A 57,671-nucleotide genomic window follows, 5' to 3' on the forward strand; every position below is an offset into this window, starting at 1 on the left:
GTTCTTCAGCGTGATCCTGCCGCTGGCGCGCCCCGGCTTCATCACCGCAGCGATTCTCGGCTTCGCCCACACCGTGGGTGAATTCGGCGTGGTGCTGATGATCGGCGGCAACATTCCCGACAAGACCCGCGTGGTATCGGTGCAGATTTACGACCACGTCGAAGCACTGGAATATGCCCAGGCGCACTGGCTGTCCGCGGCGATGCTGGTGTTCTCGTTTCTGGTGTTGCTGGCGCTGTATTCCAGCCGCAAAACCCGCGCAGGCTGGAGCTGATCGATGATTGATGTACGCCTGAAACGCACTTATCCGGGGTTCGAACTGGATGTTGATCTGCAAGTGCCGGGCCGGGGCGTCACGGCGCTGTTTGGCGATTCCGGCTCCGGCAAAACCACCTGCCTGCGCTGCATCGCCGGGCTGGAACGCGCAGAGCAGGGTTTTGTGCAGATCAACGACGAGGTCTGGCAGGACAGTGCCAATGGCATCTTCGTCCAGCCGCATAAACGTGCGCTCGGCTACGTGTTTCAGGAAGCCAGTCTGTTCCCGCATCTGTCGGTGCTGGCCAATCTGGAGTTTGGTCTCAAACGCATCGCCAGGTCGCAACGCCGGGTCGATATGAGCCAGGCGACAGAACTGCTCGGCATCAGCCATTTGCTCGAGCGCCATCCGCAGCATCTGTCCGGCGGCGAACGACAGCGCGTCGGCATCGCCCGCGCCCTGCTGACCAGCCCGAAACTGCTGCTCATGGACGAACCACTGGCGGCTCTCGACAGCCGGCGCAAAAGCGAAATCTTGCCGTACCTGCAACGCCTGCACGACGAACTGGATATTCCGCTGCTGTACGTCAGCCATGCCCAGGATGAAGTCGCGCGTCTGGCTGATCATCTGGTATTGCTCCGTGACGGCAAAGCCCTCGCCAGCGGCCCGATCGGCGAGACCCTGGCGCGCCTGGATCTGCCTTTGGCGCTGGGCGATGACGCCGGGGTGATCATCGAAGGTCAGGTCAGCGCCTACGACGCCACCTATCAATTGCTCAGCCTGCAACTGCCGGCCACTGAAATGAACATTCGCGTCACCCATGCGCCGATGGCCGTGGGCCAAGCCCTGCGCTGCAAGGTGCACGCCCGTGACATCAGCCTGGCGCTGAACAACGATGCGGCCAGCAGCATTCTCAATCGTCTGCCCGTTACCGTCATCAGCGAACAGGCCGCTGACAACAGTGCCCATGTGCTGATCCGCCTCGATGCCGGCGGCACGCCGCTGCTGGCGCGGATCACCCGCTTCTCGCGTGACCAATTGGGCGTGCATCCGGGCCAGCGGCTGTGGGCGCAGATCAAGGCGGTGGCGGTGCTCGCGTAAATCATTCGGCACGACGGCCAGCGCCTGCGGTCAATCTGTTACAGACTGCCGTATGACCGAAGGAAACCGCCATGCCCGATACCGTGCTGACAGATGCCCTGCCCGCCGATCTGCATTACGTCGATGACACTCAGCCTGGTATCACCCGGAAAAAACTGCGCGGCAAGTTCGTCTATTTCGAACCGTCGGGCCAGCGCATCAGCGACCCGGAGGAAATCAAACGCATCAACGCCCTCGCGGTGCCGCCGGCTTACACCGATGTGTGGATCTGCGCCGACCCGCGCGGTCATCTGCAAGCCACCGGCCGCGATGCGCGCGGGCGCAAGCAGTACCGTTATCACGCGCGCTGGCGCGAAGTGCGCGACGCCGACAAATACTCGCGCCTGCGAGAGTTCGGCCTGGCACTGCCCAAACTGCGGCGCCAGCTTGAGGCGCTGCTCGACGCCCCGGGCTTCAGCCGCGACAAGGTCATGGCCACGGTCATCACCTTGCTCGACGCCACGCTGATCCGCGTCGGCAATACCCAATATGCGCGGGACAATCGCTCTTATGGCCTGACCACGTTGCGCAGCCGACATGTCGAGGTCAATGGCAGCGCGATCCTGTTCCAGTTCCGCGGCAAGAGCGGCATCGAGCACCAGATCACCGTCAAGGATCGGCGTCTGGCGCGAATCATCAAGCGCTGCCTGGAGATTCCCGGGCAAAACCTGTTTCAGTACCTTGATGAACACGGCGAACGGCACACTGTCACCTCCTCCGACGTCAACGCCTATCTGCAAAAGCTCACCGGCGCTGAATTCACCGCCAAGGACTACCGCACCTGGGCGGGCAGCGCATTGGCTTTGGCAGTGCTGCGCGAGTTGCAGCATGAGTCGGAAACCGAAGCCAAGCGCCATGTGGTCGAAGCGGTGAAGAACGTCGCCAAACAGCTGGGCAACACGCCAGCGGTGTGCCGCAAATGCTACATCCACCCTGCGGTGCTCGAACATTTCATGCTCGGCGCGCTCGCCGAACTGCCCCGCCCGAGAGTGCGCATAGGCCTGCGCGCTGAGGAAGTAGCCTTGGCGATGTTTCTCGAGCGGATGTGTGAGGTGAGCGAGGCGTCCTGAGTCGCACAAACCCCCTGTAGGAGTGAGCCTGCTCGCGATAGCGGCCTTTCAGTTGATGAAGATGTCAACTGACCCACCGCTATCGCGAGCAGGCTCACTCCTACAAGATTTGCCGATGAGCTGAGCCGGGTATTTTTTGCACGATCGCGCAGGGCTTCTATAGTTGATCTGAAGGTTCGCGCCATGCGGGCTTTTTGTTGCAACTCAGCCGTTTCAGCGAACGGAGGTGTTTCATGTCCGAGAAAGAGTCCATCACCACCCTCCTCACCCTGCTCGACGCCCGCCAGGCGCGCCTGGCAGCCGCCTGCAAAGAGATCGCCGACTGGGTTGATCATCAAGGCGGGCATCCGACAGCTTTGCGCATTCGCGACCGACTGCATGACATCGAAAAAGATGCGCCGCTTATTCGCGATACGCTTTCGACGCTCAAGCCAATTGATCGGCCGTTGCCACGATTCAGATAGTCGAGGTTCAATTAACTTCAACAACCGGCTCGGCATCGGTGTAAGTGTTTTTCTTTATTATCCAATGCGATTGAGCGTAGCCCTTTTAGTTATATGTGCACTACTGGCCGATACAAGTTGAAAGTGCAGGCACCGCTCATCGGATCAATTAAAAAAAATCAAAACACCGTGAACCGATATGTAATCGAAGTAGGTGTCCATGACGAAAACGGACATCACTAGCGAAACGTTAATAGATATCGGAGAGCTATCATGACCACCGGAAATAAAAATACAGGTAACGCCGGCAACGATCGTGACAAGATGCAAGAGTCCGGGAAAAAAGGCGGACAGTCTGGCGGCAACTTCGCCAACGATCGTGAAAAAGCATCCGAGGCTGGTCGCAAAGGCGGACAATCCAGCCACAGTGGAGGTCGCAAGTCGTAAATGAGCGGTACAAGGGCAGCCTCGCTGCCCTTGTAATATTCGACGGAGCGCATAGATGACCACCTCCATACATACTCCTCCAAGCCAGTTACACCAACACGAAGGCGCTGAAGTTGTTCCAGAAGCGACGCGCAGCTCCCCGGAGAAACTGCCGGACGACGCTGGGTCTTCGTGCATTGAAAGAAAACCTGGCCACCCGCAGCACAGTGATCGTGCCCAACATGAATGTTACGAGCGCAGGCAGTTGAACGTTGACTCTGAAAACTCTCGAGAAACGCAAACGACGCCAACGTACGAACGCTGCTCCTGACTGACGGGCACCAGTCCTTGCGCAAAGAGCCCGTTCGCAGAGCCCCGGCCCGTCGAGGAAATTGCCATGCCTGTTCACGTGATTAACTTTACCGGCCCGATCAATGCTTCAACCTGCGGTCAGCTGATTGATAGAGCCTCGCGTGCGGTAAAGGAAGATGCCCCCAGGTTGATTCTGAACATCGCTACCATGGGTGGCGAATGCAGTTACGGTTTCACGATGTACAACTTTCTGATGGCGCTGCCCGTGCCGGTACACACGCATAACCTGGGAACGGTCGAGTCGATGGGCAATATCGTTTTCCTCGCCGGCCAGCGCCGCACTGCGTGCACTCATAGCAAGTTTCTGTTTCACCCTTTTCATTGGCACTTGCAGGGAGCGGTTGATCATTCGCGCATGTCGGAATATGCCATGAGCCTGGATTACGACTTGCATCTGTACGCGCAGATTGTCGCCGAGCGTACCAGTAACGGGAAAAATGCATTGGAGACAGAGAAATACCTGACAGCGGCTCCGCGCATTATCAATCCTGAAGAAGCTTTGCATGCAGGGCTGATCACAGCGGTTGAAGACACCGAGATTCACGCAGACTTTGTCTGCTCATGCATTTACTCCTGAAGCCCCTCCTGAATAACGCGTCGTTTTAGATGCGTTTCATTCTATTCAGGTCGCCACTATCAGCAGCGACATTACAAGATCATGTAGTGCATTGGCGCCTCAACTTGTACACGCCCCAACGCGCGGTATAACGCTAAACAAGCGGCGTATGCCGGTCATCCCAGCCAAAAGAATTTTCTCTGAATTATTCATTTCGCCAGACATCCCTCTTTTTAACAGACGGAGGAAATGTATGAGCGCAGTGGACTTGTACGTGATCGAGTACCTGTTACATGGAAAGCCCAGGTCATTCGTCATTCGCACAAAAAACATGAACAACGCCGAAGCGTGGCAGTGGGCAAGTTGCGACGCAGGAATCGCGCCCATCCCGCGCCCCGGTCGGCCTCCGTTGAAACGTTTTTCCAAACCAATGGCGGAACGCTTCGGCGTAACCGAGGTGCAATGGCGCGAGTCGGTGCCTCTGGTGTGGGAGGAGGATCACGCAAAATGAATGAGCGCACGTTGAGATTCGGTTTCGGCCGATCGTGGGATGACGAGATGGCAGAAAACGCCGCGATGTTCCGCGAGGCCGACCTGCTGGAAGAGGCGGCCTACAGAATCATTGAGCATGACGCCGACAGTCCTGAGGCCTGGGCTCGCTTCAGCGAAGCAAAAGCCCTGGCCGACGCCAAACGAACGGCGGCCTATCAGGACTGGATGCGCATCAAGCGCGCGATGAGCAAGCCGCGCTCGAAATAGCAGGCCGACGCATCACGGCTTGAGGATCAGCAGCGGTTCGCCCTTCGGCACGACATAAGTGGCCAATTCCACGGCTTTGTCGTTGCCAACGTTTTTGGCCACATGCGCAACGCCCGCCGGAATGAACAACGAATCGCCGGCCTTAAGTATCACCGGCGCTCGCCCTTCAAGCTGATACTCGAACGTGCCGCTGATGACATAGGCCACTTCCACACCGGGATGAGCATGCCGAGGCGAGGTGACGCCAGCATCAAAGTCGATACGCGCCTGAATCACTTCGCGATTGTCAGCGCCGAGATCCTGGCGAACCAGATCAGTACGGCTCAGACCTTTCTGCCAGCTCGTCGCCGGCGCATCCGCCGCATGGGCGAAACCGGCAAGGGAGGCGAAGACAACGGCAGAAGCCAGAAACAGTGGACGGTACATGGTGGTGCCCTCTTGAACGTAGTGTTGGTGTGAGGGCTACTTTGGGCTTGGCATGTAAGGCGGATGTGTCTCGAAAGCGCAGTTTGGTGTTGCCGTGTGTATCGGCTGAGCGGTGATACACGCTTATACAAACGTGTCGCGGTCCCCGTCCGGGCCATGGTGGGAAAGAATCTGTAAACTGCCGCAATCTTCATTCACTCAAACAAGAGATGCCCATGGCCAATCAAGACATCATCTTCACGCCTGATCCGGACACCGATTCGATTTCTTCCGACGTCGCCACCTTCGGCGGCATCATGGTTTCCACGCAGATTCCAACCCGCGCCGATGGCAGCCTGGAACTCGGCGGCATCACCGAGCAGAGCGAGTGCACGCTGCAAGCGCTTAAAGTCGCTCTGGAACGTGCCGGCAGTTCGATGGACCGGGTGCTGCACCTGACCATTTACCTCACCGACATGGCTGATCGCGCGGCGTTTAATGAAGTCTACAAGCGCTTTTTTGCCAAGCCTTGGCCGGTGCGGGCAGCGGTGGGCGTGGCCTCGCTGGCGGTTGAGGGGATGCGTGTGGAAGTGACGGCGATGGCCGCCAAGGGCTGATCGAATTTGCGGATGTCACTCAATGGTTTTCGGATGACAGACCGCTTTCGCGAGCAGGCTCGCTCCCACAGTGGATGTATTCCGGCCCGGAGCTAACCCTGTGGGAGCGGGCTTGCCCGCGAAGGGGCCGGAACATTCAACACAACCGCCAACCGAACTGACCCGATCGCCAGCCACCATCGGGCAGCGCACACGTGCCCGCCGCGCGTTTCACGGGTAGAATGCGCCCCTTGCCCGTGACCGCCTGACTAAAAAAACTATGTCCTTGCCCAAGCATCACCTGGAATTGCTCAGCCCTGCCCGCGATGTCGCCATTGCCCGCGAGGCCATCCTGCATGGCGCTGACGCCGTGTACATCGGCGGCCCGAGCTTCGGCGCACGCCACAACGCCTGCAACGAAGTCAGCGAAATCGCCGAACTGGTCGAGTTCGCCCGCCGTTACCACGCGCGCATCTTCACCACCATCAACACCATCCTGCACGACAACGAACTGGAGCCGGCGCGCAAGCTGATCCATCAGTTGTACGACGCCGGCGTCGATGCGCTGATCGTTCAGGACCTGGGCGTGATGGAGCTGGACATTCCGCCGATCGAGCTGCACGCCTCGACCCAGACCGATATCCGCACGCTGGAGCGGGCGAAGTTCCTCGATCAGGCCGGTTTCTCGCAGCTGGTATTGGCCCGAGAACTGAACCTGCAAGAAATCCGCGCCATCGCCGATGAAACCGACGCGGCCATCGAATTCTTCATTCACGGCGCGCTGTGCGTGGCCTTCTCCGGCCAGTGCAATATTTCCCACGCGCAAACCGGCCGCAGTGCCAACCGAGGCGACTGCTCCCAGGCTTGCCGCTTGCCGTACACCTTGAAAGACGAAAAGGGTGGCGTGATCGCTTACGAAAAACACCTGCTGTCGATGAAAGACAACAACCAGAGCGCCAACATCCGCGCGCTGGTCGAAGCAGGCGTGCGTTCGTTCAAGATCGAAGGTCGCTACAAGGACATGGGCTATGTGAAGAACATCACTGCCTATTACCGCCAGCGTCTGGACGACGTGCTCGAAGACCGCCCTGACCTGGCCCGCGCCTCCAGCGGCCGGACGGTGCATTTCTTCCTGCCCGACCCGGAAAAGACCTTCCACCGTGGCAGCACCGATTATTTCGTCACCGATCGCAAGATCGACATCGGCGCCTTCGATTCGCCAACCTTCACCGGTCTGCCAGTCGGCACGGTGGAAAAAGTCGGCAAGCGTGACATGCAGGTTGTCACTCACGAGCCGCTGTCCAACGGCGACGGCCTGAACGTGCTGGTCAAGCGCGAAGTGGTCGGTTTCCGCGCCAACATCGCCGAGGCCAAAGGCGAGTTCGAAGAAGACGGCGAGAAGCGCTACCGCTACCGCGTCGAGCCGAACGAAATGCCCGAGGGCCTGTCGAAGCTGCGTCCAAGCCACCCGCTCAATCGCAACCTCGATCACAACTGGCAGCAAGCGCTGCAGAAGACTTCTTCGGAACGTCGTGTGGCCCTGAGCTGGTTCGCCCGTCTGCGCGAAGAACAGCTGGAAGTGACCGCGACCAGCGAAGAAGGCATCAGCGCCAGCGTCACGCTGAACGGGCCGTTCGGCGTTGCCAACAAGCCGGAGCAGGCGCTGGAGCAACTGCGCGACCTGCTTGGTCAGCTCGGCACCACGCAGTACCACGCCACCGACGTCAAACTCGATGCGCCGCAAGCATTCTTCATTCCCAACTCGCAGCTCAAGTCGCTGCGTCGCGAAGTGATCGAAGCGCTGACTGCGGCGCGTGTCGCCGCGCATCCGCGTGGCAGCCGCAAGGCCGAAACCACGCCGCCGCCGGTGTACCCGGATTCGCACCTGACCTTCCTCGCCAACGTCTACAACCAGAAGGCCCGCGACTTCTACCACCGTCACGGCGTCAAGCTGATCGACGCGGCGTACGAAGCTCACGAAGAGCCGGGTGAAGTGCCGGTGATGATCACCAAGCACTGCCTGCGTTTCTCTTTCAACCTGTGCCCGAAACAGGCCAAAGGCGTGACCGGCGTGCGCACCAAGGTTGCGCCGATGCAGTTGATCCACGGCGATGAAGTGCTGACGTTGAAGTTCGATTGCAAGCCGTGCGAGATGCACATCATCGGCAAGATGAAAGGCCACATCCTCAACCTGCCGCAGCCGGGCAGCGTGGTCGGCCACATCAGCCCTGAAGACCTGATGAAAACCATCCCGCGCGCACCGCACTAAGTGGCCGGCGTGCGCGGTGCTTCGGCATCGCGCACGCATGCCTGGCTCAAGCGCGGTAAATCGCAGGCATAAAAAAACGCCAACTTCTTGTGAAGTTGGCGTTTTTTCGTAGATGGCAGGGGCGGCTGGATTCGAACCAACGCATGGCAGGATCAAAACCTGCTGCCTTACCGCTTGGCGACGCCCCTGTAGCTCTGATCAGCGGCTCCGTTAGGATCGCTGTGAGAACGGGGCGCAATTTAACAACATTCATTTCATTTGGGAAGCCCGAAATAAAATTTTTTTTGTTTTAAAACAGCCACTTATTATTTTCGCGCGAAAACTCACCGTTTCATCGCCATGTATCACACTGTGTACGCGCCCCGCTGCTACACAACCCAATGCAAAAACGCTCTCTGGCGACACAGAGCAGATACCTCGCCACGCTTCAATGCACCCAGGGTTTCAAGGGTTCATCCAGCCCCTTGGCCACAGGCTCGCAAAGGAGACGTCAGCATGAAACAGGCTCTGCACACCTCTAAAATCACCGCCGCGCTCGGCTTGTCAGTCCTGGCGCTGTCACTGTTCGGCGCCGTCGGCAGCGCTCAGGCGCAAACCACAGAACCCGCCGCCGTCAGCTATTCCGCGCCCTCGCCCTTCGGCCCGCTGAAGCACATCAAGGCTGGCTTGCTCGACGTAGCCTACGCCGAAACCGGTCCTGCCGATGGCCCGGTGGTGATCCTGCTGCACGGCTGGCCCTACGACATTCACAGCTACGACGAAGTCGCACCACTGCTGGCGGCCAAGGGTTACCGCGTGCTGATGCCGTATGCACGGGGTTATGGCGACACGCAGTTCCTGTCCAAGGACACCCTGCGCAACGGCCAACCGGCAGCGCTGGCCAGCGACGTGATCGACTTCATGGATGCGCTGAAGATCAAGCAAGCAGTGCTGGGCGGCTACGACTGGGGCGCGCGTTCGGCGGACATCGTCGCGGCCTTGTGGCCAGAGCGCGTGAAAGCTCTGGTGGCGGTCAGCGGCTACCTGATCGGCAATCAGGCCGCCGGGCAAAACCCGCTGCCGCCGAAAGCCGAATTGCAGTGGTGGTACCAGTTCTACTTCGCCACCGAACGCGGCCGTGCCGGCTATGAAAAAAACACCCGCGACTTCGCCAAACTGATCTGGCAGCTGGCTTCGCCACAGTGGAAGTTCGACGACGCCACTTTCGACCGCAGCGCCCAAGCGTTGCAGAACCCCGATCACGTCGAGATCACCGTATTCAACTACCGCTGGCGGCTGGGCCTGGTGCAGGGCGAGGCGAAATATGCCGCGCTGGAAGAGAAGCTTGCGACTGCACCGCCGATCAGCGTGCCGACGATTACCCTGGAAGGCGACGCCAATGGTGCGCCACATCCCAAGCCTGAGGACTATGCCAAGCGTTTTACCGGGAAATATCAGTTCCGGTTGATTGAGGGTGGGGTTGGGCACAATTTGCCCCAGGAAAGCCCGGCGGCGTTTGCGCAAGCTGTAATCGATGCTGATCGTCTCTGACAGACCCGCCCTCAATACCCCTCACCCTAGCCCTCTCCCGGAGGGAGAGGGAACTGAGTGGGGGATATTCGAGATTTACGCCGACCTGAAAGCGCTGTATTGAATCCAAAGTCGACGTCCATCTTTCAGGTCGATGTACAGCGCAAGATACCTCGGTAGGCTCCCTCTCCCTCTGGGAGAGGGCTGGGGTGAGGGTTTTTGGAGATTGCACCGGTCGATCTATTTAACCAGCCGTTTTTCCTTCGAAGGCCGATAACCAAAGTACGAGCTATAGCACTTGCTGAAATGGCTCGGTGAAACGAAACCACACGCCACCAGCACTTCCACCTGCGACAGCTCGGTATGTTGCAGCAGGCGCCGTGCTTCGGTGATGCGCAGTTCCAGGTAATAGCGCTGCGGCGTGGTGCCCAGTTGTTCCTTGAACAAGCGCTCGAGCTGGCGCCGTGAGCGGCCGGCGTAGACCGCCAATTGTTCCAGCTCCAACGGTTCTTCGAGGTTGGCGTCCATCAGCTTGATCACTTCCCGCAACGGCGCGCTGACGCAGATGTTTTCATCCGGTTTGATCCGCCGGTAGCGCGATTCCTCAAACGCCAGAATGTCCTCGACACCCTCGACCAGCGCCTTGCCGTGCAGGCTTTTGATCCAGTCCAGCGCCATGTGGAAAGCCCCCGATGGGCTCGAGGCGGTGAGCCGGTCGCGGTCGATCACATAAGGCTCGCTGCTGACGTGCGTAGCCTTGGCAATTTCCGTCAACGCGGGGCGATGTTCCGGGTGGATCGAGCAGCGATAGCCATCGAGCAACCCGGCACGGCCGAGAAACCACGAACCGTTCCACAACCCGGCCAGACTGACGCCCCGCTCCGCCGCGAGTTTGAGCAAGTGCACAAACCCATCGCTCGCTCGCAGTTCAGTGCGATAACCGCCGCAGACCACCAGCAGATCCAATTCCTCGAGCGCTGCTGAGTCCAGACGCGCATCGGGGCGGATCACCAGCCCCAGGTCGCTGATGACCTCGCCCTCACCCAGCCCGAAGGTGCGCGAGGTAAACAGCCCCGGGCGCAACAGATTGGTAGTCACCACGGCGTCCAGCGTCTGCGTAAAGGCCGGTAGCGAAAAGTGTTCGAGCAGCAGAAAACCGGTGCGCGTCAACTGCGCGTTATCGCTTTGCTCATTCAGATAGCGGAGGTTTTTCCCCTTCATGCCTCCGCTGAATTGGCGTCGTTCGGTCAAGTTTCAATCCATCGGTCACATTGTTGTGGGCCGATAGTTGGCCGGAACCGGTAAAGAGTCAATCACGTCATCGGGCCACAACACCAAACAACCCATGGCCGTCGCCCTGGATCTAACAAACGACCGTGTTCAACCCCGCCCCGAGCCGCCCTTCGAGACGCCCAAACAGGACGTAGTGTTGATAGCCGCTGGAGAAGGCGCCTGTGGCGATTGCAGTCTTTACGTCGGCATTGAGGCGCAAATATTGCTCCTCATCGAAGTGCTCGGCGCTGACTTCACCTGTACGGCCCAGACGTTCGCTATCGATCGGCTGTTCGAGAATCGTGCGTCGTTGAAAGTCGATGATGCGATTGACCGCATGACTTTCCAGCGGCCCCTTGTTGGGCGATGCGGAGTAGATGTGCAGACCGTTCTTTGCGCAGCGGTTGCACAAGTCCACGCAGTTCTTTTGCGTGGATTTGCGACTCATCAATTCCTGCACCGGCATGTCCAGATACTTGCCGACGCTGTATTCCGCCTGATTGAAAATCGTGCAGCACAGCACGGTATTGCCATTGCAATCGAGTACCAGCCAATCATCTTTCAGGGTGCACGCCTGTTTGGGGTATTGCTTGACCAGATTGACCAGGTCTGCATACGGTGGCAACGCCAGGCGCTTGAGGGTTTCCCGGTCCGTGTCGGTGACCGAGGCATCGTCTTCGACGATGGCGAAGGTTTTTTCCAGCGGCATCATCACCGAGTAGCCGGTGGAGAAATTGAAACCCAGGCGCTCGCTGAACTCGCGCATCAGCCCCTCTTCTTCGAGGTTATCCAGATAGCGGTGGTAATAGACCTCGATAAGCGTATTCAGGCCGTGACGCTGCTTGAGGTCATGCAGCTTGATCATGTTCTGCTTGACCACTTCGATGTCGCCGCCGACATGCCCTTGGCGGTAGGTATCCTGGTGGAACCCGGACAGGGAGACACGGAAGAACCAGGGATTGGCGAGCATCGCGCTTTCAATGTTCTTGGCCAGGTTCAGGTTGGAGCTGATGCCGCTTTGCAAGCCAGCTGCGTTGATGATTTCGACGAACTCACCGATGCGCGGGTGAATCAACGGCTCGGTCCAGTTGTACAAAAAGATCGCCTTGACCCCTTCACGCCGCGCCTTATCGACAATCTGCGTGAACATATCGAGCTGCATGGCTTTCTTGAAATTGGCATTTTCCGAATTACCCATCGGGCATGACGGGCAGCTCAGATTGCAGGCGCCGACGATATCGATGTACATATTCATTACGCGCATAGCTCCTTGGGTCGAACGTGCGTCTCTCATCACGAGCACGTTCGAGTCGCCGGGTTGGTTGTTTTTCTGACGACCTGCCTTCACGTAAAGCAATAAGCGCACCAGAGCCCTACGCCATTAACGCCACAATCCAGTCGATAAACACCCGCAACTTCACGCTGACATGCCGGTTCGGCGGGTACGCCAGATAAAGCGGCATCGATTCAAGCTGCCAGCCTTCAAACAACTGCACCAACTCGCCCCGCGCCACATGCGCGTCAGACATATACGTCGGCAACCAGAGCACACCCATGCCCGCCAGCCCCGCCGCCAGATAGGCATTGCCGTCATCCACCGCAAGCACATGCCGGCCCTTGATCTGCAGGCGCTCGGTGCCATTGTGCAACGTGTACGGAAGAGGTTTACCAGTGCGAGCCCAGAGGAAAGCGACGACGCGGTGATGAGAGTCTTGCAGTTCCAGCGGGTGCTCAGGCGTCCCTTCTCGGGCCAGATAAGCCGGCGCGGCAAATACCCCCAAGGGCAGATCGGCGAGCTTGCGCGCCATCAGCGATTGATCGAGCAATTCGCCGCCGCGCACCACGCAATCGACGTTCTCATCGATGATGTCGACGATGCGGTCGCTGACGCCCATGTCGATCTGGATGTCCGGGTAGCGCGCGTGAAAATCCGGCAAGGCTGGGACCAGAATATGCCGCGCGAACGGGCTCGGCACGTCGATGCGCAAGCGCCCCCGTGGCCGTGCGGCGGCACCGGGCAGGCTGGTTTCGGCGTCGTCCATGTCGGCCAGCAACTTGATCACCCGCTCGTAATACGCCGCACCATCGGCGGTGACGTTGACCTTGCGCGTGGTGCGATTGAGCAGCTTGACCCGCAACCGCGCCTCCAGTTGCTGCACCAGTTGCGTCACCGTGGTCTTGCTCATGTGCAGGGTATCGGCAGCTTTGGTGAAACTCCCCGCCTCGACCACCCGGGCAAAGGCCTGCATTGCATCGAACCGGTCCATCCACGCCCCTCGATTGTTTGGGATTTGCAAACAGTGAACGCCAAGCTTGCGCGTTTATCCACCAGCTGCAAATACCTAAAGTCACTCCATCAACCACTGATGGAGTCAGCCCCATGTCCAAGCGCGATGTAGTGTTCCCACCCGCCCGCCACGCCCTGTATGAGCGTCACCGTTACTCGCCGGCGATTCGCTCCAACGGGTTTCTGTTTGTCTCCGGACAAGTCGGCAGCCGTGAGGATGGCTCGCCCGAGGCCGATCTGCGCGATCAGGTGCGCACCGCCTTCCACAACCTCAACGCGATTCTCGCTGCGGCCGGTTGCAGCTTCGATGATGCGGTGGATGTCACCGTGTTCATGGTCGATCCGCACTCGACGTTCGAAACGATCTGGACTGTGGTGCCGGAGTTTTGGGGCGAAGCGCCGTTTCCGACCATCACCGCTGTCGGCGTGACCTGGCTGGCGGGTTTCGATTTCGAGATCAAGGTGATTGCCAAACTGCCCGAGGCGGCTTGACCGCAACCGTACACAAACAGACACACCGCGCCGGCACGGAGGCTGGCCAATCTCCTCGCGAATGCGTATAACCTCGCCGTTTCGTCTACCCTGACGTGGCGCGCCGCCCGGTAGCGGCTGCCCTTCGAATATTGACGCTTACGAAACGGAGAATTCTATGTTCAAGCGTACCCTCGCCCTCACCGCCGGTCTGGCCCTGTCCTTTTCTGCCCTGATGACGCAAGCCGCTGATGTCCTGCGCGTCAGCGCGATTCCCGACGAAGCCCCGACCGAGCTGCTGCGCAAGTTCGAACCGCTGGGTGCCTATCTTGAGCAGCAGTTGGGCATGAAGGTGCAGTTTGTGCCTGTCGCCGACTACCCGGCGGTGGTTGAAGCGCTGGCCACCGATCGCCTCGACATGGCCTGGCTCGGCGGTTTCACTTTTGTGCAGGCTCGTTTGAAGACCGACGCCACTACACCAGTGATCCCGCTGGTGCAGCGCGAACAGGATGCGCAGTTCACCAGCAAATTCATTACCGCCGACCCGAACGTGAAAAGCCTCGCCGACCTGAAGGGCAAGACCTTCGCCTTCGGTTCGGTGTCGTCCACCTCGGGCAGTCTGATGCCGCGTTACTTCATGCTGAAGAACGACGGCATCAAGCCTGAAGGCTATTTCAGCCGTGTCGCCTACTCCGGCGCGCATGACGCCACCGTTGCCTGGGTGCAGGCCGGCAAGGTCGACGCTGGTGTGTTGAACGCCAGCGTCTGGCAGAAACTGGTCGACGCCGGCAAGGTCGACACCAACAAGGTCAAAGTCTTCGCCACCACGCCGACCTACTTCGATTACAACTGGACCGTGCGCGGCACCCTTGATCCGAAGCTGGCCGCGAAGATCAAGCAAGCCTTCCTCGACCTCGACCCGGCCAATCCTGAGCAGAAGAAGATCCTTGATCTGCAGGCCGCCAGTCGTTTCATCGAGACCAAGCCCGAGAACTACAAGGGCATCGAGGAAGCCGCCCGCGCTGCCGAATTGCTGAAATGACCCTACGCCTCACCCAGGGCAGCCTGCGCCACGCCAATGGCGTCGATGCCCTTCGTAACATCGACGTGCAGATTGGCGCTGGCGAACAGGTAGCGATCATCGGCCCGTCCGGCGCTGGCAAGTCGAGCCTGCTCAATCTGCTGGCCACCGCGCTCAAGCCCAGCAGTGGCGACATCGAAGTGCTTGGCGAACGCGCCTGGCACTTGTCGGCGCACCAGCGGCAGCGCCTGCGTGCGCGCATCGGCCTGGTGCATCAGGCGCCGCCGATTCCGCCGCGTCAGCGGGTCATTACGGCGGTGCTGGCCGGCAAGCTCGGTCAGTGGAGTCTGGGCAAAAGTCTGCTGAACCTGCTGCATCCACTGGATGTGGCGGGCGCTCGCGCGGCGTTGGCGCGGCTGGATCTGGGCGACAAACTCTTCGCCCATTGCCAGCAGTTGTCCGGCGGGCAATTGCAGCGCGTCGGCATTGCGCGAGTGCTGTATCAGGCGCCGGAAATAATGCTTGCCGACGAACCTGTCTCAGCCATGGACCCGGTGCTTGCCAGCCATACGCTGTCGATCCTTTCGCGCCATGCTCGCGAGCACAACGTCACGCTGGTGGCGAGCCTGCACGCAGTGGATCTGGCGCTGGAACACTTTCCACGGATCATCGGCCTGCGCGACGGGCAGATTCTTTTCGATTGCCCATCCGATCAGGTCAGCCGCGACAAGCTCGATGCGCTGTACGCCAATGAACAACTGCAATCGCCAGCGCCAGCGGTGGCGCCTTTGATTGTGCAGATTCCGCGATGCTGAAAGCTGATTCCCGAGACCCGGCGGCATGGCCGCGATTGTTGCTGACGCTGCTGGCGCTGGCCCTGCTGTGGCCGGGCATTCAGCTCAGCGAGCTGGACCTGGGCGTGCTGTTTCAGGCCGATAGCCAGAACGAAATGGGCCGTTTCGTTTCGGCATTCTGGCCGCCGGCGCACGATCAGGCGTTCCTGCAACTGTTGCTCAAAGCCACCCTGCAAACCCTGGCGATTGCCACGGCGGGCATGGCCCTGGCGTTGCTGCTGGCGGTGCCGGCAAGCCTGATCGCCAGCCGCGCGCTGTCGCTCTCGGCGGCGTCCCGGGGCGGCGTGCCGAGCCTGCCCGGGCGTTTGCTGCGCTGGCCGGTGCGTGGCTTGCTGATCTTTCTGCGTAGCGTGCCGGAGATCGTCTGGGCACTGTTGTTTGTGCGCGCGGTCGGCCTCGGCCCGGCGGCTGGCGTGTTGGCCATCGCCATCACCTACAGCGGCATGCTCGGCAAGGTCTACGCAGAAATTTACGAATCCACCGACCAGCGCCCGGCGCACGCATTGTTGCAGGCCGGCAGCGGTCGACTGGCGGCGTTTGCCTACGGCACGCTGCCGAATGTCGCCGCCGAACTGCTCTCGTACACGGTGTATCGCTGGGAGTGCGCGATCCGTGCCTCAGTGGTGATGGGCTTTGTCGGTGCCGGTGGGCTGGGGCAACAGATCGACCTGTCGATCCGCATGTTTGCCGGCGGTGAAGTCGCCAGCATGTTGCTGACGTTCCTGCTGCTGGTGCTGTGCGCTGATCAACTCAGCCGCTTGCTGCGCTGGAGGCTGACATGAGGCGCCTGATCAACCTGCTGCTGCTCGCCGCCATTGCGGTCGCGGTGGTCGCCTCTTTTGCCTATCTGGAACTGGATCTCGCCGAACTCGGCAGCGCCAACAGCCTCAAGCAGATGGGCAGTTACGTGCAGCGCTTTCTAAGTCCCGACTTGAGCGCCGGTTACCTGAAAGCCATTGCCCACGGTTCGCTGGAAACTCTGGCCATGTCCGCGTTGGGCACCCTGCTTGCGGCGCTGTTCGGCATCGTTCTCGCGCTGCCCGCTGCCGGGCGTTTCGGCTGGCCGCTGCAAAGTGCGGCGCGCCTGCTGCTCAACGGCTTGCGGGCGATTCCGGAGCTGGTTTGGGCGGCGCTGATGGTGCTTGCCGCCGGTCTCGGACCGAACGCCGGCACCCTCGCCCTTGCCCTGCACACCACTGGGGTGCTCGGTCGGCTATTTGCCGAAGCATTGGAAAACACTCCGCCACAACCGGCCGAGGCGATCCGTTTGCAGGGCGGCAATCCGATCCTCGCGTTCTGCTATGGCACCCTGCCTAACCTCGCCCCGCAACTGCTCGCTTACTGCCTGTATCGCTGGGAAAACAACATCCGCATGGCCAGCGTGCTGGGCTTTGTCGGTGCTGGCGGCCTCGGCCAGATGCTGTATGTCAGCTTGAGTCTGTTCCAGGAAGCCCAGGCCAGTACGGTGATTCTGGCGATGCTGTTGCTGGTGTTTCTGGTCGATTGGTTGAGCGCCTGGAGCCGGCAGCGTTGGGTCAAAGCGTAGGCCGAGTGGATATTCGCCAAAAGCTGATTATGCTTCAGGAAACCTTGCAGCCCTGCGAGGCGGTCAGACTGTGCAAGCTTCACGCTAGAGCAACGGCGGCAGATGCCAACGGGCCAGAGTGCGACAGGCAGTAACGGGGGACTCCGGCCTACAACAATAAGCACGACGGAGAACACCCATGGCCACAATCGACACAGCATCCACCGGCACACCGCCCCGCAGCGGCGGTATCACGAAGGAGGAGCGCAAGGTCATCTTCGCTTCCTCGCTGGGCACGGTTTTCGAGTGGTACGACTTTTACCTCTACGGCTCACTGGCGGCGATCATCGCCAAGCACTTCTTCGCCGGCGTCAACGAAACCACCGCATTCATCTTTGCCCTGCTGGCCTTCGCCGCCGGGTTTGCGGTGCGGCCGTTCGGCGCCATCGTCTTCGGGCGCCTGGGTGACATGATCGGGCGCAAACACACGTTTCTGATCACCATCGTGATCATGGGCGTGTCCACCGCAATCGTCGGTTTGCTGCCCGGCTACGCCACCATCGGCGTCGCTGCCCCGGTGATTCTGATCACCCTGCGCTTGCTGCAAGGCCTGGCGCTGGGCGGGGAATACGGCGGCGCGGCGACCTACGTGGCCGAGCACGCGCCACGCAACCGCCGTGGCTTTTTCACTTCGTGGATTCAAACCACCGCCACCCTCGGTCTGTTCATGTCGTTGCTGGTGATTCTCACCTGTCGTACCGCGCTGGGTAACGAGGCGTTCGAGGCGTGGGGCTGGCGGATTCCGTTTCTGCTGTCGATCATTCTGCTGGCCGTGTCGGTGTACATTCGCCTGCAACTGAGCGAGTCGCCGGTGTTCCAGAAAATGAAGGACGAAGGCAAGGCCTCGAAAGCGCCGCTGACCGAATCCTTTGCACGCTGGGACAACCTCAAAGTGGTGATCATGTCGCTGCTGGGCGGCACGGCCGGGCAAGCAGTGGTCTGGTACACCGGGCAGTTCTATGCGCTGTTCTTCCTGTTGCAAACATTGAAGATCGACGCGCAGACCGCCAACCTGCTGATCGCCGGATCGCTACTGATCGGCACACCGTTCTTCGTGATTTTCGGCAGCCTGTCCGATCGCATCGGGCGCAAACCGATCATCATGGCCGGGTGCATTCTGGCTGCTTTGACCTACTTTCCGATCTTTACTGCGCTGACCCAGTACGGCAACCCGGACGTGTTCGTCGCTCAGGAAAAAAATCCGGTCAAAGTGATCGCCAATCCTGATCAGTGTTCGTTCCAGTTCGATCCGGTGGGCAAGGCCAGATTCACCAGCTCCTGTGACCTGGCGAAAACCTTGCTGGCGAAACGCGCGATCCCGTACGAGAACGTCGCCGCCGAACCGAACACCGTCGCGCAGGTGCGCATCGGTGACCGCGTTGTCGAGAGCTTCGAAGGCAGCGCCCTCACCGCCGCCGACTTCAAGGCCCGCAACGACGCCTTCACCGCCAACCTCGGCGCGGCGTTGAAGGAAGCCGGTTACCCGGAAAAAGCCGATCCGGCGAAAATCAACTACCCGATGATGCTGCTCCTGCTGACCGTGCTGGTGATCTACGTGACCATGGTCTACGGCCCGATAGCCGCGTGGCTGGTCGAGCTGTTCCCGACGCGCATCCGCTACACCTCGATGTCGCTGCCCTACCACATCGGCAACGGCTGGTTCGGCGGCTTCCTGCCGACCGTGGCGTTCGCCATGGTCGCCGCCACCGGTGACATCTACTACGGGCTCTGGTACCCGATCGTGATTGCAGTGGCGACGGCAATACTCGGCACGTTCTTCCTGCCGGAAACCAAGGATCGCGACATTCTCAAGGACTGAAAAAAGCCGCAGCGCCCTCTCCTGCGGGAGAGGGCCTCGCAGCTGAAAAATTTCGAACGTCTGCCGCCGCGCTGTCTCCAATGTGTACACCCACAGGAGGCCAGCGCCATGAACCCCAACGACGACAAAACCCCCAATGCCCAACCTACCGATGCCAGCGGTAAACCGGTGAACGTGGTCGAGCGCGATCTGCAGGACCGCGAGGGCAAGACCGAAGGCGTGGACAAGGTCATCACGCCCTCTTCCACTCGGGTCAAAGAGCAGGAAGCTGAAGAGCTACAGCGCAAAGTCGATGAGATCGAGCGTAAGGTTGCAGACGGTAACTGAGTGCAGCGTGGCTGTGGCCGCGGCGTTGAGCGGCGGCTGTCAGCCCGATGACCAAAAGCTGATTTCCTACAGAATTGAACTACACAGCTGATCGACTTCACGTGCATCACAAGCGAAGCGTCTGACAGATTTGCATCGTCTGTTTGCGGATGATGTCTCCCTCGTCCCGCCAGTGACGACGACGAGCCCACATCCCCTTAGACTGCTTCACATTGATCATGGAGGTCATGATGAGCGCTGAACTTTCACTTATCGTTTCAGACTTCGAAACCGAAGAAGAGGCTGCGGAATACGACCTTTGGTTTCGTGCGCAGGTCCAGGAAGCACTTGATGATCCGCACCCTGGCATTCCCCATGCCGAAGCAATGGTGTTGCTCGATCAGATGAATGAAGAAAACCGCAGGAAGCGCCACGCTGCGGGTTAAATGGAGCTACAAGGCTATTCGTCAACTGGCTGACATCATTGATTACATCGATCAGCACAACTCCGTTGCTTCGGTTTCCTTTCAACGTAAAGCCGTGGCCGCAGCGCAGAAACTTTCTTCCATACCCCATGGCTACCGATCCGGTCGGGTGTCTGGCACTCGCGAAATGGTGATTCATCCGAACTATCTGCTGGTTTATCGGGTGAATGGGGAGATCGACATACTCAGGGTGCTTCACGCTCGACAAAAATATCCCCTAACCCCTTCTCTCTAAACAAAGGCGGCCAACCGGCCGCCCAAACGTACTGCACGAGAGTCTTTTACAACGTCAGCTGCCCACGCTCCTCTTCGGTCAGCTGCTGCTTCGCCTGTTCATCCAATGCCCCGGCACCGAGCACCTGCACCGGGCTGTCCGGGTTGTAGCCCGTCGCTGGCGCGCGACTAGCGCCATCACGCGACGGCGCCAGTTGCTCGTTGCCGAAGCTGAGCACCTGCACAGTGAACACCGAGGCTTGGTTCTGCCGCGCCGCTGCCTGTTGCTGCCGCGCGACGTCTTCGGCGGCTTGGGTGGCTGAGGATGCTGCCGAACTGGCCGAGGTGATCGCGCCGGTATTCACCGCCGACACCACCGGCACGCCGGTCGCTTTGCCCTGCACCGAAATGTTCGCGGCGTTGACCACCGTCAGCGCGGCGATGTTGACGTTGCCTGACACGCGAATCCCCGCCTCGCCGGCATCGATGGTGCCCAGTGGCGCAATCAGGTCGATGTTGCCCGGCGCCACTTCGGCGATCGGATTGAGCGTGGCGATACCGGCGCCGGTACTCGGCACCGACGGCGACAGCGTGACGTTGCCCCAGATGTCGTACACACGTTTTGGCGGCGTGTAGACCACGGTGGTTTTCGAGCCGCGACCGGCGTTGATATCGCCCTCGGCGGACCAGCCGAGAATCGAGCCGCCGAAGGTGGTCATGATCCGGCTCTGGCCGAGCAGAATGCTGGCTTGGGAGTACAGCTGAATGTCGCCCGAACCCTGAGTGATGATCCCCGCCGTCGACGGCGGCGCCGCGCCTTCAATACCGAACACCTGACCACCGCCCGGCGTGAGCATCTGGATATCGCCGCCAAACAGCGTCTTGACCCCGGCGCCGCCGTACATCGTGATATCGCCGTCGTAACGGATCGGATTGCCGGCGACATCAGTGGTCGGGAACAGCGCCGCAATGGCGTTGCGACCGCGCAGGTAACTGCCTGTGCGCGGGCCACTGGCATCGGTGTATTCCAGGCCACCGGCACGCAATTCGGCGAAGTACACCTGGCGGGCGAAGATCGCCTGTTCGGTACTCGGCAGTGCGGCGAAGAACGCTTGCGCCTGTTCGTCGCCACCCTTGAAGCCATAACTCAGGCTCAGCCAGCTCTGCAGTTCTTCGACGTAGGTCTTGACCACTTTGCCCGGCTGCGCGCTGAGGGCCACCGCTGAATCCGCGACGTTTTGCGGGTTCAGATAACGCGCAATGAACCGTGAGTAATCCGGCCCCTGCGCGCCCGCACCCGCTTGCATCACGATGCTCGCACCGGGGCGCTGATCACCTGCCACGACAGGGCCGAGGCTGGAGATGCTGGCGCGATCTTCCATCAGGATATTGCGCCCGGCATTGACGTCCAGAACACCCGGGCCGGCAATGTCGAAGCTGCTGTAGAGAATGTCTCGCCCGGCCGAAATCCGCGAAATGTCGCGCGCATCGTTATGCACGAACAGATTGCCGGTAGACGCGATCTGTTCGTTATTGCGACCCATGCCCCCAACGGGCGCAAACGTGGGTTGCCCCAAATTGGTACCGGACGCCACGATGTCACGCCCCGCCACCATCCACACCGGGCCTGCCGATTCATACCAGGTGCGCTTCGTGGTCGCGAACGCCAGCGTTTCGCCCGTGCGAATTCCTACCAGGTCACCGGTCAGTGCATAGAAGCGCGCCGGCCCCTGAACACTGCTCAACCCCGAGTAGCTATCGGGACCAAAGGCAAACAGTGGATAGCGCGAATTGGTTTGCGCCAGCACACCATCGCTGCCGGCGTTGGTCGTGATCGGCCGAGCGGACTGGTTGTTGCCGTAGCCATTGAACGCGGGTGCAAACGGTGTGGCGAGCGCCGCTGGGCTGGCCCCTGACTGGTTGATGGCGTAGCCGCCGGCATAGATCGAATCCCCAGCGATCAGTTCAAGCTGCCCCGCGCTGGAAGGTGCCAACAGCAATGACCAGGCCAGAGCCGGCGCCGGGTTGCCTATGCCGTAGGCCGCTGATGGTCCCGCATAAATCGAGCCCTGACCGGCCACGGCACGCAATATCGAAGGAAAGACGAAGCGGTCATCGGTCGGTGACCCGTTAAGCCCGGCGACGGGGTCCTGCCCGGTGGTTTCCATCAACTGGGTGCTGGGCGTCAGGTTGCCGCCGGCCGAGAACAAATCGATGGCCGTGTGATCGGTCCACAGCGAGAAACCACTCAAACCGCCACCGGCATGGTAAATGCCATCGGCCGTGGTAAACGGTGTGGAGTTCTGCAACCTCACGCGGCCCGGATCGGCGGCGCCACCCAACACCAGATCGCCGCGGGTGTTGAGGCGCATGCCGGAGTCACCGGGAATCAGCACCAGCCCACCACTGGCATTACTGGCCGTCGAGTTGAACGGGTCGAAGGCGCGCGTTTCCCGTGGGTCATGAAACAGCGCCGAGGCGCCGTACTGCAGATTGATACCGCCCAACGCGGCGCCCGTCAGTTGCGCCGCACCGCGCAGGTTGATGAGCGCGCCCTGCAAGTCGTGCGTCGGCGTGCCGGTACCCGCCAGGCCGGCACGTGCCTGCAGAGACGGATTAAGGACACCGCCCAGACGAATATCCAGGTCTCCGCCACCGGTCAGTTGCAGGTTCCCGTCACTGTCCACGCGGCCCGTACTGCCGACAGCCACGATCAACCCCTGACTGCGAGGGTACGACGCATACCTGTCGTCGCCCATGGCCTTGAGCATGCCAGCATCCCCGCCGGCGCTCAGACTGATGTTGCCGCCGCCCAGCGTACCGAACCCGGTAAAGCCCACCAGATAAGGTCTGGTTTCCTCGCCCAGCGCTGGCAATGGCTGCGCAGCGTAGCTGCCGAAGTTGATCCACCAGGCAGTCGGTACATCGTTGTTGCCGGTGCCCTGGCGCCAGAGCCAATTGCCCACCGCCACACTCGGCACCTGCTCCCGCGTACCGTCGCCCGTGGCGACCGAGCGACGGCCAAGCACGTCACCCGACACAGACCCGCCGGCATTGATCGTCAGGTTACCGCCCATCTGCGGATACCAGGCCTGATAGAGGCTGGCACTGCCGCCATCGACCCATTTTTCGTAATCGCTGCCAGCGCTGCCCAATACCGAGCCATCAGCCGACAGCCTTCCGCGGGGCTGGTTATAACGCGCATCGACGTCTGCCGATTGGGTGCCGGCGGTGTAGACGCCGAAAGGTGAGGCCATGCTGAGGTTACCGGCCGCCATCAAATCCAGGTCGCCGGTGCCAGTACGCAAAACGCTGAACATCTGCGTGTGGGCCTGGGCGCTCTTGCTCGGATTGTTTTCAATGCACAGTGCCGGGTCGATGGAGCACCAGAACAATTCGTCATCGTTCATCGGTGTGTAATCCGGCATGCCCATCCAGTTGCCAGGCGCCCACACACTGCGCGCCATGGGCGCGCAAGAACCGGGAGCGATATCACAGAGCACAAGGTATTCCTCGGGAACCGGTTCGTACGGTGTAAAGCCATACTCGTTATCCACCGCCCAGACCAGTTTGCCCGCCACCTCGATCATGCTCACACCATAGTGAGTGTCGGCCATCTGCAAGTTGCCGACGCTGGCCTGAGGTTTCACGCTACGGCTGTCGGCCGCGGTCAGATCGGCCCCTGCCACCATGCGCATCGACCACGACGCACTGCCCGCCGGCAGCATGCTGGCGATCGCCCAGTTTCGACCTTGCTGGTTTCCATTGGCAGGACGCAGGTCGAGGAATACCGTGCCATCGGCGAGCTTCACGTTGGTCATGGAGGGGATCAGCGAACCCCGCAACAGCGCCAACGTTCCGTTCAACACAACACCCACCGTTTTATTGTCGGCATCAACCGCACCCGGCAGCGGCACGCCTTTGGGCCAGAGCAGGGCCTGCAGTGCGGTGGCGTTGTTCAAGCGAATACCTGCACCCAAACGACTGCCGGTCGGCAGGGTCACAGCGTTGTCGAGCAACGTACCGGCGGCATACATCAGGTTACCCGCCGCGTCATGCACATCGCCGGCCAGCACCGTTCCACCCTGTAACACGTAAGGTGCGGCCAAAGTGCTCTGAACCGGCAACACCGTGCCCGCAGCCAGTGTGGCGGCTTGAATCGGCAGGTCGTAATTCAAGGTGGCGCCAACCGGAAAGAGCGTCCCTTCGGCAAGGCTGACACCACTGCCCGGTACGATCAGGTCACCGCCGAAAGGCTGTATCCCCGGCAACAGTTTCCAGCCAGCGTCGTCCACGGTTTCCGGCGGCGGTGCGAAACCGTCGTTGATGCTGCCGTAGATATCGAGGTTGCCACCGGCACGGATCAACAGGCTGCCCGCTTCCCCGCTGCCATACACCGAGGTCCGGCGAGTGTGCGGGTTGAGGCTGGCGTAACGGTAGCCGGACAAGTCGAGATCGCCCTGCACCACCAGATCGCCGTCAGCGGTTTTGCTGACGATTTCCACCCCCGGGCGCAGATGAAACGCATCGGCATAGGTCGCATTGTTGAGGCCGGCCAGTTTGCGTTGTAGCAGATCACTGTTACCCAGCGCCGCATCGATAAAGCCGCTGCTGTCTGAGTGAATGCGATCCAGGTAGGCTTGATCGATCACTTGATACGGGCGACCGCTGGCCGCCGGATCGGTGCCATCGGCAGCATCACTGTAACTTCGCACGGCATTCAGCCCGATGGAGCGCGCACCTTGAATACTCAACGTACCGCTGGCATCCACCGCAATGTCACCGCCGCCCAGGCGCGGTGCATTCAGCTCCAGCGTCCCACGCAACACGTCATCGCGTTGTCCCGCCTGGTTTCCAGGCACTGCATCGGTGCCGTGACGCAGATCAATCCGTGCACCAGCGGCCAGCGTCAGCACGCCGTCACCTGAATTGAGTTCAACCATGGCGCGGTTCGGTGCGTCGATGATTTTGCCGTAGCTGTCGACGCGCAGTACGCGGCCATGGGCATCGAGCAGCGCGTTGCCTGTCAGGTTCAAACCGTTTTTGCCGGCAAGGCGGATGCTGCCGACCCGTTCACCACTGGCATCGATCACCCCGTCCACGGTCAGGTTGCCGTTGTCCACCGAGACATTGACTTGGCCCGCTTTGAGTTCGTTACCGATACGCAGATTACCCTGTTTGAACTGAAAGCTTCGACTGCCCACTACCCCGCCGGCATTCAAGCGCAGGTTAAGGCTGGCAAAGGCCTCGCTCAAATCACCCGCCAGGCGCTGGGCGCGAATGTCCACGCCACCGGCCTTGTACGGCACCCACGTACCGCCCGCGTCGTAATAGCCACTGCTGCTGCCGACAATCTGCCCTTGCAGATCAACCTGTCCAGCGTCAGTGGCCAGGGCCACAACGTTCAATTGCCCGGCCTGATTGTTGACGGCGGACAGATCGATTCGCGAGCCCGCCAACTGACGAATATTGCCGTTGTTGCTCTGCAACGACACGTCGCCGCCCCAGCTGTATTTCTGCACATCATTGAACGGCAGAACCCGGCCCGCCATGTCCACCTGCGCGCCGCTGCCAAGCAGCAGATCATCCTCGGCATTGACCAGCAGCTTGCCGCTGGCGAGGACGATGCGACTGTCGAGCACAACACTGCGTGCCGTCAGGCTCAGTTGCGCACCGAGGGCATCCGCGGCAGCCGTTGTGGCGCTACCACTCAGAGTCAGGTTGTTGCCCGCCTTGAGTTCACTGACCGAGGCGGCCTCGCCGGTCAGCAATGGCGTGCGCAGATTGAGATTGCCGCCGCTGTAGCTGAACCCCTTGACCGCGTCATAAGCTCCTTGGGATTCGTACACCGCCAGACTGCCCTTGTGGTTGGCGGTGATGCGCTCGCTGGCGTTGAAGTTGACGTTGGCAAATCCCAGGGCCAGTCGGTTATTGCGATCCAGGCCATTGGGCTGCGGGTTCGGGCCATAACCCAATTCGATCCGCTGCGCCTGAATATCCAGCGTGCCGTGCCCGTTGCCGGCGCCGTCGTTGACAACCGTACCCGGGGCCTGAGTCGCCCCGTTCCAGATCAGATTGCGGGTGCGGATCGTCGCGACATCGGTGGCAGCGCCCGAGCCGTAGATAGCCGGGCTACCCAACACCAGATTCTGCAAACGGCTCTGGCCGGTCTGCGGATCAATGGTGTCGAGGGTCACGCTGCCGAAAAAGTTGAACGCATCGCGGGCCACCAGACTCAGGGTTTCCAGCGCGGGGGCGCCAGATTGCGTGTCGCCCTGCAACAGGCGATCCAGCACGTTCTGGTTAAGCGTCAGGCCCGCGGGTGTGCGGCCGCTGGCTGCGGCCAGTGCTTGCGGACTGCCGGCATTGACCACACCGACCGAAAGCCCGATTTGGCGAGTGCCAAAGCGCACGCTTTCGCCCAGTTCGAAGTCTTTGTCAGTGGCGGCGATGATGCTGCCGTTGGAGTACAGCAACGCCGCAGCGGTGCAATCGGCCGTCGGACAGTTGCCGATACGAATGCTCCCGCCCCCGCCATCGGTGGGCGCAAGCACCGGCGTCCAGCCGTTGGACACCACCAGCAGGCTGGAGCGCCCCGGTTCGTAGACGAAACCGGCTGCGGCATCATACGGGACGTTACCTCGCCCCAAGGTATTGACGCCCGCTCCCGCATCGATGGTGATGCCGCCATTGGCGCTGTTACTGCTCAACACAACCTCTGGCGCCGAGAGGATCGCGCCTTCGCGCAGACGAATCGCCGAGGTATTGCCGATCACCTTGATCGAGCCGCCCTCCGAACCGTAATACACGGTTGGGGTGCCACCGATGGTCAAACGTCCGGCATTCAAGCGGTTGAGGGTGTCGGCGTACAGCGATACACCGTCGAACCCTGGCGTTCGCGTATGCCCGGCACCGAGAATTTCAAACTCTGCGCCGGTATAACCGCCCTGAACGACCGCCGTACCAATAACCCCGCCGCTGGCAGGTTTGAACAGCACCTGCCCGTTGAAATCCAGGGCTGAGTCGTGCTCGCCGCCACTGACCATGCGCAGGTGCAGCGTGTTGCCGTCCAGCGGTGTGCGGGCGCGCGGCAGACCGCGGCGGGCAGCATCATTGAGCACAAATTGGCTGAACCCGGTTTCGTTGTACTGTGAATAGCGCCGCAGCACATCGGCAGACGTCACGATGACCTGGCTGGGCAAACTGTCGCGAATACCGGTGTTGGCAATCGACAGCTGTCCGGCCGTGGTCCACGAGCCATTGCGCAACTTCAACGCACTGTCCATCGGCCCCGCAATCGCTTGACCATTGATTTCGACCCGCAAGGCGCCCGGTAACAAGGCAAAGGTCGATGGCAACAAGGTGTAGGTGCCGGGTGCCAGTCCGGCAACGCCGGTCCCGAGGGTGATCTGCTGGCCGATACGCGGGTCGACCGCGCCGGCCTCGGCCAGCATCGGCGCATAGCGGCTCTGGTCACCGGCCACGATTGCATACACGGGATTGTTGGCCAGCCCCGGCAAACTGAAGGTGCCATCGGTGGCATTGCGTACCAGCGGATTGAAACGCGCATCGGTGGAGCCACCTCGTCCGGAGACAAAACCGGCACCGCGCAAATCGCCGCCGCCCGAAAGGTCGATCACCGCCCCGGCCTGCACATTGGTGTATTGCGCATCAAGGATGACCCCGGAGGTCGCTCCGGCAATGCCATTCAACATCACCGACTTACCGTTGTACCGATAGTCGATACCGTCGGTGGTTCCTCCATAGGGCATGACCAGTCCGGCGGCGCTGACTGAAGTCACGCTGCCCGGCAGAAGGTGAAGTTCACGGGTTTTGACAATGACGTCATCACCCAGGGATATCAGCCCCAAGGGCGCACGAATGACGCCGCCCTGCTCGATCTGTCCCGCACTGAGTGTCAGGCTGCCGAACACCGAGTAAGGCAAAGCGGTCGGCGCCGCCCCGTGATTGCCGATACGCAACGTATGCTCCGGCACCGATCCGGCCATACTCTGATAGCCCACTCGCACCTCAGCCGAGACGCCACTGGCCGGGTAGATCTGCGCAGCCCGCATGTGCATGTCACCCGCAGTCCACAGACGGCTGCGCTGCTGTTCATCGGTTGGCGCGAGGAAGCGCAAGTCGCCCTGGCTGTCGAGCGTGACCAGACCAAAGCCACGGCGGCTGACCGCCAGCGCCGGTGCGGCCGATTGCACGAGAGTCCCTTCGGTGCCGAATGAAAGCGAGTTGCCCACGTCCAGCAGGTTCGCGCTGGCGGTGAATTGCGCGCCGGACAACTGCGCTGTCGGATTGCTCATCACCCGCGGACGCACTTTGACTTCCGAGCTCAAATAGGTGCCCAGCCCTGACAGGCGCAGGTAAGGTGCGCTGAGGTTGACCCGGGCGCTGTCACTCGCCGACTCGGCCAATGAAAGAGAACCGGCGAACAGGCTCAGGCCCTGCCCCATATGCAGGTCGACATCGCCGTCGAACGTCATCAGACCGTTGCTCAGCAGACTCACGCTGCCGAAGCCACCGCTCATCAGCTGATCGGCACTCAAGCGTGTACGCCCGTAGCGTAAAAGTGGCGAAGCCTCACCGGCTCGCAGCGGCTGCGGCAGTGCCGGCGCTGGCTCTTGGCCAATGATCATTTCACGTGGCACGCGCACCGCATTGCTCAAGTTCGCGGGACCGTACGCCGGTGTATCCAGAGCGATCTCCAGACGCCCGCCCGCCGCACCTGCACCGCCAGCACTGGCCTGCAGACTGCCCTCGATGAACAGACCATTGTAGGAACTCAGGGTGATCCGTCCGCCATCGGTGGCCACACGAGCGGGGCCTTGCCCACCGCTATCGAGCACGGCTTGCGCACCGGACGCTTCCAGTCGCGCACCTTGGCGGATGATGACGTAAGCATCGGCAGCGGTCGCCGTGATTTTCTTCACATCAATCTCGCCACCGACAATGATCGAGCCACCCTTGCCAACCTGGCCGTAGACGCGGCCCAGCGCATCGACAGCGGTCGCTGCCCGACCGGCGACATCGATCAAGGCATGTTCACCGATCCAGATCGAACGGTTGTGCGGGGTCGGATCGGCCTCTTGCAAGGACGTCGCCACATCAATCGCGCCGAACTGCTGTTGACGGATATCGACAATACCGCCCCAGGCGTTGAGTTCACCATCAAGCGTGATCTGGCCTGCCCCGCGCAAACCGATGCGCTGGCCGGGATCGACACTGATCCGTGCGCCTTCGCCAATCGACAACGGACTGCTGGCGGGATCTATCAAGCCAGCAAGCGTCGCGCCGGCCTGCAATGCGACAGAAGCGCCGGCCCTTTGCGTCAAGACGCCCTTGAGCGGGTCTTCCTGAAATAACGCGGGCGTCCATAGCTCCAGCGCAGCGCGCGGCGACATACCGGACACAATGGTCGAGGCGGATTCGCCAAATCGATAGACCGGCATCTGCACATCGATCGCGCTTTGCGCGGCGACCTCCAGCCCCTTCAGACCGATGATGTTGTAGGCGCTGAACCCCGTGCGGAACAGCTCCGGCGTCAGGCGCAGGGTCTGTTCTTCGGACACTTCGCCGGAAGCGCCGATCCGCACCTTGCTGGCCTGCACGGTCAAGGTGCCGCCGCCGTTCACGCCATAGCCCTGCACCTCGCCATCGAGCACCATGCGCGACTGGCCTGGCGCACTGTTGGCGCTGGATTCAAGCGTCACGTCGCCACCCTTGCCGCCACGCGTCTTGCCGTTGGCCAATACCGCACCGCCCGACGAAACATCGACCAGACTGCCACTGGCCAGCAGAATGTCGCCGGTACTGCGGATCGACACCGTCCCGCCATTGAGGTACGCCAGGCCGCCCGCGTCGTCCGGGTTACTCGACAGGTTGCGCCACAGACCGCGTGTCTGCAGCTGCACACCCTGCGCAACCGTCACTCGCGCTTGCTTGCCTGCTGAAACCTGGAGACTGGTGTCATCACGCCGATCGGTGGCGAGCTGGTTCAAAACGTTGCCCAATTGCAGGCTGCCGCCTTGCGCAATCAGATCGGCATTGACCTGCACGTCAGGGCTGAACAGGGTGATGTTGCCACCGTGATCCACGGTCACATCTTCATTGACTTCAATCGTGTTTTTTGCCGAGATCTTCAGCGCGCCCAGCGCGAAACCATTGAGCAGCCCGGCATCGAGGAACAGTTTGCCTGCGCGTTCTGCCGCGACCGCATCGGTCAGCCCTGCGTTGGCTACGCTGGCATGCGCGCCCCCCACTTGCACCTGATCGAGCAACGGGTCGAGTTGATAGAGCAGGCCGGCACTGGCAGCGACATAAGCAGCATCGTAACTGCCAACCACCAACTGCCCTCGCCGCGCCCGGGCGGTCTGGGTCTGGGCATAGCCGTCCAGACCTGCCCGCGGTGCCTGGATTTGCCGTTCGCCCTGAAACACCTCACCCAACAGCTGGCCTTCCAGCACGGCGTTGCCCGTGGCGATCACCAACTGGCCGGCATCCCGGCCAACGGTGTAACCCGCTTCCTGACGACGCGTCGGCGCGATCAGCGGGCTATAAAAATAATCCGTCTGGCCCCAGCGCTCGCTGTGACTTTCGTAACCTTTGTAAAGACCGTTGTAGAGAATATCGCCCGGCGCACGCGACACTTCGTATAACCGCCCGTCCGCACCGCGCAGCCAGCTCTGGCGAATCTCGCCGCCCTGCACATCAAGCGTGCCGCCGGACACATTGATCAGCGAACCTTTTTCGCTGATCACGTCCTTTCCGGAAAACCGCACCTCACCGCCCTGCGCCATCCATTCACCAACGCCATGGCCCTGAGTGCCGAGGTATCCGCCGACCTCCAACAACCCACCGGCGGTGTACCAGCGGTCGGTGGCGTAACCGTTGGTGCCCGCCGGCACGAATACCAGCTCACGGACATCGACCCAGATGTCGTTACTGTTGAGCGCGCCGTTCTCGCGATTGACCGGCGCATCACGCTGCTCGTTGCCCTGGACGTTGATCTTGATGTTGTTGTTTGCCATCGCCACTTTGACGCCGAGGGCGCCGGACACGTCGATCACCGCCCCCTCGCGCAATAGACTGCGCCGTCCCGCGGCAACCGCCACCTGCCCACCGGTGGCAAGGGTGATCGAGCCGCTTTTGAATTCGACGGTGCCGCCGCTGCCGATGTCGATGCGTGACTGATCGCTGCGGATCCGGTTGTTGGCATTGACGCCGGTCAGCGCCGCCTCGCGCTGGCTGTCCAGGGCCGTGAGATCACTGCTGTCGAGCAGAATCGCACTGACGCCATTTTCGCCCAGGGTCACACGGCCTTGGGCATCGCTGGCCGGATTGAGCAGATGCACGGTGCCGCGCGTCGCCACCGAAGTGCTCGCCAGCAGCACACCGTTTTGCACAACATCGCGCCCGGTCAGGGTGATGTCGCCGGTGGATGCCTGGATCAGGCCGGTGTTGCTGACTTTGCCCGAGCTGTCAGCCTTGAAACCGGGAATGACCTCACTGCCGAAGGTGGTTGAATAGCCATTGCCGTCGGTGCCCGAGCCCTTGCGGATATAGAAACGGTCCCCCGCACCCAGCACCGTCTGACCCTTGGCCGTACTGATCGAGCCGTCGTTCTGCACGTCCTGGCCGAGCAGCAAGGTATAGCCGCCGGCGTCGGTGGAGAGCGCAGGTTGATGCGTTTGTATGGCTGCGCCACGCTCCACCAGGACTTTGCCAGCAGCGTCGGTAAAGGTTGGCTGACTGCCGGTGCTGTCGAAATACAGACCCCGATCGCGAAATTGTGCATCGGTCATGTTCGCGGCTGCCGCTACCAGATTTCGTACATTGACCTGGCTGCCACCGCTGAAGACGATGCCGTTGCGGTTGATCAGCATCACCGTGCCGTCCGCTTTGATCTGCCCCTGAATCTGGCTGGCCCGTGCGCTCGGATCGTTGACGCGATTGAGCACCGCCCAGTTGGCCTGCTGGGCAAATTCCACTGTGGTATTGCGGCCGACGTTGAACGTTTCCCAATTGAGAATCGCCTTGTCGGCGGTCTGCTCGATCTTCACCGTGGTCTTGCCGTCGGCCTGGGTTTGTTGCGGGCCTTTGGCGTTCATCCAGCCCTGGCTCAGGCTGTTATCGACCTTCAGGCCGCCCTCGCCCAATCCGTCCGGAACCACTTGCACACTGCCCAATGCGGCGGCACGTCCAGCGGCTTGTGCGGCCTGCTGAGCGGCAATCGCTGCCACGGTGTTATTGAGTGTCTGCAAAGAGCGCTGCAACTGCTGGCTGGCCCGTTGCTGCTGTGCCAGCGGTGGGGTCATCCCCGGCAGACCGCTCCCACCCGGACGCGACGCCGAAGCCTGCTGCGCTGCGCCCTTCGCGGCAAACCAGGTGGAACTGAACGCTGTCGCCGCCTCGGCACTGCCCGCCACCAGACACAAGGCGACGGCTTGCGCCAATGGCTTGAGCAGCCACTGTGCGGGATCGCCCGCGCCACGTTTGATCGGCCGGATACGGTTACTGTGACGGGAGGTGCGAGCAAGCATCACTACAGGTCCTTTTGGGTGGCAGGTCGGATCAGCCCTGCTGTTACGACATAGGCAGTTGGCGAGCCTCACGACCGAACGGATGTCACACAAACTTCATGTTCGAGGTGTAAATCGGCAAAAAAAAACAGCAGCCCGAAGGCTGCTGCCGTTTCATTGCAGTTGAGACAAGGCTTACAAAGGACGACCAATGCCGTTGCAGGCGTTGGCGTTGTTGATGTCCAGGTTATTGCCCGAGGTGTTGGTGATGAAGTTGGCGGTCACAGCGGTTTTCCAGTTGTTGGGAACCGGCGTGAAGCTGTGGGCGACGGTGGCGACGTTGTTGCCCGGGTTGCTGTAGTGGGTGGTCAGGAAGTTGCGCACGGCGGTGGCCACGGCTGCATCTTTGTAGCACTGGCCGAAGATGAAGTTGGTGTAAGCCACAATCGGGTAACCGCTTGCCGGGTTAGGCACGACCGGGGCCCAGCCAGCCGGGTTGGCAGGTGCGCTTGGCACCGGTGCAGTGCTCAGCGCCAGCGTCACGTTAGCGTTGGTTGGCTGGACGCCATTGACGCGGGCAACCACAGCGTTGCTGGTGGCGTTCACGCCGTCCGGACCCACATAGCCGATCGAACCGTCCACGGCGTTCACCGCAGTGGCCACATCAGCGGTGTTGGCTACGCCGACCCAAGTCGATGGCAGCGCGGAACCGGCCGGCAGACGAGCGTTGGTGAAGGTGGAGTTGACGGCGAATTTGCCTGGGCAAACGGCGTTCAGGTGGCGACTGAGGATTTCAGTGGTGCCACTGGACACGCTGCGGTAAACCACACGGATCGGCGTACTGTCGGCGTTACCCAGCAGAGCGCCCCAAGTGGTGGCGGTGCCCGACAGCGCATCGCACAGTTGAGCGCTGGTCAGGTTAAGCGCGGTCTGACCGGATTTTTTGTACGGAATGGCAACCGAAGTGGCCACCGATGGCAGCTGGATCAGCGGGCCGTACGAAGCACCGAAGTTGCTGGTGTAGGTGCTGAGTTCTGAAGCGCTGAGGATCGAGTCGCTAGCGGCGAAGTGCACAGTGCCGGTGGTGCTGAACTGGGCAGCGTTGTTGGTCAGGAAAGCGCTTTTGCCGACGCCGCTACCGGTCACGGCGTAGCTGAAGTTGGCTGGCAGGATGCTGTTGGCAGAACCTTTGTACAGCGCGGCAGGCAGCGAGGCGCCACCACCGGTTACGGCCATGGCCTGGGCGGAAGCCAGAGCGGCGACGGTCAGTGAGGCGGCGATCAGAGTGCGCTTGAACATGAAGAATCTCCTTTTCAACTTGGTTTGGAACACAGGTTTCGGAAGGCTTGCATGACACCGGGAGGGTCCACCGCAGTGGAGCCGCAGGGAGAAATTCGCAGCTTCCGGTGACAGATAAAGGAAAAAACCTCGGGAGCTGCGGGGGGATTTTTGTGGAGATTTCTCGGGTGTTTGCGGTGGGTCGCGGCGCGTCTGGATCGCGGGTTTGGCTGAATCGGGCTGGAGCCGTTGGCGGGTGGTTGCAGATGACAGAATGGAGAACCCGAGGATGATGGGATCAGGACTCGGGTGAGGGTCAGGCCGGTGCAAAATATTTGAGTTTTGTGTTGTCGGGATTGGCGCTTTCGCGAGCAGGCTCGCTCCCACAGTTGAAATGCGTTCCTCTGTGGGAGCGAGCCTGCTCGCGAAGAGGCCAGCCCGGCCAACATCAAAAGCGGCTACTGCACCAACTGGTTGATCTCAATAATCGGCAACAACACCGCCATCACAATCACCAGGACCACCCCGCCCATCACCACAATCATCAGCGGCTCGAGCAACGCGGTCATGCCCATCGCCCGTCGTTCAATGTCCCGGGAAAGCGTCTGCGCCGCGCGCTCGAGCATCGGTGGCAGCGAACCGGTTTTCTCGCCGCTGGCGATCAGGTGAATCAGCACCGGCGGGAACACATTCTCCACGCGCAGCGCGGCGGCGAGGTTGACGCCTTCGCGCACCTTCGCCGTGGCCTCGCTGACGCTCAGGCTCAAGCGGTCGTTGGACAAGGTCTGCCGCGCCGCTTCCAGCGCACGCAACAACGGCACGCCGGCACCGCCGAGAATTGCCAGCGTGGAGGCGAAGCGCGCGGTGTTCAGGCCGAGAATGAAACGCCCGAACAGCGGCAACTTCAGCACCCGGTGATGCCAGCTCAAACGCGCCGCCGGATTGCGCAAATACAAACGCCAACTCCAGAACGCCCCGGCCATCAGCGCCGCACACAACCAACCCCAGGCGCGAATGAAATCACTGGCGGTAAGCATCGCCAGGGTCAGCCCCGGCAAATCCTGCCGCGCTTGAGAGAACGCGCTGACCACCTGCGGTACCACGTAGCTGAGCAGGAAAATCACAATGCCGATCGACACCAGCCCGACCACGCCCGGATAGATGAACGCGGTAAGAATCTTGCCGCGCAAGTTGTTGCGTTCCTCGATGTAATCGGCCAGCCGTTCCATCACCTGCGCCAGATCGCCGGACTCTTCGCCAGCGGCAATCAGCGCGCGGTAAATCTCGGGAAAATCCCGTGGCCGCGACGCCAGCGATTCCGCCAGACGCATGCCGCTGCGCACATCGGCGCGCACGGCGCTGAGGGTCTGGGCGATGTGCTTTTTCTCGGCCTGCTCGACTGTGGCGCTCAGCGCTGCTTCCAATGGCAGGCTGGCACCGAGCAGGCTCGCCAGTTGCCGGGTGGCCCAGGCGAGGTCGTTGTCGGAGAGTCTGGCGCTGAACAAACCGCCGCCGCCGTGTCGGGCGACATTGCTTTCCTCGTGCACCGACAGCGCCGTCAGACCACGTCCGCGCAAGGCACTGAACGCCGCGCTCTGGCTGTCGGCCTCAAGGTGCCCGGACTCGATTTTCCCGGTGGCATCCGCCGCTTCAAAGCGATAGCGATTCATCAGGCGTCCCGTGTCACACGAAGGATTTCTTCCGGCGCGGTGGCACCACTGCGAATCCAGCGCTCACCGTCCTCACGCAGGCTGAACATCCCCGCTTTCGACGCCGCCGCGCGCAGGGCCTGCTCCCCTGCCCCTTGGTGAATCAGCGTGCGGATGTAGTCGTCGATGCAGAACAATTCGTGGATGCCGGTGCGGCCGCTGTAACCGGTGTGATTGCACGCTGCGCAGCCGACCGGCCGCCAGGTGCCGGGCGTGGCCGGGTCTTCCTGTTTGCACTGATTGCACAGGCGTCGCACCAGGCGCTGCGCAAGCACGCCGAGCATGGATGACGCGAGCAAGAACGGCTCTACACCCATATCGATCAGGCGATTGACCGCCGACACCGCGTCGTTGGTGTGCAGCGTGGCCAGCACCAGATGCCCGGTGAGCGAGGCCTGCACGGCGATTTGCGCGGTCTCGAGATCGCGGATCTCGCCGATCATGATGATGTCCGGGTCCTGGCGCAGAATCGCCCGCAGCGCGAGGGCAAAGGTCATGTCGATCTTGGCGTTGACCTGAATCTGGCTGATCCCCGGCAAATCGTATTCCACCGGATCTTCCACGGTGAGGATGTTGCTGGTGCTCGCATCCAGCCGCGCCAGCGCCGCGTAGAGGCTCGTGGTTTTGCCGCTGCCGGTCGGCCCGGTGACCAGGACGATGCCGTGGGGCTGGCGAATCAAATGGTCGAGTTTGGCCAGCACCTGCGCATCCATGCCCAAGGTTTCCAGATGCAAGCGCCCGGCCTGTTTGTCGAGCAGACGCATCACCACCCGTTCGCCGTGGCCAGTGGGCACCGTTGACACACGAATATCGATCGGCCGCCCCGCTACGCGCAAGGCAATGCGACCGTCCTGCGGCAAGCGTTTTTCAGCGATGTCGAGCTGGGCCATGATCTTGATCCGCGACACCAGCGCACCGTGCAACGCCTTGCGCGGCGAGACCACATCGCGCAGGGTGCCGTCGACGCGGTAGCGCACCACCGAATGGGTTTCGAACGGCTCGATGTGAATGTCGCTGGCCTCATCGCGCGCAGCCTGGGTGAGCAAGGCGTTGATCATGCGAATCACCGGCGCGCCGTCCTGGGTGTCGAGCAGGTCGGTGATCTCCGGCATGTCCTGCATCAGCCGATCGAGATCGACCTCGTTTTCCGCAGCCCCGACCACCGCCGCCGCACTGCCGGTATCGGCGTAAGCGCTGGCGAGCAAACCGTCGAGCTCGTCATCACGCACCCGCTCGACCTGCGTCGCACCGAACTGCCGACGCACTTCGCTGATCGACCAGCCGGGCGTCGACGGGCACACCGTCAGCACGCCATCGCGCAAAAGAATCCGCTGCGCCTTGGCCCAGGCGTACGGCAATACACTCATTGCCCATCCTCCCCAAAATCCACCGTGGCAATGCGATCCCCTATGGCAATGAGATCCTCTGTGGCAATGCGATCCCCTGTGGCAATGCGATCCCCTGTGGCAATGCGATCCCCTGTGGCGAGGGGATTTATCCCCGCTGGGCTGCGAAGCAGACCCAAAACTCGAGAACCGGTTTCTCCAGGCAAATCACGTGTACCGGTTTCACGACTGCTGCGCAGCCGAGCGGGGATAAATCCCCTCGCCACAGTCATCATCTCAGTCAAAACCGCGTGCTCCCTTCAATCGAAACCGTGGCAATGAGATCCTCTGGGGCAATGAGATCCTCTGGGGCAATGAGCCCCCCTGTGGCGAGGGGATTTATCCCCGTTGTGCTGCGAAGCAGACCCAAAACTTGAGAACCGGTTTCTACAGACAAATCGCGTGTACCGGTTTTACGACTGCTGCGCAGCCGAGCGGGGATAAATCCCCTCGCCACCGTCATCATCTCAGTCAAAACCGCGTGCTCCCTTCAATCGAGACCGTGGCAATGGGATCCTCTGGGGCAATGCGATCCTCTGAGGCAATGCGATCCTCGGTGGCAATGAGATCCCTTGTGGCGAGGGGATTTATCCCCGTTGGGCTGCGAAGCAGACCCAAACCTTGAGAACCAGTTTCTCCAGGCAAATCGCGTGTACCGGTTTTACGACTGCTGCGCAGCCGAGCGGGGATAAATCCCCTCTCCACAGTCATCATCTGAGTCAAAACCGGGTGCTCCCTTCAATCGGTACCGTGGCAATGGGAGCCTCTGAGGCAATGCGATCCTCAGTGGCAATGAGATCCCCTGTGGCAATGGGGACCTCTGTGGCGAGGGGATTTATCCCCGTTGGGCTGCGAAGCAGACCCAAACCTTGAGAACCAGTTTCTCCAGGCAAATCGCGTGTACCGGTTTTACGACTGCTGCGCAGCCGAGCGGGGATAAATCCCCTCGCCACAGTCATCATCTCAGTCAAAACCGGGTGCTCCCTTCAATCAGTGCCGTGGCAATGAGATCCCCTGTGGCAATGGGGACCTCTGTGGCGAGGGGATTTATCCCCGTTGGGCTGCGCAGCAGACCCAAACCTTGAGAACCGGTTTCTACAGGCAAATCGCGTGTACCGGTTTTACGACTGCTGCGCAGCCGAGCGGGGATAAATCCCCTCACCACAGTCATCATCTCAGTCAAAACCGGGTGCTCCCTTCGATCGGTACGGCTTTGATGGTGGCGCGTGGGCCTGATGTCGGCCCCGGCGCCGGCACGCCTTGCGCAGCGCTCGGCAATTGCGGCGCCTGCATGTCGGGCATCGCCCAGCTGCGTTCCGGTTGCAAGCCGCCCTGGGCGCGGCGCATGAAGTCGTAGCGGTTGACGGTGATGCTGCGCCCCGCTTCGCTGTCGCGGATGATGTACGGGCGCAGGAACACCATCAGGTTGGTCTTGGTGATCGCCCGGCGTTCGTTGCGAAACAGCGCGCCGATGCCCGGCAAGCTGCCCAGCCACGGCACGGCATCATTGCTCTGGCTGTAGCCGTCCTGAAGCAAACCACCGAGGACCATGATCTGCCCATCGTCGAGCAGAATGCTGGTGTCGATCGCCCGTTTGTTGGTGACGATGCCCGCCGCAGTCACGCTGTTGGACGCGCGCTCATCGATGCTGCTGACTTCCTGATAGATATCCAGCTTCACCGTGCCGCCCTCGGAAATCTGCGGGCGCACGTTGAGCTTGAGGCCGACCTCTTCGCGGGTCACGGTCTGGAACGGGTTGTTGCTGGTGCCCCCGCCGCCAGTGACGTAGCTACCACTGACAAACGGGATGGTCTGGCCGACGAAAATGCTCGCCGCTTCGTTGTCCAGCGTCAGCAGGTTCGGTGTCGACAGCACGTTGGTGCCGCCCTTGCTCTTCAGCGCCCGGGCCAGCACTTTCAGGTCGAGAATCTTGCCGATGCCGGGGATGTCGACCGTGCCGTTGACGTAGCCGAGGTTCAAACCCTGCGGCAGAACGTCGATGCTGTTCTTCGCTCCCGTGTTGAGCCCCGCGCCACCAAGGTTCGCGCCGCCGATCACGCCCTTGCCGCCGAGATCACCGGTCTGCCACTGCACACCGAATTCGCTGGCGTCGTCCTCGCCGACCTCTACGATCAGGCTCTCGATCACCACCTGCGCACGGCGCTGGTCGAGCAGATCGATAACCTCACGCAGGTTGCGATACAGCGGTTCCGGCGCAGAAATCAGCAGCGTGTTGGTGGTGGCGTCAGCCTGAATCGTCACGCCACCAGCGCTGAAAGCCACGTTCTGTTCGCTACTCTGCGTACCGCCATTGCTCGCCGCGCCGCCACTGCCCTGGGCATAACTGCCGCCGCTTGCGCCACTGCCAGTCGTCGTTGAAGTGCCAGTGCTCGGCGTGCTGCTCTGGCCGTTCTGCCCGGCATTGCCGCCGGTGCTGCTGCCCATCGCGCTGAGCACCGACCGCGCCGCGTCGCTGCTGCCGCTGTCACTCTCGCCGGTGAGCAAACCGCGCAACGCCTGCGCCAGTTTCGCCGCCTGAGCGTTGCGCAGATAAACCACATGCAGATTGCTCGGATTGCTCTGAGCGTTGTCGAGTTTGTAGATCAGGTTGCGCGCCAGCTCGGTACGCTCGGGGCTGCCGGCGCGGATGATGATGGTGTTCGAGCGCGGGTCGCCGATCACGGCGATTTTCTGCGTCGGATCATTGCCCGGCGCGTCGAGCAAGTCGGCGACCATCGGTGCAATGTCGGCAGCGATGCCGTTCTGGATCTGCACCACATCGGTGTCGATCGCGCTCGGCGTGTCGATGCTCTCGATCAACTGCGCAACGCGGGTAAGGTTCTCGGCGTAATCGGTGATGACCACGGTGTTATTGCCGGGGTAGGCATTGATCGGATTGTTCGGCGAGACAATCGGGCGCAGCACCGGGATCAGGTTCACCGCGTTCTCGTATTGCAGACGAAACGTGCGCGTGATCATGCCGTTGCCGGCCGGTTTGTCGGCGCTATAGATCGGCCCGCCGAGCAGTTTCGCGTCGGCCTCGGGAACCACCTGCGCCACGCCGCCGACATCGACCACGCTGAAACCTTGCATGCGCAAGGCTGCGAGCAACATGTCATAGGCCTGACGGGCCGGCACCTGACCTTCCGAGACCAAGGTCAGATTGCCCTTGACCCGTGGATCGACGAGAAACTGCTGCCCGGTGGCCCGCGACAGCGCCCGCACCACCGCCTGAATATCCGCCTCGACAAAATTCAGCGTCACCGGTTGCTCGCCCAACGGATTGCGCGGGATCGCATTGCTCGGCGCAACACCAGCACTGCGCCCACGCTGACTGATGTTATGCAACTGCTTGGGCACCGGCCGCGCCTGAGCCTGCGCCCGTTCGCGATCGGCCACCGCATCGCCGCTGCGCTGGGTGTTGGCCAGCGGCCGCCCGAGCTCGCTGTCGACCAATAGCGGCGGCTGAGTCTGCGGCGCCGTGGTGCTGTTGCACGCGCTCAACGCCATCAGCAACAACGGCAGCGCCAGACGTGCCGGTTTGCAGCGTGACTCCTTCATGAAGCTTCCTTAGCGCCCTGCGCCTGATCCATGCGAACGGTGCCTGACAATGTGCCGGCGGTGACATCGGTCGAGGCCGCGCTTGCGCGTTGCAACTGCGCCTCGACCACCTGCAGAGAAAGTTGTGACGGCTGGCTGAGCAGCCAGTCGAGCAGCGCATCGGCCGGCGCGGCGTCGACATTCAACTGCCACGCGCCGCCCTCCGCCGCTTGTAATTGGTAATGCCCGGCGAGCCCCGCCGCTTGCAGACTTTGCTCCAGCGACTGGCCAACGCTTTGACCCTGCGGCCGCACGTTGACGCTGCGCAACAGCACTTCCAGCGCCTCGGTTTGCGCGCGCAACTTGGGCGTTTCGCTCTGCCAGAAAGCGATCCTGGCCAACGGCGGCTTGACCAGCGTCAGCCAGATCAGCAGACCGACAAGCACCAGCGCCATGCCGGCGACCATGCGTTTTTCACGCAACGCCAACGGCTGCCAACGCGCCTGCAACTGGCTGCTGAAGCGCTGCCAACGCGCACGGTAAATCGCCAGCGTCGCCCTACTCATCGTCTGCTCCGCCGTCGTCGTCTTCGTTGGTGTTGGCGCTGGATTCATCGCTCGGCCGCAAGGTCCAGCCTGCGTCATCGGCAGTGACGCTGATGCCGGCCTGAGCCAAGGTGCTTTGCCAATCCTTGTCGTTGCCGCCACGGTTTGCATCGCTGAGCAACGCCAGCTGCAAAGCGCCGTCGCGGTAACTCAGGCGCTCGACACTGCCAGCCATGAACGGCATGCCCGTGCCGGCCTGCAACACCAGTCGATTGAAATTTTGCGCCGGGTCATCGACCGCGACTTTTTGCCGCTGCTCCAGTTGCTGACGCGCCTGTTGCAGCGGGTTGAGAATCACCGGCAATTCGGGGAAGGCCTGCTTCACCCGCTGACTCATCTGCGCCTTGAGCTGCTGGCCCTGCCGCGCTTCGCGGGCGGCATAAAGATTCAGGCCAATCACCCAAACGGCCACGGCCAAAGCCACACACCCGACAGCGCGCCCCCAGCCACGTTGCTCGCCGCCGGTTTGTTGCAGACCACCGTGCAAACCCCAACCGGGCAAGGGGCCGATCCAGCGTTGCGTCGCTTCAGCTGCGAACGATGCCTCATCAACTTCGTCACCGAGCAACGGCTCAACCTGCGCACTGTTCAAACTCTCGCGCCGGAGCAAATGCCCGTCCGCCACACAAGCGACAACCCCCGGCAGCACTGGCAGGCTGTACGGCGCCGGATACAAACCGCGCAGCGTCAACCCCGCCTGCTTGAGTACCGCAGCCAGACGCTGCAAGTGCTGCCGCGCCACCCAGGCGATTTGCACCTGCCCACTCGCATCACGAGGGCTGTGGCCGATATGCATTTGGCTGCTGTCACCGAGCATCAACGCCTGCGCCGCACACTGCACAGCGGCCGCCGTTTTGTTCGCGGGCAGCGGCGGCAGATCAATGCTGGCGAGCAGGCTGTCGGCCGGATGCAGAAAACACAGCAGCGGTGGTTGCTTCGGCCGTTGCCCCAACTGACTCAAAGTGAGCCGTTCCTCACGACTGACCTGCCCCTGACGATCCAGCCAGGCGCAACTCACTTCGCTGTGCAACTCCAGCTCCGCCAGCGGCGGCAACGCGACGCGCAACTGACTCATGCGCCCACCCGCGACCAGATCACCTGCGGCAGCCGATCCTCACTGCGATGCAGCAACGCGTCGAGGCTGACCCGGCGCTGATCACGCCGCGCTTCACCGCGCAAACGAAACCAGTCACTGGTGATACCGACCTTGACGCTGCTCATTTCCAGCTGCGGCATGCGCAAGCGGTTCACGAAATCGCCGCGATTGATAAACCAGCGCCCGGCGTCACGCTCGGCAATCAACGCCGTCGCCCGCTCCAGCGAAAGCCCCGGCACATACGCCGCCAGCACCTGCGCCGTGGCGGTGTTGCCGTTGATCCACGTCGTCGCCGGAATCACCGTCACGTACGGCGCCAGTTGGCCGATCAGCGCATCGGTCACGCCTTCGACGCTGCGCAAGTCATCGAGTGTGCGCAGCATCGGCAGCTTCGGCGGTTGCGGTTTGTGATCGGCATCCGGCGAAGTCGCGCGGCCGCTGTCGAAACCGGCTTTGCCCGTCGCACCAATCTGCGCATTCAGCAGATGCGGATAACCGGCAATCACCCGCTGGCGGATGCGCTGGCTGACAACGCCACTCAAGCCGATCAGCTCGCACAAACGCTCGAACGCCTGCACTTGCGCCGCATCTATCCGCTCGTTGGCCACCAGATTGCGCAGGTTGAACTTGCCCTGCTCGTCCTCCAGCCGCCCGGCAAAACCCGCCGCCAGCAACGGCTGCGCCCAAGGCTGATCACGTCGGGTCAACGGATCACGCAGCCGCGCATCCCAGAGCAACTGTCGGCTGATCTCCAGACCACCCTGCGCCACCCACCGTCCCTGCACCCGCTGCTGATCGGCCTCCAGCGCCCGGGTCGCCACGCTCTGACGCGTCAACATCCCCGCCGCAATCACCGCCACCACCGCGGCAATCAACAACGCGCTGATAATCGCCATGCCCCGTTGCTTCGCCCCGTTGAGCGAACCTGTGTTCACGGCCGGCCTTACAACTGCCAGGAACCGATATCGGCGTTCACGCCATCGCCGTCAGGCTGGCCATCGGCGCCGAGGGAAAAGATATCGACCTCGCCATTCGCGCCCGGGTTGAGATACTGATAAGGCCGGCCCCATGGGTCATTCGGCAAACGCTCCAGGTACGAACGCCAGTTGCTGTTCTTCGCATCCGCCGGCCGCTCGACCAACACCTTCAGCCCCTGATTCATGCTCGGATACGTGCCGTGATCGAGGCGATACAACTTCAACGCCTGCATCAACCCGCCAATATCCTGCTTCGCCGCCGTCGCCCGCGCCTGATCCGGCCGGTCGAGCACCTTGGGCACCACCATCGCCGCCAGAATCCCCAGAATCACCACCACCACCATGATCTCGATCAAGGTAAAACCCTGCTGGCTACGCGGTGTGCGCGGCGACTGACTGAGCGTTTTCAAAGGTGCGATATCCATCTCGACATTCCCTGGCTTGATCCGAATTCGACGCGCAGTGTTGCAAGAAGATATGTCAGGGATGTTGAAAATCCTCGGGTGTTTCCGTCGTCAAGCCGTCAAGGACGGGGGTTAGCGTCGAGGGCTGGGTTTTGGTTTTGGGCCATGTATGCGCGCGCGTTCGCGAGAGAAAGGATTCACCCTGATTGAAGTGCTGGTGGCACTGGCGATCATCGCCGTCGCCATGTCCGCCGCCGTGCGCGTCGCGGGGTTGATGACGCAGAGCAGTGGGGTTTTAAGGGATCGGTCGGTGGCGATGATTGCCGCGCACAGCCGGATGGCTGAGCTGCGCCTGGAGGGCCGGTTGCCGAATGGGATGAAGGCTGTTGAATGTGATCAAGGACGGCTTATGTTGCGCTGCGAACAGGTGATCGCCAGTGCAGAGAATGGGCGACTGCTCAAGGTTGGAATTCAAGTATTCGACCGCAACCAGGATGCGCCGCCATTGGCCAGACTGGAGACCCTGTTGTCACGGCCAGGAAGCCCCTCACCCTAGCCCTCTCCCGAGGGAGAGGGAACCGATTCGGGGAAATTCGTGACACACGCCGACCTGAACGTATCGCTCTGAATCCAGCACCGCTGAAGCCCAGCAAAGCCATAGCCGCTAAGGTCTTCCAGGTCGATGTATAACGCAAAACACCTCGGTCGGCCCCCTCTCCCTCCGGGAGAGGGCTGGGGTGAGGGGCTCTTCTGCCGCAGTGCATAAGCATCAAAAATCCATAATCAACACGCTCGTCCAGGTCGATGCACAACGCAAGACACCTCGGTCGGCTCCCTCTCCCTCCGGGAGAGGGCTGGGGTGAGGGGCTCTTCTGCCGCACCTAAAATCCCAAGGCCCAGCGCCGGATCAAGGCCAACGACATCACCCCGCCACCTCCAAATTATCCATCACCCGATTCACCGCCAGCTCCCCCAGCATGATCAGTTGAGCAACCCCCAACAACGCCCGCCGCTGCGGCGCCGGCAGCAAACTGGAAATGTCCTGAGCAATCGTCTTCGCCGAAGCAAGCGTTTCACTCGCATCCGCCAGCAGTTCTTCATTCTTGGTATCCGCCGTCACCGCATACATCCCACGCGCTTTACGCGGCGGAGGCAGGAGATTGTTTGGCGACAGGTAATGATCGAGCGCGCGGTCAGCGGCTTCGTGGAGTTTGTTGGAGTCGAGGGAGTCGTAGGGAGATGTGGGATCGGTTTCGGGTGGGTTGGGTGTTGGTTTGATCATGAGTGAATCTCCAAATCATAGAAAAGGAGCCATCATCTTTTCGCTACCAAACGAAGGGGTGGTGGCCATACGAAGGTTGGTAGACCGGTGACTTGGAAACCGGCGCGCCCGAAGACGCCCTGCGCATGGCCACCATAAAAACACAGCCCCAAAAAGGACTGAATCGGGTGACGCTATGCGCCAAGTCTAAGCCGGGCTACCAAACCCGATCGCTGATTCGTCAGCGACCGCACCACAATAGAACCCGCCCCCAAGGCGCACAAGCCGGCGGATTCTGGCGTAGCTGTAGGCAAAGGCGCAAGGATATGTAGCCTGAGAGCGTGACTGGAGATGTCTTTTTAAACACTGGTGTTTATCGACTTCTCAACACCTACCGCTCACTGAAATTCGTCCCCTCGCCGAAGAAGTAATACAAAGAACTTCATAGCTCGGCATATGCGGCTTCAAAATTTTTCAGTGCTTGTTCTACTTTGTATCGAAGCATCAACGATGCAGAAAGCTTCACCATTGCCTCAAACAGGACATGCCCCGATTGAATCTGACATTGATCAACACAACGGCCCGCATATTCGCCAGGTTCATACGCGTAGACGGTGTAAAAAACCCTACCTGATTCCCGCCTCAAACCTGCGGTGAGATGGGTGACGGAAACATCTGAAGAAACGGAATCAGGCCGTGAGAACTCCAAAACGTCGTCGAACGGTATAAACATAGCTGAGGCGGACATCACAAATAAACTTGCGATATCCAAAGCCTCCTCAACGCTTTTGAGCTCAGGCGCAGCGTACTCGTGCTCAAGAAAATTTCTCATATCAACAACTTTTCGCAACAAACTGGGCACCAATAACCCAAGTGCTCTTACACGCTCAATCTTTTTCGGCACGTTCCATCGCAGCGATGAGTAACCGAAAGAGATCAGCAACTGATCAAGCTGACAGACAATAGCTCGCTTCACATTCGTCGTCGCGTTAATAAGAGCCGGCAGTCCTCCCCGCTCAAAATCCTCTTCTGCCAAGGCCAAAAATTCAATGGGGGAAATTTCCAGATCCGTCATTCCGAAACTACCGCCGCCCAACGCTACGCCGCTTTTAACCAAATCGAATCCATGCGCGACGCAAAGCTGTTTGATTTCCATCTCACCTCCTAGTTGTTGGTGGTTAACAGGCACGTTGGAAATCAGTGTATCAGCGCCAGAATGGCATGTTCGGACAGTCAGCACACGTTCTGCGCACCTTTGGTGTGCCTTTGGAAACGGATTAAATTTAGGGAAGATCCGTCCCCTTACGCGTCCATGAGCAAAATAGCTCAGCCATCCACTTCATTTTGTTTAACGTTGGGCAAACCAAAATCTAGCCTCTTGCTTTCGATATTTCTTTCGAGCGTTTATCTAAAGCGCCCCGCCACGTCGCGAGTCTCTCGATATCCACCTCCAGTTCGTCAGGCTCTGGTATTGGGATCCTACCAACATGCGTCGCCGCGTCGTGTTCGAATTTGGAGCTTTTGGACATCCCGCTGTCCACCTCCCGGTAATCTTCGTCAGTGACAATTACCGACTTCAAACGTTGCGTCGAGACTCCTTCGCCGAATCTTTGGACTGCACCATTCAAAAGCACCTCCTCAACGCATCTCTCCCACGCTAAGCGCAAACGACCATAGCACGCAGCAGTCAAACGACGTTGCTCGTCTTCATCTCCACTCTTTTGTGCTTTACGAACTTCCACCAATTCTTGCCGAAGCCTTGCCAGTCGATCTTTGGTACCAACGACGTCGAACGGTAGATCCTGCGAATGCACACCAAAACCATCTGCGGTGCGACGAATATAGTTCTTGGTTAATTGCGCCCCGGACTCCTCAGCTTTCTGCTCCAAGATGCAGAGAAAATAGATGTCGTGCGTGAAGATGATCACCTGCCGGTTAAGCGCTTCTAATGCCAAGCGTTCTGCAACTTCCCAACGACGTCTATGATCGAGTGATGACACTGGGTCATCTAAAACTATTCCACCACGACCTTTGCCTAGCTTAAGCTCGGCAAGAAAGGATGCGATTGCAATTGCTCGTTGCTCCCCCTCGCTCAAAATGGCTGCGGGAGTACCCCCACCGGGCAGCTGTAGGACAAGCTTAAATTGAGTCTTACCTCCGGGAGACTCTGGTTTCATCACAATTTTTAGCTGATGCACTTTGAGGCGTTTGAGTTCCTCATTCAGAGCATCTGCCAATTCCTGACTGGCGGTCGTCCGAGAAAGCTCAGTGGATTTTCTAGAAATGCCTCGAGTATCGAATCCATCTATGCATAGTTGAAGCTTGCGACTCGTCTCGTGCTTGGCGATCACTTCCAAAACAGCGGCTTTGATCTCGCCCAGCCGCGCCCGCGCATCAAGTTCTAGCTTCTCCGCCGTCATCTGAGCCCGGGTTTTTTCGTCGGCCGTTGCGTCCAAAGCTTTGGATTGATGTAGGATGCGTTGGATCACAACGGCTAGACCCGGGCATGGGTCAGTCCCTAGAGGAACTACTTCTTCCCATTTAAGTTCACCCGCAGCGGCTTTGAGTATCGATGTCTGCCGGTTATTTAGGCATATCTGCATGGAAGAACAGCCAGCAGCGAGCTCGGGATCGAGTTCGGTTAATTCTTCCACCAAGCCGTCACGGAACATCACATCGATTACGGCCTTTTGAACCATTCTATAGGCCACCGTCGCTGCATCGCGAGCCTCCTTTGTTGCCTTTTCGGCAGCATGTTTGACGAACGTATCAAAGCGCGTTAGATGCGCAACACCTTCAGGGCCGAGGAGGTTTTGACAGAGAGGACATACAGAGTCTTCCGGTATCTTTGGAAACTCATGACCTGGATGACTCACTTGCGCAAAAACTCTGGCCGCGTCGAATAGTGCCTTCCATTCTTCACCTCCCGTACCAGCAAGTTGACCGGCGGTTTGTTTGAACTCTTGAGCAGCCAATTCCGCTGCAGCTTTCGCAGTTTTTGATGCTTCAATTAGCTGTTTGAGCTGACCCGCCGTCCTATCGTCGATCAGTGCAATTGCCCCCACCAATCGATCTTTTAAACCGTTGAAGCGCGCGGCCTTTTGACGCAATGCTTGTGCTTTTTGCCTCGGATCTGCCTCAGCGAGCGTTTGAGTCAAGAGCGATAATCGATCCAAGTCGATTTTCGTGAGTGCGGCTAGAGCTTCTATTTGCTCAGGGACGGTAGATTTAGGGATGCCGAGTAATGCAGCAGCCACCTGTGTTTTATCTCTCGTAAGGGCGGCGTAAACTGCGTCAGTTGGAGCATTTGCAACCATCTCTTGCGAGGCGCGTGTCTTAAGCTTAGTGCATACGCTTGCCATCCCTTCCAATATATCCAGCCCATATGGTGCATAAGCGAAGTCACCATGATTATCAATATAAGCACGAGCGCAATAAGTATCGAAGATGGCAATGTCTGAAAGAGGTTCGGGAGCAACAGTCCCGTATTGCCAAAAAAGATCAGTAGTTACACCGTCTATAACAGTTTCAAATACTGCTTGGGCTACGCCTGCAGTTTTAGGGTCTAGGTTTGCATTAGGGAGAATCGGCTCGCGCCGGTCGCGCGCGCGGCAAGCATGTTTGAATACCCGGGAATACCCTGACTTCCCAGCGCCATTTTCGCCGTAGATTACCGTCAGGCCAGTCAACGAGATCGGAACACTTCCCCCGTTAGCTAAAGCATTGACGTTAACAATTTGTTTGATCGCAGCCAACTGTACTAAGCGTGCGGGATCATTGGGCTGAGCGATCAACGCGTCATCAAGCCTCTTAGGGCTTCGGCCCTCAGGATCTGGAATACCAGACTCGGCTTTGGCTAATGCGTAGAGTTCGTCAAGATCGGCTGGGCTGAGACTACGGTTTTGGTAAAGGCGAGCAATTGCGTCTTGCTGCCACGCAGGCAATCCCTTCGACCATGCGTGAATTTCCTGAATAATCGTCACCTACCTACTCCTTGGCATAGTCCAACCACACCGATGAATAAAAGAGGAAGTTGCTTTGAGTATGTTTAGCAGACTAAAGCGAATAAGGCAGGTGGCGGTAGAATATTTCGAATTAGCACCCCGTATTCGCGAGCTAGAAATGCAGCTGTCTTTCAAGGCTAAAAGGAAAATTTTGTAGCTTTTTAGTTTTCTTCATGTACAGAACCGACTGATCCTACAATCTAGATGCGATTTCAATTGAAACACTAAAATTCGTCCTGCTACTGCCGGAATCATGGCCTCACCAACCTCGGCAAAACCACCCCCTCCCCCAACCTCTCAACCCCCAACCTCACCCTCTCCCCACCCTGCTCAATCACCACCCCATCCCCCTCAACCCCCACCAACTTCACCCCTACCCCAACCTTCTCCCCCACCAAAAAACTCCTGGGCGGCCCATCATTCAAACTCAATATCGCCACCGTCCCGCTCCCGCCCGCGATCACCCCGCTCACCTTGATATCCACCGGCGCGGTCTCATTGGAAAACCACTGCAACGCCGGGCTATCGCTCCTCGCCGCGAGCACTTGCGGGGCGGCTGCGGGTGTGTGGGATTCCGCTGTGGTCAGCAGCAGCGACGACCATGTCGCGACGCCCACCAGCGCGGCGAGCAGGGCCAGGGCCTGGACGGTTTGCGCCGGGGTAATCCGTGTGGTGAATTTCATGGGTTGTCGCTCCTTGTTGTCCCTGTTGCCAGCCTACGCGGCAATTCTCTCCGTTTTATTTCACATGCCTTACATGTTCGCCGGGCACGATGGGATGGGACGCCAAGGAGCGCGTGGGTGATGAGCAGGCAGCAGGGTTTTACGTTGATCGAGTTGATGGTGGTGCTGGTGATCATCGGGATTGCCAGTGCGGCGATCAGTTTGAGTATCAGGCCTGATCCGTTGCAGTTGTTGCGCAAGGATGCCGAGCGGGTTGCGCAGTTGTTGCAGGTGGCGCAGGCCGAGGCTCGCGTCGATGGGCGGCCGATTGTGTGGCTGGCGGATGCCAAGGGGTTTCGTTTTGGTCGGCGTGGGGATGATGGCGTGGGGTTTGAGTCGTTCAAGGAGGATGCGCAGTTGCACCCGCGTGCGTGGCAGAGCCCGAAGATCGAGGTGCGTGTGGAGCCTCGGCAGACGGTGGTGCTGAATGCCGAGTGGATCAATCCGCCATTGCGGCTGATTTTGTCGGATGGGGCCAATCGGCTGAGTGTGCTGCGCGATGGCAGTGGGCGGATCAGTATTCAATGAAGACTCAGCAAGGGTTCACTTTGATCGAGGTGATGGTCGCGATTCTGCTGATGGCGGTGGTGAGTCTGATTGCCTGGCGCGGGCTGGACAGTGTGACGCGGGCGGACAGTCATTTGCAGGCGAGCAGTGAGCAGAGCGATGGGTTGTTGCGGGTGCTGAATCAGTTGCAGCGAGATGTAGACATGCGCGCGGGGGTGGAGTTGAGCGAGCCGCGCAAGGTCGGGGCTGAGGATGAGGCGCCGACTGCGCCGCCGGCGGTGACGGTGCGCAGTAGTGACAGCAAGGGGTTTCGGCTGGACATTATTCGCAGCGCGGCGGATCAGCCGGGGGCGTTGCAGCGGGTTCGGTGGTGGGTCGAGGGGGATACGTTGTATCGGGCGGTGGCTGAGGCGCGCAGTCGCTATCCGTTGCCGGCGCCTGTTAATGGGGTCGCTGTGTTGAGTGAGGTGAGTGATGTGCAGGTGCGGGTTTGGGAGATCAATAAAGGCTGGCGGCAACTGAGTGGCAATCGTCAGGAAGATCCGGCCGGACTGGAAATCAGCCTGACCCGTCAGACGCCACAAGGCCTGGAAAAATACCGACAGGTGATCGGCCCACTCAACTGAGCAGCCCCCTTCCTCAGCACGTTTGGCGCTTATGGCAGGTTAACTCTCCCGTGCTGCCTCTCTGAGTTTTTGCACATTGAGAAGGGTGACGGCGCCGTATCGAACAGCCAACAGGCCTTCGGCTTCCCAGATTGTCAGCTGGCGGTTGACGCTCTGGCGAGACACGCCCAGTTGTTGGGCGATATGTTCCTGGTTGACCTTCAGGCATGGCGCTTCTTCGATACCTGGGCCTTTGATCAAGGAAACGAGTCGGCGGGCCAACCTGACAGGCAGAGGATTGCGGATCGTATTCCCCGCCCAATCGAGCGCCATTCGATATCGGCCACAGACCAGCCGGGTAATGGCTAGCAGAACGTCGGGGCGGCGCTCGATGATTTGCCAGAATGCGCTGGCAGGCAGCACTGCAATACGCGCAGGCGAGACGGCTGCAACGTCATACTTTCTTGGTAAGCCATCCAGAAGTGGTACTTCGCCGAACCAGTCTCCAGCGACCAATTGAGTAAGCAGCAGTTGATGTCCACTGGCGCCTAGGCTATCGACGCGCAAGGTGCCTTGAATCACACGAAACATGCCCAGGGGTTTAGAGCCTTGAGGGAAGAGAGCCTCCGACTTTACCAATGTCCTGATCCGCGAGGCCTCGAGCAAAATCGCGTCCACTTCTGGTGGCAGGGAAAATGATGGAGGTATCGCTTCAGCCGACAATTCGGACATTGCCAAAACCCGACAATCTTGGTGTGAGGGCTCGGATAGTATCAGACGCCTCTGGCCTGTAGACGACAGGCCTGTCTGAATCAGGAACGCAGAATGTACGTCGGTCACTTCGCCATCGGCCTGGCAATCAAGGCCCGCTATCCCACGATTCCCGCGCTACCCATCATGATGGGCGTCGGTTTTCTGGATCTGCTCGATGGGATTTTCATCATTCTTGGCTTCAACACCGTCACCGCAAATTTGAACAGCGGGCCGTACCTGTTTTTTGATCTGACCTTTATCGACTGGGATCACTCATTGCTGGCTGCGGTGTTCTGGTCTGCGATTTGGGGACTGCTGTTCATCAAGCATCGACCGGTAGCCGTCGTGGCAGCGTTGGCCGCCTTTTCTCACTTCATCGCCGACTGGCCGATGCACAACAGCGATTTGGCACTGTATCCGCACTCGGTCGAGCATTACGGTTATGGGCTTTGGGGGAAGCTGGGGACTGTCTCCTGGGTGCTCGAAGGTGTTTTTTCAGCAGTGTTGGCGGTTTATGCATGGCGGCTCAGCGTCCGACGCGGCGTGAACTTGATCTGGCCTTGTGTGGTGCTGGTGGTTTTGTTCTTGCAGCTATCGCCAGTGGCTTCACCCATGAAGTTGGTTGCCACCCTCGATGAACCTCTGGCGCACGTGCTTCATGGGGTTTTGGTTTCGTTGGGCTTTTTGGTTCCAGGGCTGCTGTTGTCGTGGCTTTTGGATAGAAGTGAGGGAGTGAGTATCAAGCGAGGGTGAGGTCAGTTGGGGATTGGTGGGCTGTGAGGCCGTCATCGCGAGCAGGCTCACTCCTACAATGGGATTGGGTGTAGGCAGTTGGGGATTTGGTGACTGAAGAACCGCTTTCGCGAGCGGGCTCGCTCCCACAGAAAGCAAAAGCAAGATCAAAAGATCGCGGCCTTCGGCGGCTCCTACATTTGGATTGGGTGTAGGCAGTTGGGGATTGGGTGGCTGTGAGGCCGTCATCGCTGGCAAGCCAGCTCCCACAGGGATCGAGTGCGACCGGAAGATATTGGTCAGTTGGGTAACCGCTTTCGCGAGCAGGCTCGCTCCCACAATTGAATTGGGGGCAGACAGCTTTAGGTTGGTTGGCTGTTAGGCCGTCATCGCTGGCAAGCCAGCTCCCACAGGGATCGAGTGCGACCGGAAGATATTGGTCAGTTGGGCAACCGCATTCGCGAGCAGGCTCGCTCCCACAGTTGGGTTGGGGGCGGTCAGTTGCAGGTTGGTTGGCTGTTAGGCCGTCATCGCTGGCAAGCCAGCTCCCACAGGGATCGAGTGCGACCGGAAGATATTGGTCAGTAGGGCAAGCGCCTTCGCGAGCAGGCTCGCTCCCACAATTGGGTTGGGGGCGGTCAGTTGCAGGTTGGGTGGCTGTTAGGCCGTCATCGCTGGCAAGCCAGCTCCCACAGGGGTCGAGTGCGACCGGAAGATATTGGTCAGTTGGGCAACCGCTTTCGCGAGCAGGCTCGCTCCCACAGAAAGCAAAAGCAAGATCAGAAGATCGCGGCCTTCGGCAGCTCCTACATTTGGGTTGGGTGTAGGTAGTTGGGGATTGGGTGGCTGACTGGCTGTCATCGCTGGCAAGCCAGCTCCCACAGAAAGCAGGATCAAGATCAGAAGATCGCAGCCTTCCGGCAGCTCCTACATTTGGATTGCGCTGGGCTTTGGTTAGCTGAGCACGACCACGCCGCCGGGCAGTTCGGTGCATTTGACGCCGTAGGCATCGCGGATCAGCAAGGCGACGCCGGCGAGTTGGTCGAGGTTGAAGCGGGCCTGGACGCGGCGTTGGCCGAGTTCGCGGTTGAGCAGCAGGAGCATGCCGGGGCGGTAGCGGTTGATTTCGTCGATCATCTGGCTGAGGGTCGCGCCGTTGAACACCAGCACTTGTTGGCGCCAGTTCATCACGGCGGCGGTGTCGACGGTTTGCACGTTGCCGATTTGCCGTGCGTCGTAGGTGATTTGCTGGCCCGCTTCGAGGCGCAGGTTGCGGCCGTCGATGGCGACGTCGACCGCGCCGTCGAGGCAGGTCACGCAGACTTGCTGGTCGGTGTTACGCAGGTTGAAGCGGGCCTGGCTGGCGCGCAACCACCCTGCCCCGGCCTGCATCGCCAGTGGCAGGCGTGCGGTTTGCACTTCGACTTCGCCGCTGACCAGTTCAAAGCCCTGCACGCCGTTTTCGACGCTGCGCTGGTTGATGCGGGTCTGGGTGTTGAGTTCGAGGCTGACGCCTTGCGCCGGTTCGACCCGCCGCTGCTGGCCGACTTCGGTGATGTAGTCGGCGCCCAGCCCTTCGAAGCCACCGGGAATCGTGCCGCGCACCAGCAGGAATGCGGCGGACGCGGCAATCGCGCCGCCGAGGAATGCCCGTCGACCGAAGCTGCGTCGGCCCTGCAACGCTTCGGCGGCCGGTTGCAGGTGATGCCATAGCAGTTTGGTTTCTTCGAAGGCCCGGGCGTGTTCGCCGCTCCGCGCGCACCATTCGCGCAGAGCGCGGGCGTCGGCGACGGTGGCGCGGCCCGAGGTCAGCAGGATCAGCCAGTCGCGGGCTTCGCTGTGCAGCAACTCGTCGGCCGATGGCTCGGCAGGTTTCAGTCGAAAGATGTTCAAACGCGCAAATTCTCAACGGATTAATCGGGTCACTATTCGCTAGACGGTTTTCCGGCCCCGCGACCGAACCGCTGAAACACTTTTCTTTCCAGTTTTGCTGCGCAGAAGCCCAACGCGGCTTTGATTTCCTTCTCGACCATGCGCGTGGAAATGCCGAAACGCTGGGAAATTTCCAGGTGTGGCGCCTCTTCCAGCCGCGCGGCGATGAAGATTCGCCGACGCCGTGCCGGCAGTTCGTACAAAGCGCTGAGCAGGGCCTGCATCTCCTTTTGCCCGCCGACCACCCGCGCCGGGTCGAGGGCTTCGTCGCCCAGTTGCAGCAGCTCTTCGACCTCAGTACCGGTGAGCAGCCGCGCATCGGCCTGACGGCGGTCGGCGGCGATGTTCAGGGCCATGCGATACAGGTAGGCGTTGGGCTTGAGCAGGTTCGGCGGGGTCTCCATGCGATCGACCCGCAGCCAGGTTTCGTGCAGCACGTCGTTGGCCAGGTCCTCGGAGCCGAGGCGGCGGCGCAGGCGCACGCGAAAATCCTCGTAGGAGCTGAGGAACAGCTGGCCCATCGTGCTTTGTCCGGCGTCTTTCATCCCCCGGAAACTCCTTCCCATCTCGTGCATCCCATGCGCTTCCCTGACGACTCCGGTAACAACAGCAACGTGACGGGCTGGCGCAAGGCGCTGGGCGTCGGCCGATCGATTGTGAGGTTGCGAAAACTTTCCACCAGCGCGTTATCGCGCCGTACATCGCCGGTCGAAGTGACCAACCGGTTGTGCTGCACCACGCCGTCGCGCCCGACCCACACCTGCAACACCGCGCGATAACTGCCCGGCCGGGTCAGCGGCGAACTACACAGCTTGCGCTCGATCGCCGCTTGCACCGCCGTCGCGTAACTGCGGTTGACCGCGACAGCAGCCGGCGTGGGTTTGTCCGTCGGCACTGGCAGGTCTTCCACCTGCGCCGCTTGTAGAGTGAACGCGTCGGCGCGGGCATAGCGCGCCATCAACCCGGTGCCGCCGAGCAAATGACGCAAGGCGTCGGCGGCGGTGTATTCGCCATCCACAGCGAGGGAGCGGCGGCCCCGGCTCAGCTGGCTGTCGACCAGCACCGCGACGCCCGTGGCGCGGCTGTATTGATCCAGCGCCCGAGCGAGTTCCTGAGCCGGGATGTGCAAGGTCAGGCGCATATCCGCCGCTGCTGGATCTGCATTGGCCGCGTTGGCCAGCAGACCGAGCAGCCACCCCAGACCCGCGCGGCGCACAAGCGTCGCCGAGCGCTGAAGACTGATCCGCGAACTGCCTCGCTGCACGACTGGCGCACCCCTGAAAATCGCTATCCTGCGGGGCATTTATGACTCTGGTATGACGGGCGGTGCAAAAAAACCATCACGGGTTTTGCGCCGCGCTTGCACTAGACTCAAACCCCAGAGCGGCCCATTCGGGCGGGCCAGGAGGCGGACATGAAAACGCGGTGGATGTGGGTCTTGCTGATGACGGTGGGCGCGGCGCAGGCGGAGGAGCCGCTGGGTTGTGTCGAGGTCACGGTCGGCGGTTACAAGGCGCCGAATTACGATTGCCTGAGCCAACAGATGGGCAACAATCCCGACGGCGCGGCGGCGGCGCAGAAGAACATGGAAGCGTTGAATGTGCCGGTGCACAAGCGCGCGCCGAATCAGGTAGGGCTGGCGACCCCGGCTGCGACGAGTACGCGGATGGGCAATACGTTTGGCACATCAGTGAAACCGCAGCGGCCGGCGAATTAGGCAGGTTGATCGTTCCCACGCTCTGCGTGGGAATGCCTCAAGGGACGCTCCGCGTTCCATTGGGACGCAGAGCGTCCCGGGCTGCATTCCCACGCGGAGCGTGGGAACGATCAGATGCGCGTTTCCATGTAGAAGCTGCCGAAGGCTGCGATCTTTTGATCTTCAGTCACTCGGGGTCTGACGGAAGCTGACAGCCAAACGATTCCAGCTGTTGATGGTGCTCACCGCTACGGTCAGGTCCACCAGTTCGCCTTCATCGAACTGCTCGCGCGCCTGCTGGTAGACGTTATCCGGCACGTGGCTTTCGGCCAACAGCGTCACCGCCTCGGCCCAGGCCAGCGCCGCCCGTTCGCGGGGGTTGAAGAAGTTGCTGTCGCGCCACACCGCGACCGCATACAGGCGCCGATCACTTTCCCCGGCCCGCCGCGCGTCCACCGAATGCATGTCAGTGCAGAAGGCGCAGCCGTTGAGTTGCGAGGCGCGGATCCGGATCAATTGCAGCAGCGGCGCTTCGATACTCAGGTTGGCGGTCAGCGCCTCCATGGCAAGCATCGCTTTCATCGCCTTGGGCGACGCGTTGTAGTAATCCAGACGCAGGGACATGGCGCGGCTCTCGGCAGGCGGAATGATGAGTTCACGGTAAGGGCTGTGCAGGCTGTGTTACAGCCCCAATTCCATGAATTCCGGCTACACCAATGAACTTCGGCCAAACGCAATACCTGTGGGAGCGAGCCTGCTCGCGAAAGCGGTTTCCCAGACAAATATTCATCCACTGCACCACCGCCATCGCTGGCAAGCCAGCTCCCACAAGGTTTAACGTCGTTCACAAGATTTGTGCACGCCGCAAAAACTGTGGGAGCTGGCTTGCCAGCGATAGCGGAGTGTCAGACAACGAATCTGTTCAATGACCCACCGCTTTCGCGAGCAGGCTCGCTCCCACAGGGACTTGCGCCAATTTGCGGTTTTTACTCCACGCAACTACTGCCATAAGCCCAACAACGCTAATCTGACCGACACTTCACTCAACACCCGGGAGCCTCGTCGGTATGGAACTTCATGTCGTGATCAACGGCCGCAAGGATCTTGCCGGTCAGTTGTATCAGCAGTTGCGCGCGGCGATTGAATCCGGGCGGTTGGCGGCGGGTACGCAGTTACCGCCGAGCCGCTTGCTGGCCGAGCAATTGGGCATTTCGCGCAAGACCATTTCCGACACCTATGCGCAACTGACCTACGAAAACTTCCTCACCGGCGTGATCGGCAAAGGCACCTACGTCAACGCCCGCCCGGCGCAGGTGCAGCGCAAGCAGAGCCACACCGAGCTGGCCAGTGCCGAGGTGATCGAGAGCTGGCGCAATCTGCCGGTGTTCCTGCGTCACCCGACGCTGCAAGGTTCGCTGCGCTACGACTTCATCGGCGGCGCCACCAGCAAAGGCCAGTTCCCCCACGACGACTGGCGCCGCTGCGTCGCCCATGCGATGCGGCAGATGGCGCAGTCGAAAGGTTTCTACAGCGTTGCCGAAGGTTTGCCGGCGCTGCGCAATGCGATCGCCCGGCACATCGCGTTTTCCCGTGGCATCAACTGTCAGGACGAGGACATCGTCGTGTGCAACGGCGCGCAGCAGGCGCTGGACCTGATTGCCCGCGTACTGACCCGTCCCGGCAGTCTGGTGGCCATGGAAGACCCCGGCTACCCGCCCGCGCGCTTGTTGTTCGGCACGCATGGCGCGGAGGTGGTCGGGGTGCCGGTGGATGCCGAGGGCATTCAGGTCGAGCACATTCCCGATGGCACGCGGCTCA

At 60.7% G+C, this 57,671-nt stretch carries 47 protein-coding genes, 1 tRNA gene and 1 pseudogene (2 of these 49 only partly in view); 26 read left to right on the forward strand and 23 right to left on the reverse strand.

All coding sequences use genetic code 11. The features are described 5' to 3' along the window. The 8 genes and pseudogenes from modB to FEE99_RS19505 form a co-directional block, all read left to right on the forward strand. On the forward strand, window positions 1-274 hold the end of the coding sequence (modB, locus tag FEE99_RS19470) for a molybdate ABC transporter permease subunit (protein WP_041480153.1). It extends 407 nt beyond the left edge of the window; the window shows 274 of its 681 coding nt (coding positions 408-681); the start codon falls outside the window, past its left edge; it ends in the stop codon at window positions 272-274. Between the two features lie 3 nt (window positions 275-277). Continuing rightward, window positions 278-1,357, forward strand: coding sequence for a molybdenum ABC transporter ATP-binding protein (modC, locus tag FEE99_RS19475; RefSeq protein WP_041480152.1), 1,080 nt, complete (start codon window positions 278-280; stop codon window positions 1,355-1,357). Window positions 1,358-1,428: 71 nt separating this feature from the next. Continuing rightward, a complete protein-coding gene (locus tag FEE99_RS19480) occupies window positions 1,429-2,466 on the forward strand; it encodes a DNA topoisomerase IB (RefSeq protein WP_041480151.1) in 1,038 nt (345 codons plus the stop codon). A gap of 233 nt (window positions 2,467-2,699) precedes the next feature. Next, a complete protein-coding gene (locus FEE99_RS19485) occupies window positions 2,700-2,930 on the forward strand; it encodes a hypothetical protein (RefSeq protein ID WP_016774936.1) in 231 nt (76 codons plus the stop codon). 309 nt (window positions 2,931-3,239) lie between these two features. After that, window positions 3,240-3,356, forward strand: a pseudogene (locus FEE99_RS19490) (general stress protein); the annotation flags it as partial. A gap of 376 nt (window positions 3,357-3,732) precedes the next feature. Further along, a complete protein-coding gene (locus FEE99_RS19495) occupies window positions 3,733-4,284 on the forward strand; it encodes an ATP-dependent Clp protease proteolytic subunit (RefSeq protein WP_041480149.1) in 552 nt (183 codons plus the stop codon). 232 nt (window positions 4,285-4,516) lie between these two features. Continuing rightward, window positions 4,517-4,774, forward strand: coding sequence for a DUF6555 family protein (locus FEE99_RS19500; protein WP_041480147.1), 258 nt, complete (start codon window positions 4,517-4,519; stop codon window positions 4,772-4,774). Next, the gene (locus FEE99_RS19505) at window positions 4,771-5,022 is read left to right on the forward strand and encodes a hypothetical protein (RefSeq protein ID WP_041480146.1); all 252 of its coding nucleotides are present in this window, start codon (window positions 4,771-4,773) and stop codon (window positions 5,020-5,022) included. The genes FEE99_RS19500 and FEE99_RS19505 overlap by 4 nt, the downstream gene beginning before the upstream one ends. A gap of 12 nt (window positions 5,023-5,034) precedes the next feature. Here the strand turns inward: FEE99_RS19505 and FEE99_RS19510 are convergent, their stop codons facing one another. After that, window positions 5,035-5,448, reverse strand: a complete 414-nt coding sequence (locus FEE99_RS19510) for a cupin domain-containing protein (RefSeq protein ID WP_041480145.1) — start codon at window positions 5,446-5,448, stop codon at window positions 5,035-5,037. 215 nt (window positions 5,449-5,663) lie between these two features. Here FEE99_RS19510 and FEE99_RS19515 point away from each other — a divergent pair, with 215 nt between their 5' ends. Both FEE99_RS19515 and FEE99_RS19520 read left to right on the forward strand, forming a co-directional pair. Next, window positions 5,664-6,044 carry a RidA family protein gene (locus FEE99_RS19515; protein ID WP_041480143.1) on the forward strand — a complete coding sequence of 127 codons (381 nt, stop codon included), beginning with the start codon at window positions 5,664-5,666 and terminating at the stop codon, window positions 6,042-6,044. A gap of 259 nt (window positions 6,045-6,303) precedes the next feature. Beyond that, window positions 6,304-8,292, forward strand: coding sequence for a peptidase U32 family protein (locus FEE99_RS19520; RefSeq protein ID WP_041480142.1), 1,989 nt, complete (start codon window positions 6,304-6,306; stop codon window positions 8,290-8,292). Window positions 8,293-8,405: 113 nt separating this feature from the next. On the opposite strand, the gene FEE99_RS19525 is transcribed toward FEE99_RS19520, so the two are convergent. Then, window positions 8,406-8,480 (reverse strand) — tRNA-Gln (locus tag FEE99_RS19525). 307 nt (window positions 8,481-8,787) lie between these two features. On the opposite strand from FEE99_RS19525, the gene FEE99_RS19530 reads away from it, so the two are divergent. Continuing rightward, window positions 8,788-9,822: an alpha/beta fold hydrolase gene (locus FEE99_RS19530; RefSeq protein WP_041480141.1), complete on the forward strand. Its 1,035-nt coding sequence runs from the start codon at window positions 8,788-8,790 to the stop codon at window positions 9,820-9,822. 219 nt (window positions 9,823-10,041) lie between these two features. On the opposite strand, the gene FEE99_RS19535 is transcribed toward FEE99_RS19530, so the two are convergent. From FEE99_RS19535 to FEE99_RS19545, 3 genes are all read right to left on the reverse strand, one after another. Continuing rightward, window positions 10,042-11,052, reverse strand: coding sequence for a GlxA family transcriptional regulator (locus tag FEE99_RS19535; RefSeq protein ID WP_041480140.1), 1,011 nt, complete (start codon window positions 11,050-11,052; stop codon window positions 10,042-10,044). A gap of 112 nt (window positions 11,053-11,164) precedes the next feature. Further along, complete coding sequence (locus tag FEE99_RS19540) at window positions 11,165-12,328, reverse strand: radical SAM protein (RefSeq protein ID WP_041480139.1); 1,164 nt, start codon at window positions 12,326-12,328, stop codon at window positions 11,165-11,167. 118 nt (window positions 12,329-12,446) lie between these two features. Continuing rightward, window positions 12,447-13,340: a LysR family transcriptional regulator gene (locus FEE99_RS19545; RefSeq protein WP_041480138.1), complete on the reverse strand. Its 894-nt coding sequence runs from the start codon at window positions 13,338-13,340 to the stop codon at window positions 12,447-12,449. A 113-nt stretch (window positions 13,341-13,453) separates the two neighbouring features. Between FEE99_RS19545 and FEE99_RS19550 the strand changes: the two genes are divergently transcribed. The 9 genes from FEE99_RS19550 (at window position 13,454) to FEE99_RS19590 (ending at window position 20,136) form a co-directional block, all read left to right on the forward strand. Next, on the forward strand, window positions 13,454-13,852 hold the full coding sequence (locus tag FEE99_RS19550) for a RidA family protein (protein ID WP_041480136.1): 399 nt from the start codon (window positions 13,454-13,456) through the stop codon (window positions 13,850-13,852). A gap of 157 nt (window positions 13,853-14,009) precedes the next feature. Further along, window positions 14,010-14,873 (forward strand): putative selenate ABC transporter substrate-binding protein, encoded by an 864-nt coding sequence (locus FEE99_RS19555; protein WP_041480134.1) that lies wholly within the window; start codon window positions 14,010-14,012, stop codon window positions 14,871-14,873. Then, window positions 14,870-15,667, forward strand: coding sequence for a phosphonate ABC transporter ATP-binding protein (locus FEE99_RS19560; protein WP_041480133.1), 798 nt, complete (start codon window positions 14,870-14,872; stop codon window positions 15,665-15,667). Before FEE99_RS19555 ends, FEE99_RS19560 begins: the two co-directional genes overlap by 4 nt. Then, a complete protein-coding gene (locus FEE99_RS19565) occupies window positions 15,661-16,488 on the forward strand; it encodes a PhnE/PtxC family ABC transporter permease (protein WP_041480132.1) in 828 nt (275 codons plus the stop codon). Before FEE99_RS19560 ends, FEE99_RS19565 begins: the two co-directional genes overlap by 7 nt. After that, complete coding sequence (gene phnE / locus FEE99_RS19570; protein ID WP_016774956.1) at window positions 16,485-17,252, forward strand: phosphonate ABC transporter, permease protein PhnE; 768 nt, start codon at window positions 16,485-16,487, stop codon at window positions 17,250-17,252. Before FEE99_RS19565 ends, phnE begins: the two co-directional genes overlap by 4 nt. Window positions 17,253-17,430: 178 nt before the next feature. Then, window positions 17,431-19,110 carry an MFS transporter gene (locus FEE99_RS19575; protein WP_041480130.1) on the forward strand — a complete coding sequence of 560 codons (1,680 nt, stop codon included), beginning with the start codon at window positions 17,431-17,433 and terminating at the stop codon, window positions 19,108-19,110. Window positions 19,111-19,218: 108 nt separating this feature from the next. Beyond that, complete coding sequence (locus tag FEE99_RS19580) at window positions 19,219-19,437, forward strand: hypothetical protein (protein ID WP_041480129.1); 219 nt, start codon at window positions 19,219-19,221, stop codon at window positions 19,435-19,437. Window positions 19,438-19,667: 230 nt separating this feature from the next. Continuing rightward, complete coding sequence (gene relB, locus FEE99_RS19585) at window positions 19,668-19,862, forward strand: type II toxin-antitoxin system RelB family antitoxin (protein WP_041480127.1); 195 nt, start codon at window positions 19,668-19,670, stop codon at window positions 19,860-19,862. Next, on the forward strand, window positions 19,825-20,136 hold the full coding sequence (locus FEE99_RS19590; protein WP_143978918.1) for a type II toxin-antitoxin system RelE/ParE family toxin: 312 nt from the start codon (window positions 19,825-19,827) through the stop codon (window positions 20,134-20,136). The genes relB and FEE99_RS19590 overlap by 38 nt, the downstream gene beginning before the upstream one ends. A 46-nt stretch (window positions 20,137-20,182) precedes the next feature. Here FEE99_RS19590 and FEE99_RS19595 read toward each other — a convergent pair whose 3' ends face one another. The 9 genes from FEE99_RS19595 to gspG form a co-directional block, all read right to left on the reverse strand. Beyond that, window positions 20,183-32,668 (reverse strand): filamentous haemagglutinin family protein, encoded by a 12,486-nt coding sequence (locus FEE99_RS19595; RefSeq protein WP_041480125.1) that lies wholly within the window; start codon window positions 32,666-32,668, stop codon window positions 20,183-20,185. Window positions 32,669-32,842: 174 nt separating this feature from the next. After that, window positions 32,843-33,946 carry a substrate-binding domain-containing protein gene (locus FEE99_RS19600; RefSeq protein ID WP_024013152.1) on the reverse strand — a complete coding sequence of 368 codons (1,104 nt, stop codon included), beginning with the start codon at window positions 33,944-33,946 and terminating at the stop codon, window positions 32,843-32,845. Window positions 33,947-34,383: 437 nt separating this feature from the next. Further along, the gene (gspF, locus tag FEE99_RS19605) at window positions 34,384-35,595 is read right to left on the reverse strand and encodes a type II secretion system inner membrane protein GspF (RefSeq protein WP_041480124.1); all 1,212 of its coding nucleotides are present in this window, start codon (window positions 35,593-35,595) and stop codon (window positions 34,384-34,386) included. Next, window positions 35,595-37,001, reverse strand: coding sequence for a type II secretion system ATPase GspE (gene gspE, locus FEE99_RS19610; RefSeq protein WP_041480123.1), 1,407 nt, complete (start codon window positions 36,999-37,001; stop codon window positions 35,595-35,597). The genes gspF and gspE overlap by 1 nt, the downstream gene beginning before the upstream one ends. A gap of 1,197 nt (window positions 37,002-38,198) precedes the next feature. Beyond that, window positions 38,199-40,580 (reverse strand): type II secretion system secretin GspD, encoded by a 2,382-nt coding sequence (gene gspD / locus FEE99_RS19615; RefSeq protein ID WP_041480122.1) that lies wholly within the window; start codon window positions 40,578-40,580, stop codon window positions 38,199-38,201. Next, window positions 40,577-41,125 carry a type II secretion system protein GspM gene (gspM, locus tag FEE99_RS19620; RefSeq protein ID WP_041480120.1) on the reverse strand — a complete coding sequence of 183 codons (549 nt, stop codon included), beginning with the start codon at window positions 41,123-41,125 and terminating at the stop codon, window positions 40,577-40,579. Before gspM ends, gspD begins: the two co-directional genes overlap by 4 nt. After that, window positions 41,118-42,239, reverse strand: a complete 1,122-nt coding sequence (gene gspL, locus FEE99_RS19625; protein ID WP_041480119.1) for a type II secretion system protein GspL — start codon at window positions 42,237-42,239, stop codon at window positions 41,118-41,120. The genes gspM and gspL overlap by 8 nt, the downstream gene beginning before the upstream one ends. Beyond that, the gene (gene gspK / locus FEE99_RS19630) at window positions 42,236-43,156 is read right to left on the reverse strand and encodes a type II secretion system minor pseudopilin GspK (protein WP_052392205.1); all 921 of its coding nucleotides are present in this window, start codon (window positions 43,154-43,156) and stop codon (window positions 42,236-42,238) included. The genes gspL and gspK overlap by 4 nt, the downstream gene beginning before the upstream one ends. A gap of 47 nt (window positions 43,157-43,203) precedes the next feature. Then, the gene (gene gspG, locus FEE99_RS19635) at window positions 43,204-43,662 is read right to left on the reverse strand and encodes a type II secretion system major pseudopilin GspG (RefSeq protein WP_041480117.1); all 459 of its coding nucleotides are present in this window, start codon (window positions 43,660-43,662) and stop codon (window positions 43,204-43,206) included. Window positions 43,663-43,810: 148 nt separating this feature from the next. On the opposite strand from gspG, the gene gspI reads away from it, so the two are divergent. Next, window positions 43,811-44,197 carry a type II secretion system minor pseudopilin GspI gene (gspI, locus tag FEE99_RS19640; protein ID WP_041480115.1) on the forward strand — a complete coding sequence of 129 codons (387 nt, stop codon included), beginning with the start codon at window positions 43,811-43,813 and terminating at the stop codon, window positions 44,195-44,197. Between the two features lie 366 nt (window positions 44,198-44,563). On the opposite strand, the gene FEE99_RS19645 is transcribed toward gspI, so the two are convergent. The 4 genes from FEE99_RS19645 to FEE99_RS19660 form a co-directional block, all read right to left on the reverse strand. Then, window positions 44,564-44,923: a DUF6124 family protein gene (locus tag FEE99_RS19645; RefSeq protein ID WP_041480114.1), complete on the reverse strand. Its 360-nt coding sequence runs from the start codon at window positions 44,921-44,923 to the stop codon at window positions 44,564-44,566. Between the two features lie 421 nt (window positions 44,924-45,344). Next, complete coding sequence (locus FEE99_RS19650) at window positions 45,345-46,058, reverse strand: hypothetical protein (RefSeq protein WP_041480113.1); 714 nt, start codon at window positions 46,056-46,058, stop codon at window positions 45,345-45,347. A gap of 214 nt (window positions 46,059-46,272) precedes the next feature. Then, a complete protein-coding gene (locus tag FEE99_RS19655; RefSeq protein ID WP_041480111.1) occupies window positions 46,273-48,885 on the reverse strand; it encodes an AAA family ATPase in 2,613 nt (870 codons plus the stop codon). Window positions 48,886-49,157: 272 nt separating this feature from the next. Beyond that, window positions 49,158-49,589, reverse strand: coding sequence for a type II secretion system protein N (locus FEE99_RS19660; protein ID WP_041480110.1), 432 nt, complete (start codon window positions 49,587-49,589; stop codon window positions 49,158-49,160). Window positions 49,590-49,709: 120 nt separating this feature from the next. On the opposite strand from FEE99_RS19660, the gene gspH reads away from it, so the two are divergent. Further along, on the forward strand, window positions 49,710-50,156 hold the full coding sequence (gene gspH / locus FEE99_RS19665; protein ID WP_041480109.1) for a type II secretion system minor pseudopilin GspH: 447 nt from the start codon (window positions 49,710-49,712) through the stop codon (window positions 50,154-50,156). Next, on the forward strand, window positions 50,153-50,761 hold the full coding sequence (locus FEE99_RS19670) for a prepilin-type N-terminal cleavage/methylation domain-containing protein (RefSeq protein WP_041480107.1): 609 nt from the start codon (window positions 50,153-50,155) through the stop codon (window positions 50,759-50,761). The genes gspH and FEE99_RS19670 overlap by 4 nt, the downstream gene beginning before the upstream one ends. 39 nt (window positions 50,762-50,800) lie before the next feature. Here the strand turns inward: FEE99_RS19670 and FEE99_RS19675 are convergent, their stop codons facing one another. Continuing rightward, the gene (locus FEE99_RS19675) at window positions 50,801-51,472 is read right to left on the reverse strand and encodes a Crp/Fnr family transcriptional regulator (RefSeq protein ID WP_052392204.1); all 672 of its coding nucleotides are present in this window, start codon (window positions 51,470-51,472) and stop codon (window positions 50,801-50,803) included. 93 nt (window positions 51,473-51,565) lie between these two features. On the opposite strand from FEE99_RS19675, the gene FEE99_RS19680 reads away from it, so the two are divergent. After that, window positions 51,566-52,246: a hypothetical protein gene (locus tag FEE99_RS19680; RefSeq protein ID WP_041480105.1), complete on the forward strand. Its 681-nt coding sequence runs from the start codon at window positions 51,566-51,568 to the stop codon at window positions 52,244-52,246. A gap of 933 nt (window positions 52,247-53,179) precedes the next feature. On the opposite strand, the gene FEE99_RS19685 is transcribed toward FEE99_RS19680, so the two are convergent. The 3 genes from FEE99_RS19685 to FEE99_RS19695 are packed head-to-tail and all read right to left on the reverse strand — an operon-like array spanning window position 53,180 to window position 55,421. Next, window positions 53,180-54,118 carry a FecR family protein gene (locus tag FEE99_RS19685; protein ID WP_041480104.1) on the reverse strand — a complete coding sequence of 313 codons (939 nt, stop codon included), beginning with the start codon at window positions 54,116-54,118 and terminating at the stop codon, window positions 53,180-53,182. A 32-nt stretch (window positions 54,119-54,150) separates the two neighbouring features. Continuing rightward, on the reverse strand, window positions 54,151-54,702 hold the full coding sequence (locus tag FEE99_RS19690) for an RNA polymerase sigma factor (protein ID WP_041480103.1): 552 nt from the start codon (window positions 54,700-54,702) through the stop codon (window positions 54,151-54,153). After that, the gene (locus FEE99_RS19695; protein ID WP_041480101.1) at window positions 54,699-55,421 is read right to left on the reverse strand and encodes an STN domain-containing protein; all 723 of its coding nucleotides are present in this window, start codon (window positions 55,419-55,421) and stop codon (window positions 54,699-54,701) included. Before FEE99_RS19695 ends, FEE99_RS19690 begins: the two co-directional genes overlap by 4 nt. 150 nt (window positions 55,422-55,571) lie before the next feature. On the opposite strand from FEE99_RS19695, the gene FEE99_RS19700 reads away from it, so the two are divergent. Next, complete coding sequence (locus FEE99_RS19700) at window positions 55,572-55,874, forward strand: hypothetical protein (protein ID WP_041480100.1); 303 nt, start codon at window positions 55,572-55,574, stop codon at window positions 55,872-55,874. Window positions 55,875-56,036: 162 nt separating this feature from the next. On the opposite strand, the gene FEE99_RS19705 is transcribed toward FEE99_RS19700, so the two are convergent. Then, window positions 56,037-56,477 (reverse strand): carboxymuconolactone decarboxylase family protein, encoded by a 441-nt coding sequence (locus FEE99_RS19705; protein ID WP_064361168.1) that lies wholly within the window; start codon window positions 56,475-56,477, stop codon window positions 56,037-56,039. Window positions 56,478-56,920: 443 nt separating this feature from the next. Between FEE99_RS19705 and pdxR the strand changes: the two genes are divergently transcribed. Next, on the forward strand, window positions 56,921-57,671 hold the 5' portion of the coding sequence (pdxR, locus tag FEE99_RS19710; RefSeq protein WP_041480098.1) for a MocR-like pyridoxine biosynthesis transcription factor PdxR. Its footprint extends 683 nt past the window's final position; 751 of the gene's 1,434 nt are visible here — the first part of the coding sequence; the start codon lies at window positions 56,921-56,923; its stop codon lies beyond the right edge, outside the window.

Source organism: Pseudomonas sp. ef1, from assembly GCF_007293365.2.
Classification (GTDB): domain Bacteria; phylum Pseudomonadota; class Gammaproteobacteria; order Pseudomonadales; family Pseudomonadaceae; genus Aquipseudomonas; species Aquipseudomonas siliginis.

What these genes read in the sequence shown, in the direction of transcription:
- modC (WP_041480152.1), top strand. Translation starts at nt 278, where the DNA reads ATGATTGATGTACGCCTGAAACGCACTTATCCGGGGTTCGAACTGGAT.
- FEE99_RS19480 (WP_041480151.1), top strand. Translation starts at nt 1,429, where the DNA reads ATGCCCGATACCGTGCTGACAGATGCCCTGCCCGCCGATCTGCATTAC.
- FEE99_RS19485 (WP_016774936.1), top strand. Translation starts at nt 2,700, where the DNA reads ATGTCCGAGAAAGAGTCCATCACCACCCTCCTCACCCTGCTCGACGCC.
- FEE99_RS19495 (WP_041480149.1), top strand. Translation starts at nt 3,733, where the DNA reads ATGCCTGTTCACGTGATTAACTTTACCGGCCCGATCAATGCTTCAACC.
- FEE99_RS19500 (WP_041480147.1), top strand. Translation starts at nt 4,517, where the DNA reads ATGAGCGCAGTGGACTTGTACGTGATCGAGTACCTGTTACATGGAAAG.
- FEE99_RS19505 (WP_041480146.1), top strand. Translation starts at nt 4,771, where the DNA reads ATGAATGAGCGCACGTTGAGATTCGGTTTCGGCCGATCGTGGGATGAC.
- FEE99_RS19510 (WP_041480145.1), bottom strand. Translation starts at nt 5,448, where the DNA reads ATGTACCGTCCACTGTTTCTGGCTTCTGCCGTTGTCTTCGCCTCCCTT.
- FEE99_RS19515 (WP_041480143.1), top strand. Translation starts at nt 5,664, where the DNA reads ATGGCCAATCAAGACATCATCTTCACGCCTGATCCGGACACCGATTCG.
- FEE99_RS19520 (WP_041480142.1), top strand. Translation starts at nt 6,304, where the DNA reads ATGTCCTTGCCCAAGCATCACCTGGAATTGCTCAGCCCTGCCCGCGAT.
- FEE99_RS19530 (WP_041480141.1), top strand. Translation starts at nt 8,788, where the DNA reads ATGAAACAGGCTCTGCACACCTCTAAAATCACCGCCGCGCTCGGCTTG.
- FEE99_RS19540 (WP_041480139.1), bottom strand. Translation starts at nt 12,328, where the DNA reads ATGAATATGTACATCGATATCGTCGGCGCCTGCAATCTGAGCTGCCCG.
- FEE99_RS19545 (WP_041480138.1), bottom strand. Translation starts at nt 13,340, where the DNA reads ATGGACCGGTTCGATGCAATGCAGGCCTTTGCCCGGGTGGTCGAGGCG.
- FEE99_RS19550 (WP_041480136.1), top strand. Translation starts at nt 13,454, where the DNA reads ATGTCCAAGCGCGATGTAGTGTTCCCACCCGCCCGCCACGCCCTGTAT.
- FEE99_RS19555 (WP_041480134.1), top strand. Translation starts at nt 14,010, where the DNA reads ATGTTCAAGCGTACCCTCGCCCTCACCGCCGGTCTGGCCCTGTCCTTT.
- FEE99_RS19560 (WP_041480133.1), top strand. Translation starts at nt 14,870, where the DNA reads ATGACCCTACGCCTCACCCAGGGCAGCCTGCGCCACGCCAATGGCGTC.
- FEE99_RS19565 (WP_041480132.1), top strand. Translation starts at nt 15,661, where the DNA reads ATGCTGAAAGCTGATTCCCGAGACCCGGCGGCATGGCCGCGATTGTTG.
- phnE (WP_016774956.1), top strand. Translation starts at nt 16,485, where the DNA reads ATGAGGCGCCTGATCAACCTGCTGCTGCTCGCCGCCATTGCGGTCGCG.
- FEE99_RS19575 (WP_041480130.1), top strand. Translation starts at nt 17,431, where the DNA reads ATGGCCACAATCGACACAGCATCCACCGGCACACCGCCCCGCAGCGGC.
- FEE99_RS19580 (WP_041480129.1), top strand. Translation starts at nt 19,219, where the DNA reads ATGAACCCCAACGACGACAAAACCCCCAATGCCCAACCTACCGATGCC.
- relB (WP_041480127.1), top strand. Translation starts at nt 19,668, where the DNA reads ATGAGCGCTGAACTTTCACTTATCGTTTCAGACTTCGAAACCGAAGAA.
- FEE99_RS19590 (WP_143978918.1), top strand. Translation starts at nt 19,825, where the DNA reads ATGAAGAAAACCGCAGGAAGCGCCACGCTGCGGGTTAAATGGAGCTAC.
- FEE99_RS19595 (WP_041480125.1), bottom strand. Translation starts at nt 32,668, where the DNA reads ATGCTTGCTCGCACCTCCCGTCACAGTAACCGTATCCGGCCGATCAAA.
- FEE99_RS19600 (WP_024013152.1), bottom strand. Translation starts at nt 33,946, where the DNA reads ATGTTCAAGCGCACTCTGATCGCCGCCTCACTGACCGTCGCCGCTCTG.
- gspF (WP_041480124.1), bottom strand. Translation starts at nt 35,595, where the DNA reads ATGAATCGCTATCGCTTTGAAGCGGCGGATGCCACCGGGAAAATCGAG.
- gspE (WP_041480123.1), bottom strand. Translation starts at nt 37,001, where the DNA reads ATGAGTGTATTGCCGTACGCCTGGGCCAAGGCGCAGCGGATTCTTTTG.
- gspD (WP_041480122.1), bottom strand. Translation starts at nt 40,580, where the DNA reads ATGAAGGAGTCACGCTGCAAACCGGCACGTCTGGCGCTGCCGTTGTTG.
- gspM (WP_041480120.1), bottom strand. Translation starts at nt 41,125, where the DNA reads ATGAGTAGGGCGACGCTGGCGATTTACCGTGCGCGTTGGCAGCGCTTC.
- gspL (WP_041480119.1), bottom strand. Translation starts at nt 42,239, where the DNA reads ATGAGTCAGTTGCGCGTCGCGTTGCCGCCGCTGGCGGAGCTGGAGTTG.
- gspK (WP_052392205.1), bottom strand. Translation starts at nt 43,156, where the DNA reads ATGGCGATTATCAGCGCGTTGTTGATTGCCGCGGTGGTGGCGGTGATT.
- gspG (WP_041480117.1), bottom strand. Translation starts at nt 43,662, where the DNA reads ATGGATATCGCACCTTTGAAAACGCTCAGTCAGTCGCCGCGCACACCG.
- gspI (WP_041480115.1), top strand. Translation starts at nt 43,811, where the DNA reads ATGCGCGCGCGTTCGCGAGAGAAAGGATTCACCCTGATTGAAGTGCTG.
- FEE99_RS19645 (WP_041480114.1), bottom strand. Translation starts at nt 44,923, where the DNA reads ATGATCAAACCAACACCCAACCCACCCGAAACCGATCCCACATCTCCC.
- FEE99_RS19650 (WP_041480113.1), bottom strand. Translation starts at nt 46,058, where the DNA reads ATGGAAATCAAACAGCTTTGCGTCGCGCATGGATTCGATTTGGTTAAA.
- FEE99_RS19660 (WP_041480110.1), bottom strand. Translation starts at nt 49,589, where the DNA reads ATGAAATTCACCACACGGATTACCCCGGCGCAAACCGTCCAGGCCCTG.
- gspH (WP_041480109.1), top strand. Translation starts at nt 49,710, where the DNA reads ATGAGCAGGCAGCAGGGTTTTACGTTGATCGAGTTGATGGTGGTGCTG.
- FEE99_RS19670 (WP_041480107.1), top strand. Translation starts at nt 50,153, where the DNA reads ATGAAGACTCAGCAAGGGTTCACTTTGATCGAGGTGATGGTCGCGATT.
- FEE99_RS19675 (WP_052392204.1), bottom strand. Translation starts at nt 51,472, where the DNA reads ATGTCCGAATTGTCGGCTGAAGCGATACCTCCATCATTTTCCCTGCCA.
- FEE99_RS19680 (WP_041480105.1), top strand. Translation starts at nt 51,566, where the DNA reads ATGTACGTCGGTCACTTCGCCATCGGCCTGGCAATCAAGGCCCGCTAT.
- FEE99_RS19690 (WP_041480103.1), bottom strand. Translation starts at nt 54,702, where the DNA reads ATGAAAGACGCCGGACAAAGCACGATGGGCCAGCTGTTCCTCAGCTCC.
- FEE99_RS19700 (WP_041480100.1), top strand. Translation starts at nt 55,572, where the DNA reads ATGAAAACGCGGTGGATGTGGGTCTTGCTGATGACGGTGGGCGCGGCG.
- FEE99_RS19705 (WP_064361168.1), bottom strand. Translation starts at nt 56,477, where the DNA reads ATGTCCCTGCGTCTGGATTACTACAACGCGTCGCCCAAGGCGATGAAA.